The organism is Streptomyces violaceus, assembly GCF_036014075.1.
Classification (GTDB): domain Bacteria; phylum Actinomycetota; class Actinomycetes; order Streptomycetales; family Streptomycetaceae; genus Streptomyces; species Streptomyces violaceus.
In genome coordinates, this window is record NZ_CP107911.1 from 7,562,501 (window position 1) to 7,618,302 (window position 55,802).

The 55,802-nt window shown below is 69.4% G+C and carries 53 protein-coding genes, 2 rRNA genes and 1 riboswitch (2 of these 56 running past the window's edge); of the genes, 38 read left to right on the forward strand and 17 right to left on the reverse strand.

Translation table 11 applies throughout. From position 1 onward, the window contains the following. The 12 genes from OG542_RS34070 to OG542_RS34125 all read left to right on the forward strand — a co-directional run. A 23S ribosomal RNA gene (locus tag OG542_RS34070) occupies nucleotides 1–2,840 on the forward strand; it begins 282 nt to the left of the window's first position. A gap of 91 nt (nucleotides 2,841–2,931) precedes the next feature. Continuing rightward, nucleotides 2,932–3,048: ribosomal RNA gene (gene rrf / locus OG542_RS34075) — 5S ribosomal RNA — on the forward strand. Nucleotides 3,049–3,157: 109 nt separating this feature from the next. After that, nucleotides 3,158–3,766 carry a CDP-alcohol phosphatidyltransferase family protein gene (locus OG542_RS34080; protein ID WP_311130245.1) on the forward strand — a complete coding sequence of 203 codons (609 nt, stop codon included), beginning with the start codon at nucleotides 3,158–3,160 and terminating at the stop codon, nucleotides 3,764–3,766. Between the two features lie 115 nt (nucleotides 3,767–3,881). Beyond that, nucleotides 3,882–6,377: a mannose-1-phosphate guanyltransferase gene (locus tag OG542_RS34085; protein ID WP_328415863.1), complete on the forward strand. Its 2,496-nt coding sequence runs from the start codon at nucleotides 3,882–3,884 to the stop codon at nucleotides 6,375–6,377. Between the two features lie 98 nt (nucleotides 6,378–6,475). Further along, nucleotides 6,476–7,387, forward strand: coding sequence for a DUF881 domain-containing protein (locus tag OG542_RS34090; RefSeq protein WP_328415865.1), 912 nt, complete (start codon nucleotides 6,476–6,478; stop codon nucleotides 7,385–7,387). Continuing rightward, on the forward strand, nucleotides 7,384–7,716 hold the full coding sequence (locus tag OG542_RS34095; protein WP_019708255.1) for a small basic family protein: 333 nt from the start codon (nucleotides 7,384–7,386) through the stop codon (nucleotides 7,714–7,716). Before OG542_RS34090 ends, OG542_RS34095 begins: the two co-directional genes overlap by 4 nt. A 5-nt stretch (nucleotides 7,717–7,721) precedes the next feature. Next, nucleotides 7,722–8,660, forward strand: a complete 939-nt coding sequence (locus OG542_RS34100) for a DUF881 domain-containing protein (RefSeq protein ID WP_193482055.1) — start codon at nucleotides 7,722–7,724, stop codon at nucleotides 8,658–8,660. A 61-nt stretch (nucleotides 8,661–8,721) separates the two neighbouring features. Further along, nucleotides 8,722–9,669 (forward strand): FHA domain-containing protein, encoded by a 948-nt coding sequence (locus OG542_RS34105; RefSeq protein ID WP_328415869.1) that lies wholly within the window; start codon nucleotides 8,722–8,724, stop codon nucleotides 9,667–9,669. A gap of 53 nt (nucleotides 9,670–9,722) precedes the next feature. After that, nucleotides 9,723–10,463, forward strand: a complete 741-nt coding sequence (gene ftsR, locus OG542_RS34110) for a transcriptional regulator FtsR (RefSeq protein WP_311130243.1) — start codon at nucleotides 9,723–9,725, stop codon at nucleotides 10,461–10,463. Between the two features lie 85 nt (nucleotides 10,464–10,548). Then, nucleotides 10,549–11,022, forward strand: a complete 474-nt coding sequence (locus OG542_RS34115; protein WP_003988851.1) for a bifunctional nuclease family protein — start codon at nucleotides 10,549–10,551, stop codon at nucleotides 11,020–11,022. A 314-nt stretch (nucleotides 11,023–11,336) separates the two neighbouring features. Next, a complete protein-coding gene (locus OG542_RS34120; protein ID WP_193482058.1) occupies nucleotides 11,337–12,020 on the forward strand; it encodes a MerR family transcriptional regulator in 684 nt (227 codons plus the stop codon). 134 nt (nucleotides 12,021–12,154) lie between these two features. Beyond that, nucleotides 12,155–13,558 carry a DNA polymerase IV gene (locus tag OG542_RS34125; protein WP_328415873.1) on the forward strand — a complete coding sequence of 468 codons (1,404 nt, stop codon included), beginning with the start codon at nucleotides 12,155–12,157 and terminating at the stop codon, nucleotides 13,556–13,558. A gap of 15 nt (nucleotides 13,559–13,573) precedes the next feature. On the opposite strand, the gene OG542_RS34130 is transcribed toward OG542_RS34125, so the two are convergent. Beyond that, complete coding sequence (locus OG542_RS34130; protein WP_261683902.1) at nucleotides 13,574–13,948, reverse strand: PRC-barrel domain-containing protein; 375 nt, start codon at nucleotides 13,946–13,948, stop codon at nucleotides 13,574–13,576. A gap of 113 nt (nucleotides 13,949–14,061) precedes the next feature. Continuing rightward, nucleotides 14,062–14,157, forward strand: a riboswitch (glycine riboswitch). A 178-nt stretch (nucleotides 14,158–14,335) separates the two neighbouring features. On the opposite strand from OG542_RS34130, the gene gcvP reads away from it, so the two are divergent. Further along, nucleotides 14,336–17,221, forward strand: coding sequence for an aminomethyl-transferring glycine dehydrogenase (gene gcvP, locus OG542_RS34135; protein ID WP_328415876.1), 2,886 nt, complete (start codon nucleotides 14,336–14,338; stop codon nucleotides 17,219–17,221). An 83-nt stretch (nucleotides 17,222–17,304) separates the two neighbouring features. On the opposite strand, the gene OG542_RS34140 is transcribed toward gcvP, so the two are convergent. The 5 genes from OG542_RS34140 to OG542_RS34160 form a co-directional block, all read right to left on the reverse strand. Further along, nucleotides 17,305–17,724 (reverse strand): TOBE domain-containing protein, encoded by a 420-nt coding sequence (locus OG542_RS34140; RefSeq protein WP_328415878.1) that lies wholly within the window; start codon nucleotides 17,722–17,724, stop codon nucleotides 17,305–17,307. Between the two features lie 27 nt (nucleotides 17,725–17,751). Beyond that, nucleotides 17,752–18,837: an ABC transporter ATP-binding protein gene (locus OG542_RS34145; RefSeq protein WP_328415880.1), complete on the reverse strand. Its 1,086-nt coding sequence runs from the start codon at nucleotides 18,835–18,837 to the stop codon at nucleotides 17,752–17,754. A 19-nt stretch (nucleotides 18,838–18,856) separates the two neighbouring features. Then, a complete protein-coding gene (gene modB / locus OG542_RS34150; RefSeq protein WP_328415882.1) occupies nucleotides 18,857–19,693 on the reverse strand; it encodes a molybdate ABC transporter permease subunit in 837 nt (278 codons plus the stop codon). After that, a complete protein-coding gene (modA, locus tag OG542_RS34155) occupies nucleotides 19,690–20,505 on the reverse strand; it encodes a molybdate ABC transporter substrate-binding protein (protein WP_328415884.1) in 816 nt (271 codons plus the stop codon). Before modA ends, modB begins: the two co-directional genes overlap by 4 nt. Before the next feature lie 159 nt (nucleotides 20,506–20,664). Next, a complete protein-coding gene (locus tag OG542_RS34160) occupies nucleotides 20,665–21,060 on the reverse strand; it encodes a TOBE domain-containing protein (protein ID WP_142165137.1) in 396 nt (131 codons plus the stop codon). A gap of 128 nt (nucleotides 21,061–21,188) precedes the next feature. On the opposite strand from OG542_RS34160, the gene OG542_RS34165 reads away from it, so the two are divergent. After that, entirely contained in the window at nucleotides 21,189–21,794 is a 606-nt protein-coding gene (locus OG542_RS34165; protein WP_328415890.1) for a DUF1707 SHOCT-like domain-containing protein, read from the forward strand. Nucleotides 21,795–21,800: 6 nt separating this feature from the next. Here the strand turns inward: OG542_RS34165 and OG542_RS34170 are convergent, their stop codons facing one another. After that, the gene (locus OG542_RS34170) at nucleotides 21,801–23,780 is read right to left on the reverse strand and encodes an APC family permease (protein WP_328415892.1); all 1,980 of its coding nucleotides are present in this window, start codon (nucleotides 23,778–23,780) and stop codon (nucleotides 21,801–21,803) included. A gap of 443 nt (nucleotides 23,781–24,223) precedes the next feature. Between OG542_RS34170 and OG542_RS34175 the strand changes: the two genes are divergently transcribed. From OG542_RS34175 to OG542_RS34190, 4 genes are all read left to right on the forward strand, one after another. Next, nucleotides 24,224–25,516, forward strand: coding sequence for an extracellular solute-binding protein (locus OG542_RS34175; RefSeq protein WP_328418218.1), 1,293 nt, complete (start codon nucleotides 24,224–24,226; stop codon nucleotides 25,514–25,516). Between the two features lie 6 nt (nucleotides 25,517–25,522). Continuing rightward, nucleotides 25,523–26,521 carry a carbohydrate ABC transporter permease gene (locus OG542_RS34180; protein ID WP_184599476.1) on the forward strand — a complete coding sequence of 333 codons (999 nt, stop codon included), beginning with the start codon at nucleotides 25,523–25,525 and terminating at the stop codon, nucleotides 26,519–26,521. 71 nt (nucleotides 26,522–26,592) lie between these two features. Beyond that, on the forward strand, nucleotides 26,593–27,357 hold the full coding sequence (locus OG542_RS34185; protein WP_229872965.1) for a carbohydrate ABC transporter permease: 765 nt from the start codon (nucleotides 26,593–26,595) through the stop codon (nucleotides 27,355–27,357). A gap of 69 nt (nucleotides 27,358–27,426) precedes the next feature. Beyond that, nucleotides 27,427–28,491 carry an endo-1,4-beta-xylanase gene (locus tag OG542_RS34190; RefSeq protein WP_311130233.1) on the forward strand — a complete coding sequence of 355 codons (1,065 nt, stop codon included), beginning with the start codon at nucleotides 27,427–27,429 and terminating at the stop codon, nucleotides 28,489–28,491. Between the two features lie 228 nt (nucleotides 28,492–28,719). On the opposite strand, the gene OG542_RS34195 is transcribed toward OG542_RS34190, so the two are convergent. From OG542_RS34195 to OG542_RS34205, 3 genes are all read right to left on the reverse strand, one after another. After that, the gene (locus OG542_RS34195; RefSeq protein WP_328415894.1) at nucleotides 28,720–29,751 is read right to left on the reverse strand and encodes a LacI family DNA-binding transcriptional regulator; all 1,032 of its coding nucleotides are present in this window, start codon (nucleotides 29,749–29,751) and stop codon (nucleotides 28,720–28,722) included. Between the two features lie 209 nt (nucleotides 29,752–29,960). Beyond that, nucleotides 29,961–30,167 (reverse strand): DUF5999 family protein, encoded by a 207-nt coding sequence (locus tag OG542_RS34200; RefSeq protein WP_193482070.1) that lies wholly within the window; start codon nucleotides 30,165–30,167, stop codon nucleotides 29,961–29,963. Between the two features lie 386 nt (nucleotides 30,168–30,553). Then, nucleotides 30,554–31,138 (reverse strand): hypothetical protein, encoded by a 585-nt coding sequence (locus OG542_RS34205; RefSeq protein ID WP_311130231.1) that lies wholly within the window; start codon nucleotides 31,136–31,138, stop codon nucleotides 30,554–30,556. Nucleotides 31,139–31,699: 561 nt separating this feature from the next. On the opposite strand from OG542_RS34205, the gene OG542_RS34210 reads away from it, so the two are divergent. Then, nucleotides 31,700–33,217: a glutamate-cysteine ligase family protein gene (locus OG542_RS34210; protein ID WP_328415897.1), complete on the forward strand. Its 1,518-nt coding sequence runs from the start codon at nucleotides 31,700–31,702 to the stop codon at nucleotides 33,215–33,217. 82 nt (nucleotides 33,218–33,299) lie between these two features. After that, nucleotides 33,300–34,103 carry a CPBP family intramembrane glutamic endopeptidase gene (locus OG542_RS34215; protein ID WP_311130533.1) on the forward strand — a complete coding sequence of 268 codons (804 nt, stop codon included), beginning with the start codon at nucleotides 33,300–33,302 and terminating at the stop codon, nucleotides 34,101–34,103. Nucleotides 34,104–34,165: 62 nt separating this feature from the next. On the opposite strand, the gene OG542_RS34220 is transcribed toward OG542_RS34215, so the two are convergent. Further along, nucleotides 34,166–34,984 carry a PhzF family phenazine biosynthesis protein gene (locus OG542_RS34220; protein WP_328415899.1) on the reverse strand — a complete coding sequence of 273 codons (819 nt, stop codon included), beginning with the start codon at nucleotides 34,982–34,984 and terminating at the stop codon, nucleotides 34,166–34,168. A 160-nt stretch (nucleotides 34,985–35,144) separates the two neighbouring features. On the opposite strand from OG542_RS34220, the gene OG542_RS34225 reads away from it, so the two are divergent. The 3 genes from OG542_RS34225 to OG542_RS34235 all read left to right on the forward strand — a co-directional run bounded on the left by OG542_RS34225 (nucleotide 35,145) and on the right by OG542_RS34235 (nucleotide 37,554). Beyond that, nucleotides 35,145–35,813, forward strand: a complete 669-nt coding sequence (locus OG542_RS34225) for a HEAT repeat domain-containing protein (protein WP_328415901.1) — start codon at nucleotides 35,145–35,147, stop codon at nucleotides 35,811–35,813. Nucleotides 35,814–35,819: 6 nt separating this feature from the next. Then, nucleotides 35,820–36,824, forward strand: coding sequence for a HEAT repeat domain-containing protein (locus tag OG542_RS34230; protein WP_328415903.1), 1,005 nt, complete (start codon nucleotides 35,820–35,822; stop codon nucleotides 36,822–36,824). A gap of 94 nt (nucleotides 36,825–36,918) precedes the next feature. Next, nucleotides 36,919–37,554, forward strand: a complete 636-nt coding sequence (locus OG542_RS34235) for a PadR family transcriptional regulator (RefSeq protein ID WP_193482077.1) — start codon at nucleotides 36,919–36,921, stop codon at nucleotides 37,552–37,554. Between the two features lie 67 nt (nucleotides 37,555–37,621). On the opposite strand, the gene OG542_RS34240 is transcribed toward OG542_RS34235, so the two are convergent. Then, the gene (locus OG542_RS34240) at nucleotides 37,622–38,050 is read right to left on the reverse strand and encodes a type II toxin-antitoxin system Rv0910 family toxin (RefSeq protein ID WP_328415905.1); all 429 of its coding nucleotides are present in this window, start codon (nucleotides 38,048–38,050) and stop codon (nucleotides 37,622–37,624) included. A 217-nt stretch (nucleotides 38,051–38,267) separates the two neighbouring features. Here OG542_RS34240 and OG542_RS34245 point away from each other — a divergent pair, with 217 nt between their 5' ends. The 3 genes from OG542_RS34245 to OG542_RS34255 all read left to right on the forward strand — a co-directional run bounded on the left by OG542_RS34245 (nucleotide 38,268) and on the right by OG542_RS34255 (nucleotide 41,076). Then, nucleotides 38,268–38,825 (forward strand): Clp protease N-terminal domain-containing protein, encoded by a 558-nt coding sequence (locus OG542_RS34245; protein ID WP_328415907.1) that lies wholly within the window; start codon nucleotides 38,268–38,270, stop codon nucleotides 38,823–38,825. A gap of 134 nt (nucleotides 38,826–38,959) precedes the next feature. Then, nucleotides 38,960–39,916, forward strand: a complete 957-nt coding sequence (locus OG542_RS34250; RefSeq protein ID WP_408057879.1) for an EamA family transporter — start codon at nucleotides 38,960–38,962, stop codon at nucleotides 39,914–39,916. 218 nt (nucleotides 39,917–40,134) lie between these two features. Next, nucleotides 40,135–41,076 carry a DMT family transporter gene (locus tag OG542_RS34255; RefSeq protein WP_328415911.1) on the forward strand — a complete coding sequence of 314 codons (942 nt, stop codon included), beginning with the start codon at nucleotides 40,135–40,137 and terminating at the stop codon, nucleotides 41,074–41,076. A gap of 75 nt (nucleotides 41,077–41,151) precedes the next feature. On the opposite strand, the gene OG542_RS34260 is transcribed toward OG542_RS34255, so the two are convergent. Continuing rightward, nucleotides 41,152–41,838, reverse strand: coding sequence for a pyridoxamine 5'-phosphate oxidase family protein (locus OG542_RS34260; RefSeq protein ID WP_328415913.1), 687 nt, complete (start codon nucleotides 41,836–41,838; stop codon nucleotides 41,152–41,154). A 36-nt stretch (nucleotides 41,839–41,874) separates the two neighbouring features. Between OG542_RS34260 and OG542_RS34265 the strand changes: the two genes are divergently transcribed. After that, nucleotides 41,875–43,242 (forward strand): aminotransferase class I/II-fold pyridoxal phosphate-dependent enzyme, encoded by a 1,368-nt coding sequence (locus OG542_RS34265; protein ID WP_328415915.1) that lies wholly within the window; start codon nucleotides 41,875–41,877, stop codon nucleotides 43,240–43,242. Here OG542_RS34265 and OG542_RS34270 read toward each other — a convergent pair. Further along, nucleotides 43,233–44,192: a DMT family transporter gene (locus OG542_RS34270; protein WP_328415917.1), complete on the reverse strand. Its 960-nt coding sequence runs from the start codon at nucleotides 44,190–44,192 to the stop codon at nucleotides 43,233–43,235. The two genes, OG542_RS34265 and OG542_RS34270, sit on opposite strands and share 10 nt — an antisense overlap. Nucleotides 44,193–44,267: 75 nt before the next feature. Here OG542_RS34270 and OG542_RS34275 point away from each other — a divergent pair, with 75 nt between their 5' ends. Then, nucleotides 44,268–45,170 (forward strand): LysR family transcriptional regulator, encoded by a 903-nt coding sequence (locus OG542_RS34275; protein ID WP_328415919.1) that lies wholly within the window; start codon nucleotides 44,268–44,270, stop codon nucleotides 45,168–45,170. 207 nt (nucleotides 45,171–45,377) lie between these two features. On the opposite strand, the gene OG542_RS34280 is transcribed toward OG542_RS34275, so the two are convergent. Beyond that, nucleotides 45,378–45,848, reverse strand: a complete 471-nt coding sequence (locus OG542_RS34280) for a pyridoxamine 5'-phosphate oxidase family protein (RefSeq protein ID WP_311130218.1) — start codon at nucleotides 45,846–45,848, stop codon at nucleotides 45,378–45,380. A gap of 137 nt (nucleotides 45,849–45,985) precedes the next feature. On the opposite strand from OG542_RS34280, the gene OG542_RS34285 reads away from it, so the two are divergent. Next, on the forward strand, nucleotides 45,986–46,636 hold the full coding sequence (locus OG542_RS34285) for a cysteine hydrolase family protein (RefSeq protein WP_328415921.1): 651 nt from the start codon (nucleotides 45,986–45,988) through the stop codon (nucleotides 46,634–46,636). Here the strand turns inward: OG542_RS34285 and OG542_RS34290 are convergent. Further along, nucleotides 46,623–47,090, reverse strand: a complete 468-nt coding sequence (locus OG542_RS34290) for a Rieske (2Fe-2S) protein (protein WP_328415923.1) — start codon at nucleotides 47,088–47,090, stop codon at nucleotides 46,623–46,625. The genes OG542_RS34285 and OG542_RS34290 overlap by 14 nt on opposite strands. Nucleotides 47,091–47,928: 838 nt before the next feature. Between OG542_RS34290 and OG542_RS34295 the strand changes: the two genes are divergently transcribed. From OG542_RS34295 to OG542_RS34315, 5 genes are all read left to right on the forward strand, one after another. Beyond that, complete coding sequence (locus OG542_RS34295; RefSeq protein WP_193482089.1) at nucleotides 47,929–48,351, forward strand: hypothetical protein; 423 nt, start codon at nucleotides 47,929–47,931, stop codon at nucleotides 48,349–48,351. 17 nt (nucleotides 48,352–48,368) lie between these two features. Beyond that, a complete protein-coding gene (locus OG542_RS34300) occupies nucleotides 48,369–49,343 on the forward strand; it encodes a hypothetical protein (RefSeq protein WP_328415924.1) in 975 nt (324 codons plus the stop codon). Between the two features lie 48 nt (nucleotides 49,344–49,391). Then, nucleotides 49,392–49,895, forward strand: coding sequence for a hypothetical protein (locus tag OG542_RS34305; protein WP_193482091.1), 504 nt, complete (start codon nucleotides 49,392–49,394; stop codon nucleotides 49,893–49,895). Nucleotides 49,896–50,038: 143 nt separating this feature from the next. Then, nucleotides 50,039–50,794, forward strand: coding sequence for a HipA family kinase (locus tag OG542_RS34310; protein WP_328418222.1), 756 nt, complete (start codon nucleotides 50,039–50,041; stop codon nucleotides 50,792–50,794). Further along, complete coding sequence (locus OG542_RS34315; RefSeq protein ID WP_328415926.1) at nucleotides 50,791–51,204, forward strand: DUF3037 domain-containing protein; 414 nt, start codon at nucleotides 50,791–50,793, stop codon at nucleotides 51,202–51,204. Before OG542_RS34310 ends, OG542_RS34315 begins: the two co-directional genes overlap by 4 nt. A gap of 23 nt (nucleotides 51,205–51,227) precedes the next feature. Here OG542_RS34315 and OG542_RS34320 read toward each other — a convergent pair whose 3' ends face one another. Then, nucleotides 51,228–51,650, reverse strand: a complete 423-nt coding sequence (locus tag OG542_RS34320; RefSeq protein WP_311130211.1) for an excalibur calcium-binding protein — start codon at nucleotides 51,648–51,650, stop codon at nucleotides 51,228–51,230. Nucleotides 51,651–51,879: 229 nt separating this feature from the next. Between OG542_RS34320 and fabG the strand changes: the two genes are divergently transcribed. The 4 genes from fabG to OG542_RS34340 form a co-directional block, all read left to right on the forward strand. Further along, nucleotides 51,880–52,641, forward strand: coding sequence for a 3-oxoacyl-ACP reductase FabG (gene fabG, locus OG542_RS34325; RefSeq protein WP_328415929.1), 762 nt, complete (start codon nucleotides 51,880–51,882; stop codon nucleotides 52,639–52,641). Between the two features lie 12 nt (nucleotides 52,642–52,653). Next, a complete protein-coding gene (locus OG542_RS34330; RefSeq protein ID WP_311130210.1) occupies nucleotides 52,654–53,412 on the forward strand; it encodes an SDR family oxidoreductase in 759 nt (252 codons plus the stop codon). Between the two features lie 189 nt (nucleotides 53,413–53,601). Beyond that, nucleotides 53,602–55,188: an ABC transporter substrate-binding protein gene (locus OG542_RS34335; RefSeq protein ID WP_328415931.1), complete on the forward strand. Its 1,587-nt coding sequence runs from the start codon at nucleotides 53,602–53,604 to the stop codon at nucleotides 55,186–55,188. A gap of 93 nt (nucleotides 55,189–55,281) precedes the next feature. Beyond that, nucleotides 55,282–55,802: the 5' portion of a uracil-DNA glycosylase gene (locus tag OG542_RS34340; protein ID WP_193482097.1), read on the forward strand. Its footprint extends 163 nt past the window's final position; 521 of the gene's 684 nt are visible here — the first part of the coding sequence; its start codon is at nucleotides 55,282–55,284; the stop codon falls past the right edge of the window.

The following is a 55,802-nucleotide window of genomic DNA, read 5'->3' on the forward strand; positions in this document are numbered from 1 at the left end:
CGTGTGAGACCCGGCAGGGGTTGCGTATACGGGGTTGTGGGATCTCTCTTTTACGGTCTGCCGGCCGTGAGACGAGTCAGAAACCGTTGATGTAGGCGAAGGACATGCGAAAGGTCCGGCGTAGAGGGTAAGACCCCCGTAGTCGAAACATCAGCGGCTCGTTTGAGAGACACCCAAGTAGCACGGGGCCCGAGAAATCCCGTGTGAATCTGGCGGGACCACCCGCTAAGCCTAAATATTCCCTGGTGACCGATAGCGGATAGTACCGTGAGGGAATGGTGAAAAGTACCGCGGGAGCGGAGTGAAATAGTACCTGAAACCGTGTGCCTACAAGCCGTGGGAGCGTCGCGCATTGAGTTTACTCAATGCGTCGTGACTGCGTGCCTTTTGAAGAATGAGCCTGCGAGTTTGCGGTGTGTTGCGAGGTTAACCCGAGTGGGGAAGCCGTAGCGAAAGCGAGTCCGAATAGGGCGATGGAGTAGCACGCTCAAGACCCGAAGCGGAGTGATCTAGCCATGGGCAGGTTGAAGCGGAGGTAAGACTTCGTGGAGGACCGAACCCACCAGGGTTGAAAACCTGGGGGATGACCTGTGGTTAGGGGTGAAAGGCCAATCAAACTCCGTGATAGCTGGTTCTCCCCGAAATGCATTTAGGTGCAGCGTCGTGTGTTTCTTGCCGGAGGTAGAGCACTGGATAGGCGATGGGCCCTACCGGGTTACTGACCTTAGCCAAACTCCGAATGCCGGTAAGTGAGAGCGCGGCAGTGAGACTGTGGGGGATAAGCTCCATGGTCGAGAGGGAAACAGCCCAGAGCATCGACTAAGGCCCCTAAGCGTACGCTAAGTGGGAAAGGATGTGGAGTCGCAGAGACAACCAGGAGGTTGGCTTAGAAGCAGCCACCCTTGAAAGAGTGCGTAATAGCTCACTGGTCTAGTGATTCCGCGCCGACAATGTAGCGGGGCTCAAGCGTACCGCCGAAGTCGTGTCATTGCAGCATAAGGGCCAACGCCTGCTGTGATGGGTAGGGGAGCGTCGTGTGCCGGGTGAAGCAGCCGCGGAAGCGAGTTGTGGACGGTTCACGAGTGAGAATGCAGGCATGAGTAGCGATACAAACGTGAGAAACGTTTGCGCCGATTGACTAAGGGTTCCTGGGTCAAGCTGATCTGCCCAGGGTAAGTCGGGACCTAAGGCGAGGCCGACAGGCGTAGTCGATGGATAACCGGTTGATATTCCGGTACCCGCTGTGAAGCGTCAAACATCGAGCATCGTGATGCTAAGGCCGTGAAGCCGTTCCGGACCCTTCGGGGAAAGGAAAGTGGTGGAGCCGCCGAACCAAGCGGTTAGTAGGTGAGTGATGGGGTGACGCAGGAAGGTAGTCCAGCCCGGGCGGTGGTTGTCCCGGGGTAAGGGTGTAGCCCGTCATCTAGGTAAATCCGGGTGACATGAGGGTGAGACCTGATGCCGAGCCGATTGTGGTGAAGTGGATGATCCTATGCTGTCGAGAAAAGCCTCTAGCGAGTTTCATGGCGGCCCGTACCCTAAACCGACTCAGGTGGTCAGGTAGAGAATACCGAGGCGTTCGGGTGAACTATGGTTAAGGAACTCGGCAAAATGCCCCCGTAACTTCGGGAGAAGGGGGGCCACACCTGGTGAGAACACTTGCTGTTCGAGCTGGGGGTGGCCGCAGAGACCAGCGAGAAGCGACTGTTTACTAAAAACACAGGTCCGTGCGAAGCCGTAAGGCGATGTATACGGACTGACGCCTGCCCGGTGCTGGAACGTTAAGGGGACCGGTTAGTCACTCTTCGGGGTGGCGAAGCTGAGAACTTAAGCGCCAGTAAACGGCGGTGGTAACTATAACCATCCTAAGGTAGCGAAATTCCTTGTCGGGTAAGTTCCGACCTGCACGAATGGCGTAACGACTTCTCGACTGTCTCAACCATAGGCCCGGTGAAATTGCACTACGAGTAAAGATGCTCGTTTCGCGCAGCAGGACGGAAAGACCCCGGGACCTTTACTACAGTTTGATATTGGTGTTCGGTTCGGCTTGTGTAGGATAGCTGGGAGACTTTGAAACTCGCACGCCAGTGTGGGTGGAGTCGTCGTTGAAATACCAGTCTGGTCGTGCTGGATGTCTAACCTGGGTCCGTGATCCGGATCAGGGACAGTGTCTGATGGGTAGTTTAACTGGGGCGGTTGCCTCCTAAAGAGTAACGGAGGCGCCCAAAGGTTCCCTCAGCCTGGTTGGCAATCAGGTGTTGAGTGTAAGTGCACAAGGGAGCTTGACTGTGAGACCGACGGGTCGAGCAGGGACGAAAGTCGGGACTAGTGATCCGGCGGTGGCTTGTGGAAGCGCCGTCGCTCAACGGATAAAAGGTACCCCGGGGATAACAGGCTGATCTTCCCCAAGAGTCCATATCGACGGGATGGTTTGGCACCTCGATGTCGGCTCGTCGCATCCTGGGGCTGGAGTCGGTCCCAAGGGTTGGGCTGTTCGCCCATTAAAGCGGTACGCGAGCTGGGTTTAGAACGTCGTGAGACAGTTCGGTCCCTATCCGCTGTGCGCGTAGGAATATTGAGAAGGGCTGTCCCTAGTACGAGAGGACCGGGACGGACGAACCTCTGGTGTGCCAGTTGTTCTGCCAAGGGCATGGCTGGTTGGCTACGTTCGGGAGGGATAACCGCTGAAAGCATCTAAGCGGGAAGCCTGCTTCGAGATGAGTATTCCCACCTCCTTGAGAGGGTAAGGCTCCCAGTAGACGACTGGGTTGATAGGCCGGATATGGAAGCACGGTAACGTGTGGAGTTGACCGGTACTAATAGGCCGAGGGCTTGTCCTCAGTTGCTCGCGTCCACTGTGTTGGTTCTGAAACCACGAACAGCCCCATGCCAGGTCACGGTATGGTGCGGCAGTTTACAGTTTCATAGTGTTTCGGTGGTTATAGCGTTAGGGAAACGCCCGGTTACATTCCGAACCCGGAAGCTAAGCCTTACAGCGCCGATGGTACTGCAGGGGGGACCCTGTGGGAGAGTAGGACGCCGCCGAACTCCTTTTAGAGCTCTGGCTCTTGGGCACACAGCCCGAGAGCCAGAGCTTTTTTGCGTTGAGGTAAGGTCAGTGAGCATCGTTGGCACGTTTCCCACAGGAGGCCCCCGGGTGGAGGTTCAGGAGACTCGCGTCCAGACGGACCGTGTGCTCACCATCCCGAACATCCTGAGCATGGCTCGGCTCGTCGGCGTGCCCCTCTTCCTGTGGCTGATTCTCAGGCCTGAGTTCGGTGGGCCCGAGAGTGACGGCTGGGCCCTTCTGGTACTGGCCCTGAGCGGCGTCAGTGACTACCTGGACGGCAAGCTCGCGCGGCGCTGGAACCAGATCAGCAGCCTCGGCCGGCTTCTCGACCCCGCGGCCGACCGGCTCTACATTCTCTCGACTTTGGTCGGTCTCACCTGGCGTGAGATTCTGCCTCTTTGGTTGACCGCTGCACTTCTGGCGCGAGAGCTGGTTCTGCTGGTGATGGTGGGGATCCTCCGCCGTCACGGCTATCCGCCGCCCCAGGTGAACTTCCTGGGCAAGGCCGCCACCTTCAACCTGATGTATGCCTTCCCGCTGCTCCTGCTCAGTGACGGAACTGGTTGGATCTCGTCACTGGCTGCTATTTTCGGATGGGCGTTCGCCGGATGGGGTACAACGCTGTACTGGTGGGCAGGAGTCCTCTACGTGGTACAAGTCCGCCGCCTGGTCCGTGCGGACGCCATGGCCGATTGAACTTGCGGATTGCTCCCACCGTGGCTGTCCGATGGCCCGTGGTCGCAAAGTGGGGGACAATCCTCGCGGGGGAAGTCGGCTAGACCGTCGTCTCTTAGAGGAGGACGCTTCCGACATGAAGGCCGTCGTGATGGCCGGAGGCGAAGGCACGCGTCTTCGCCCCATGACCTCAAGCATGCCCAAGCCGCTCCTGCCCGTGGCCAACCGCCCGATCATGGAGCACGTTCTGCGGCTGCTCAAAAGGCATGGGCTCAACGAAACAGTCGTAACGGTCCAGTTCCTGGCCTCGCTCGTCAAGAACTACTTCGGTGACGGCGAAGAGCTCGGCATGGAACTCACCTATGCCAATGAGGAGAAGCCACTCGGTACCGCCGGAAGCGTCAAGAACGCCGAAGAGGCATTGAAGGACGATGCCTTCCTCGTCATCTCCGGCGACGCTCTGACGGATTTCGACCTCACCGAGCTGATCAATTTTCACAAGGAAAAGGGCGCGCTGGTCACGGTTTGCCTGACGCGTGTTCCCAATCCGCTGGAATTCGGCATCACCATTGTCGACGAGGAAGGCAAGGTGGAGCGCTTCCTCGAGAAGCCCACCTGGGGCCAGGTCTTCTCCGACACGGTGAACACCGGTATCTACGTGATGGAGCCCGAGGTCTTCGACTATGTCGAGCCCGATGTGCCCGTCGACTGGTCCGGCGATGTCTTCCCGCAGTTGATGAAGGAAGGCAAGCCCGTCTACGGCTACATTGCCGAGGGGTACTGGGAGGACGTCGGCACGCACGAGAGCTATGTGAAGGCGCAGGCCGACGTCCTGGAGGGCAAGGTCGACGTCGACATCGACGGGTTCGAGATCTCCGCAGGCGTCTGGGTCGCCGAGGGCGCGGAGGTGCATCCCGATGCCGTGCTTCGCGGCCCCCTTTACATCGGGGACTACGCCAAGGTCGAGGCCGGCGCCGAACTCCGTGAGCACTCCGTCGTGGGCTCCAACGTGGTTGTCAAGAGCGGCGCTTTTCTGCACAAGTCCGTCGTTCACGACAACGTCTACGTGGGGCCGCACAGCAATCTGCGCGGGTGCGTCGTAGGGAAGAACACCGACATCATGCGCGCGGCGCGGATCGAGGACGGGGCGGTCATCGGTGATGAGTGCCTGATCGGTGAAGAATCGATCGTCCAGGGCAATGTGCGGGTCTATCCGTTCAAGACCATCGAAGCCGGTGCTTTCGTCAACACCTCGGTCATCTGGGAGTCCAGGGGACAGGCACACCTCTTCGGAGCCCGCGGTGTGTCCGGAATCCTGAACGTCGAGATCACGCCGGAGCTGGCCGTGCGACTCGCCGGTGCGTATGCGACCACCCTGAAGAAGGGCTCGACCGTCACTACGGCCCGGGACCATTCGCGTGGCGCCCGTGCGCTGAAGCGGGCGGTGATCTCCGCGTTGCAGGCCAGCGCCATCGACGTACGGGATCTGGAGAATGTTCCGCTGCCCGTGGCCCGGCAGCAGACCGCGCGGGGCAGTGCGGGCGGGATCATGATCCGGACCACCCCCGGGGTGCCGGACTCCGTGGACATCATGTTCTTCGACGGGAACGGTGCCGACCTGTCGCAGGGCAGCCAGCGGAAGCTGGACCGGGTGTTCGCGCGGCAGGAGTACCGCCGGGCGTTCCCCGGTGAGATCGGGGATCTGCACTTCCCGGCCAGCGTCTTCGACTCGTACACCGGGTCATTGCTGCGGAACGTCGACACGACGGGTATCTCCGAGTCCGGGCTGAAGGTCGTCGTGGACGCGTCCAACGGCAGCGCGGGACTCGTGCTGCCGAGTCTGCTCGGGAAGCTCGGTGTCGACTCGTTGACGATCAACCCCGGTCTGGACGAGTCCAGGCCGACGGAGACGGCCGACATGCGGCGGTCGGGGATGGTGCGGCTGGGGGAGATCGTGGCGTCCTCCGGTGCCGCGTTCGGCGTGCGGTTCGACCCCGTCGGTGAGCGGCTGTCCCTCGTCGACGAGAAGGGGCGCATCATCGAGGACGACCGGGCGCTGCTCGTGATGCTGGACCTCGTGGCCGCCGAGCGGCGTAGCGGCAGGGTCGCGCTACCGGTGACCACTACCCGGATCGCCGAGCAGGTGGCGGCGTACCACGGGACCCAGGTCGAGTGGACGACGACCTCTCCCGACGACCTCACGCGCGTCGGTGGTGAGGAAGGGACGATCTTCGGCGGTGACGGCAAGGGCGGATTCATCGTCCCCGAGTTCAGCAGCGTGTACGACGCCACCGCGGCCTTCGTGCGGCTCATCGGGCTCGTGGCGCGGACGCAGCTCACGCTCAGCCAGATCGATGCCCGGATCCCGCGGGCGCACGTCCTGAAGCGGGACCTGGCGACTCCGTGGGCTGTCAAGGGTCTCGTGATGCGGCGGGTCGTCGAGGAGGCCGGAGATCGCTTCGTGGACACCACGGACGGTGTGCGTGTGGTGGAGACCGACGGGCGCTGGGTGATGGTGCTGCCCGACCCGGCGGAGGCTGTCACCCACCTGTGGGCCGAGGGGCCGGACGACGCCTCCGCGCAGGCCCTGCTGGACGAGTGGTCGGCGGTCGTGGACAGCGCCGGCCGGTAGAACGGGCTGCACGCGTGCGTGCCGGACAAGTGTCCTCAACGGGGCCTGTCCGGCACGCCGGTGGGGCCGTTCGGAGGTAGTGGCCGCGACGTGCGACGATGTGCGGCATGCCGCAGCAACCCCCCATTCGGAGCACACCGACGCGGCCCCGGCGCCCGGATGCGTCCATGTCTTTGCTCACCAACGTCATGGACCACAGCCTCGACGACGGATATGCCGAGGCCGCTGAGCGGAAGAAGGCCGCGGGCGACGACGGCCTGCCGAAGACCCTCAGGGCGAAGCTGGGGCTCGCGGCGGGCCTGGTGCTCGCGGCCCTGGTCGTGACCGTAGGAGCGGCACAGGCGCGGGTCGCCGCACCGGTCGTCGCCAAGGAGCGGGAAGAGCTGGTCGACCGCATCGACCGGGAGAGCGAAGCGGCGGACAAGCTGGAGGAATCCGTCGACGAGCTGCGCGCGGACGTGAGCGCCCGGCAGCGCGAGGCGCTGAAGCACAGTGGCAGCGCCGGGTCCGACCTGGTGGGCATCCTGTCCGGCGCCGCCGCGGTGCACGGTCCCGGCGTGAAGCTCGTGGTGAACGACGCCAAGGACACCGGTGCGGGCGGTGACGGCGACCCGCGCGAGAACCCCGGGTTCTCCGACACCGGCCGGGTGCGTGACCGGGACATGCAGCGTGTGGTCAACGGGCTGTGGGAGTCGGGCGCCGAGGCCGTCTCCATCAACGGGCAGCGGCTGACGGCGCTGTCCGCGATCAGGGCCGCGGGGGACGCGATACTGGTCGACAACAAACCGCTGGTGCCGCCGTACACGGTGCTTGCGGTGGGGGACGGGCAGCGGCTGAGCACGCGGTTCCAGAACAGTGCGGACGGCTTGTATCTGAACGCGCTCCAGGAGAGCTACGGCGTCAGGACAGCCATCTCCGCGGAGGACGACCTCCGGCTGCCTGCCGCACCGAGTGTGATCGTACGTACAGCACAGCCGAGCACTGAGAAGAGCGAGAAGGGCACATCGTGATCGCCGTACTGGGCCTCGTCGTGGGAGTCGTGGTCGGCCTGTTGGTCCGGCCTGAGGTTCCGGCGGTGGTCGAGCCTTATCTGCCGATCGCTGTCGTGGCGGCGCTCGACGCCGTCTTCGGCGGTCTGCGCGCCATGCTCGACGGCATCTTCGACGACAAGGTCTTCGTGGTGTCGTTCCTGTCGAACGTGGTCGTGGCCGCGTTGATCGTGTTCCTGGGTGACAAGTTGGGCGTGGGTGCCCAGCTGTCCACCGGTGTGGTGGTCGTCCTCGGTATCCGGATCTTCTCCAACGCCGCGGCGATCCGCCGGCACGTGTTCCGGGCGTGAGGCGGATGAGCGAGCACGACGACAAGCGCGCCGAGGAGAACGGCGACACACGCGCGGAGCAGCGCGACGGGAGTGGCGAGTCCGGGAACCGGCTCCGCAAGGAGCTGCCCCAGGAGGTGGCCGCGGCGGAGTCTGCCGACCAGGACACCCCGGAGCCTGAGTCGGCACCCGAGCCCGCGCCCGATCTCGAGCCGGAGCCGGAGGTGGCGCCCGAGCCGCGGCTGACCGGTCGGCAACGACTGGTGCAGGGGTTGTGGCCGCCTCGGGTCAGCCGGGCCCAACTCATCGTCGCGCTGCTGCTGTTCGGCCTCGGCTTCGGACTGGCCGTGCAGGTGGCGTCGAACAGCGACAGTGACAGCGCCCTGCGCGGTGCGCGCCAGGAAGATCTTGTCCGCATCCTCGATGAACTGGATGACCGTACCCAGCGTCTTGAGGACGAGAAGCAGGGTCTCGAGAAGCAGCGCGACGAGCTGGAGAACAGCTCGGACCAGGCCGAGGAGGCCCGGAGGCAGACGATCGAGAAGGAGCGGCAACTCGGCATCCTGGCGGGCACGGTGGCCGCGCAGGGGCCCGGCATCACCATGACCATCGAGGACACGAAGGGGACGGTCGAGTCGGACATGCTGCTCGACGCGGTCCAGGAACTGCGTGCGGCGGGTGCCGAGGCGATCCAGGTGAACGGCGTACGGGTCGTGGCCGGCACGTATCTCACCGACTCCGGCAAGGGTGTGAGCGTCGACGGGAACAAGATCAACGCGCCCTATCGTTTCAAGGTCATCGGCAAGTCGCAGGACCTCGAGCCGGCGCTCAACATCCCCGGAGGAGTGGTGCAGACTCTCGAGAAGGAACAGGCCATCGTCACCGTGGAGCGGTCCACCAAGATCGTCGTGGACGCCTTGCGAGCAGCGAAGCGGCCTGACTACGCTCGGTCGTCCTCCCAGTGAACCGGCGGTGCATGGGCGGCGTCCGGCGAGGGCATGAGGTTGCGGGGGGTCGGCGCACCGAATGGGTGGTGCGTGGTGGAAACTGTCTGGTGCAGACGGACGTTGTCAGGATGTCCGGGTCGGCCAGAGTGTTCAGTCAGGGTTCGTCCTGCCCCACGGGCGGGTCTGTTTCGGTCAAGGGGAATCGCCCGTGAAGTTGTTTGCGAAGTTGTTCGGCAAGAGCCCGCGAGAGGGCAGCGACAATGCGACCGCCCGTCATCGCGCACAGCCTGACGCGGAGGGCCAGCGGCCGCTGTTCCGGGACCAGGTCGGCGGTCCGGGCGGCGACGTTTCCGGAGGTCAGGGCGCGCCGTCGGTTGACCCTGCGCAGCCTGGCGGCATAGGTTTCGGGCAACCCTCAAGTGCGGGTGGAGGGTTTTCCGACCCGTATGCGTCCAATGCTCCCGGTGGGCAGCCGCGGCAGGAGGATCCGATGTCGGCCCTGGTGTGTACGAGGTGCGGCAACCGCAACGCGGAGAACAGCCGCTTCTGCTCCAACTGCGGCGCGCCGCTGCGGCCGGGCGCGACGCCGGAGCGTCCGTCCGAGACGACCTCCACGATCTCCATCTCCGGTCTAGAGGCCTACGACGCCGAGGCCACCGGCCAGACGCCTACGCCGACGCTGTCTCCCGAGGCGCAGGCGGCCGTGGACGCGCTGCCGCTGGGTTCCGCGCTCCTGGTCGTGCGCCGGGGGCCGAACTCCGGCAGCCGCTTCCTGCTGGACGGTGATCTGACCACGGCCGGCCGTCATCCGCAGAGCGACATCTTCCTGGACGACGTGACGGTCTCCCGGCGGCACGTGGAGTTCCGTCGCGGTCAGGACGGCTCGTTCACGGTGGCCGACGTGGGCAGCCTGAACGGCACGTACGTGAACCGCGAGCGGATCGACCAGGTCGCTGTGAGCAACGGTGACGAGGTGCAGATCGGCAAGTACCGGCTGGTCTTCTACGCCAGCCAGCGGGGTTACTGACCCGGACCGCCTCCGGGGCACCCCAGCGAAGGTCCGTCCGTCAGGGAAGGTCCATGCTTCATACACCGAGCGGCGGTGCCGGGCACGGCGCCGCCGCCACGGACAGTGGGCTGATGAGTATCGGCACGGTGCTGAACGTGCTGCGCGACGAGTTTCCCGAAGTCACCATCTCCAAGATCCGCTTCCTGGAGTCGGAGGGGCTCATCGAGCCACAGCGGACCCCCTCGGGGTATCGCAAGTTCAGCCCCCGCGACGTCGAGCGCCTCGGTCACGTCCTGCGGATGCAGCGGGACCACTACCTGCCCCTGAAGGTGATTCGCGAGCACCTGGAGGCCATGGAGCGCGGTGATGCCGTCCCGCTGCCGACCGTGGGCCGTCAGCGTGACGGCGATTGCGCGCCCGAGCCCTTCGAGGGGCCGCCCTCGGCTGCCAGGGTCGGGCGCCAGGAGCTGCTCGCCGCCGCCGGGGTGGACGAGGAGGTGCTCAGGGAGTGGGAGTCGTACGGGCTGGTCACTCCACTGGAGGACGGGGCGTACGAGGCGGAGGCGGTCACGGTGGCGGCGCTCGTCGCCGAGCTGGGGCGCTTCGGGATCGAGCCGCGGCACCTGCGGGTGATGAAGGCCGCCGCCGACCGCGAGGCCGGGCTCGTGGACCAGGTGGTGGCCCCGCTGAAGCGGCACCGGAACCCGCAGACCAGGGCTCTTGCGGAGGCCCGCACCAAGGAGCTGGCGGGGCTCACGGTGAAGCTGCACGCCGCGCTGGTGCAGACGGCGCTCGGGGTGCGGCTGCCATGAGGCGGCCGGACACGTGGGGGCCGGATCAGGCGCTCGATCCCTGCCCGACTACCCAAACGTCCCGAGCACGGCCTAGGGTTGCTGTGTGAACGAGCTCGATGTCGTAGGTGTCCGGGTCGAAATGCCCTCCAACCAACCGATCGTGCTGCTGCGTGAAGTGGGAGGCGACCGTTACCTCCCCATCTGGATCGGGCCGGGGGAGGCGACGGCGATCGCCTTCGCCCAGCAGGGCATGGCTCCCGCGCGGCCGCTGACCCACGACCTGTTCAAGGACGTGCTGGAAGCCGTCGGTCAGGAGCTCACGGAAGTGCGCATCACGGACCTGCGTGAGGGTGTCTTCTACGCGGAGCTGGTCTTCGCCAGTGGCGTCGAGGTGAGCGCCCGCCCGTCCGACGCCATAGCGCTGGCCCTGCGCACCGGGACACCGATCTACGGGAGTGACACGGTCCTCGATGACGCCGGCATCGCGATTCCGGACGAGCAGGAGGACGAGGTGGAGAAGTTCCGCGAGTTCCTCGACCAGATCTCCCCGGAGGACTTCGGCAGCAGCAGCCAGTGAGTTCCGGAAGCCGGTGAGCGCCGGCCGGGCGGGGAGCGGCAGCGGTCGTGAGACGAGTGGGCGGCCCGGCGGACGATGAGTCCGCGGCAGGGCCGCCGCCGTATGTGTGAGGGGTGAATTGCCCGCATGTGCCGGTGGCGAGTGAGAGCGTCACACGGTCCGTGCCGAAGGCATTCGGCTAGCCTTTCCCCGCGGTGGGGCACGGGAAACCACTCTTAGGGTGATTATCACTCGGCGTGGCGAGTGTGGCGATCGTTGACGCACCCCGGGTGACTGCCTACCGTCGAGAAGGCAGGTCAAGGACGGAGGTCGGCGTGAGAAGCAGCGGCGACGGTACGGCTGGGGGCGGCCCCGAGCGCAGTCTCAGGGCGAGTGGTCCGTACGCTCCCCCCGGCTCTCGGCTCCTTTCGGGCGGGGGGTACCCCCAGCCCGACGGTGCGGCCGATCATGCTCCGCAGCGACCGTCGGCGGTGCCGAGCAGCGGAGGGACGACGTCCATGGCGTCCGAGCAGATCGGCTATCGAGGCCCCACGGCCTGCGCGGCCGCCGGTATCACCTACCGGCAGCTGGACTACTGGGCCCGCACCGGTCTCGTCGAGCCGAGTGTGCGCCCCGCCCATGGGTCCGGGACGCAGCGGTTGTACAGCTTCCGGGACGTCGTCGTCCTGAAGATCGTCAAGCGGTTCCTCGACACCGGGGTGTCGCTGCAGAACATCCGCACGGCGGTCCAGCACCTCAGGGAACGCGGTTTCCGCGACCTGGAGCGGATGACGCTGATGAGTGACGGTGCGACGGTCTACGAGTGCACTTCGCCGGACGAGGTCCACGCCCTGCTCCAAGGGGGGCAGGGCGTCTTCGGGATCGCCGTGGGTGTGGTGTGGCGGGACGTCGAGAGCGCGCTGTCCCAGCTGCACGGGGAGCGTATCGACACCGGCGAGACCCTGGTAGGGCCCAACCCGGCGGACGAGCTGGCGCGGCGGCGGAACCGGGCTGTCTGACCCGTTGGACGGTGCGGTGTGCATGCGGCCGCAGCAGGCGGGATGTTTCCGCGCCGGGCTGTAAGCGGTTTCTCCCGGACCGGTCGGGAAGGTTCGGCACGGCGTTGTCAGTGGCGTAGGGCAGCATCGGAGTTGTGAGAACCGCGCCTACGATTCTGCATCTCGACATGGATGCCTTCTTCGCCTCGGTGGAGCAGGCGTCCAAGCCGAGTCTGCGCGGGAAGGCCGTGGTCGTGGGCGGGCTCGGGCCGCGGGGTGTGGTCGCGACCGCGTCGTACGAGGCCCGGGTCTTCGGGGTGCACTCGGCGTTGCCCATGGCGCAGGCCCGGCGGCTCGCGCCCAACGCCGCGTATCTCGTGCCGCGCTTCCAGTTCTACCGGGCGATCAGCGAGCGGGTGATGGAGCTGCTGCGTGCGTTGTCGCCACTGGTGGAGCCGCTGAGCCTGGACGAGGCGTTCGTTGACCTGGAGGCCGGAGGGGCGGCCTGGGACGAGCGGTCCGCGCGGCTGGCCGGGGTGAAGCTGCGTGCGGACATCCGGGCCGTCACGGGGCTCACGGGGTCGGTGGGGCTGGCCGCCTCTAAGATGCTCGCGAAGATTGCCTCGGAGCAGGCCAAGCCCGACGGGCTGGTGGTGATCGAGCCGGGGACGGAGCGGGCGATGCTGGGGCCGATGTCGGTGCGGACCCTGCCGGGAGTAGGGCCGGCGACGGGCGACCATCTGCGGCGGGCCGGGATCACCATCGTCGAGGAGATCGCCGAGGCGGGTGAGGACGAGCTGGTCCGGCTGCTGGGGAAGGCGCACGGACACGGGCTCTACGCCATGGCTCTGGCGCGGGACGACCGGCCCGTCGTGGCGGAGCGGGAGGCGAAGTCGGTGTCGGTCGAGGACACCTACGACGTGGACATCCACGACCGGCTGCGGGTCGGGCTGGAGGTGCAGCGGCTCGCCGACCGCTGCGTACAGCGGCTGCGCGGGGCCGGGCTGTCCGGGCGGACCATCGTGCTGAAGGTGCGGCGGTACGACTTCTCGACGCTCACCCGGTCCGAGACGCTGCGTGGGCCGACGGACGATCCCGGGGTGATACGTGAGGCCGCGGCCAGGCTGCTGGACTCGGTCGACACGACGGGCGGCGTGCGGCTGCTCGGGGTGGGCGTCAGTGGGCTCGCCGACTACACGCAGGAGGACCTGTTCGCGCAGGCGGCCGGGGAGCGGGCGGTCGCGGAGGGCCCGGTCGAGGAGCCTGCCGCGGCGCCGGTCGAGGAGTGGCCGGCGCCGGCCGAGCGGCGGTGGCCCGCCGGGCACGATGTGCGGCACGCCGGGTTCGGGCACGGATGGGTGCAGGGCAGCGGCCTGGGGCGGGTGACCGTACGGTTCGAGACACCCGACTCGGAGCCCGGGCGGGTGCGGACCTTCCGGGTCGACGATCCGGAGTTGGAGCCGGCGGACCCGTTGCCTTTGGTGTTACGAGAGCCTGAAGGGGGTCATGGGCCGGATGGTGACTCGGGGGATGCGGGGCTGCGGTCGGCCGCCCTTTAGGCGGTTACCGGGGCTTCAGGCCGTCTCGTCCGTGCCTGCCAGTTTGCCGAACTCGTGGTCCTGGAGCGGGGGAGGAGCGGCGACGTCGAGACCGTAGTGGTGGTAGAGCTGGAGTTCCTGCTCCGGGGAGAGGTGGCGGCCCACGCCGAAGTCGGGGGCGTCCTTGATCAGGGCGCGGTCGAAGGGCACGTGGAGGGCGCCGTCGATCAGTTCGCTGGGCTCGAGTGGGACGAAAGCGTCCCTGCTGAACAGGCCGGTCCGTATGGCGGCCCACTCCGGGGCGCCGGTGGCGTCGTCGAGGTAGACCTCGTCGATCGTGCCGATCCTGGTTCCGTTGCGGTCGAAAGCCTTGCGGCCGATCAGGTTGCGCGGATCGATATCGGTTCGCACGGGCCCTCCACATGGTCGCAACTCATCCGTAAACACTACAAAACGGCACAATCGGGGACGCGGCCACTCGAAGGTTCGTGCGTTGCCCTCGCTGGTAGGCTGACAGCGGCTGCTGACCCCGTGCGGGAGAGTCCTCCAGACATCATCGGAGGCGCCGAAGGAGCAAATCCTCCCCGGAATCTCTCAGGCTCACGTACCGCACGGACGAGGTCACTCTGGAAAGCAGGGCGGATGTCGACGGACTTCCGCTCTCACCGACGGTGAAAGCCGGAGGCCTTCGGGCGATCCGGTGAAGCTCTCAGGTTGACATGACAGAGGGGGAGGCCGTCCGGGTACCCGTGCCGTGGTGCCCCTCGAAGGTCGTGTCAGACCAGGAGGCCTCCGCATATGACCGCCCATCGCATTCCGCTCTCCGAGCTCGAAGAGGCAGTTCCCTTCGAGCAGCGCCACATCGGCCCCGACCATGAGGCGTGCGCCAAGATGCTCGCGCACGTCGGCTACGGCTCCCTGGACGAGCTGACGGCCGCCGCGGTCCCGGCCGTGATCAAGAGCGCCGAGGCACTGGACCTGCCGGGCGCCCGCGGCGAGGCCGAGGTGATCGCCGAGCTGCGCTCCCTCGCCGACCGCAACCAGGTCCTCGGCTCCATGATCGGGCTCGGGTACTACGGCACGTTCACGCCGCCGGTCATCATGCGCAACGTCATGGAGAACCCGTCCTGGTACACGGCCTACACGCCGTACCAGCCGGAGATCTCGCAGGGCCGGCTCGAGGCGCTGCTGAACTTCCAGACCATGGTCGCCGACCTCACCGGTCTGCCGACCTCCGGCGCCTCCCTGCTCGACGAGGGCACCGCGGCCGCCGAGGCCATGGCGCTGTCGCGGCGTCTGGGCAAGAACAAGAAGGGCCTGTTCCTCGTCGACGCGGACGCGCTGCCGCAGACCATCGCCGTGATCCGGACCAGGGCCGAGCCGACCGGCGTCGAGGTCGTCGTCGCCGATCTCAGTGCGGGCATCCCCGCCGACGTCGCCGGGCGCGAGATCAACGGCGTGCTGATCCAGTACCCGGGCGCCTCCGGAGCCGTACGGGACATCAAGCCGGTCATCGACCAGGCGCACGGGCTCGGGGCGCTCGTCACCGTCGCCGCCGACCTGCTCGCGCTGACGCTGCTGAAGTCGCCCGGTGCGCTCGGCGCGGACATCGCGGTCGGGACGACGCAGCGGTTCGGTGTGCCCATGGGCTTCGGCGGACCGCACGCCGGTTACATGGCCGTGGGGGACAAGATGGCGCGCAGCCTGCCCGGGCGGCTCGTCGGCGTGTCCGTGGACGCCGACGGGAACAAGGCCTACCGGCTGGCGCTGCAGACGCGTGAGCAGCACATCCGTCGTGAGAAGGCCACCAGCAACATCTGCACCGCGCAGGTGCTGCTCGCCGTCATGGCCGGCATGTACGCCGTCTACCACGGGCCACAGGGCCTGAAGAGCATCGCGCGGCGCACCCACCGGTACGCCACGGTCCTGGCCGCCGGGCTCGCGAACGGCGGTGTCGAGGTCGTGCACGGGGCTTACTTCGACACCGTGACGGTGCGCGTGGAGGGCCGGGCCGCCGAGGTCGTGGCCGCCGCGGAGCGGAACGGGGTCAACCTGCGGCTCGTCGACGCCGACCACGTCTCGATCTCCTGCGACGAGACCACGACGCGGGCCCAGCTGCGTGCCGTATGGGCCGCGTTCGGGGTCGAGGGTGTCGTCGAGGCGCTGGACGCCGCCACCGAGGACGGGCTTCCGGACGCTCTGCTGCGGTCCGACGAGTACATGACGCACCCGGTCTTCCACCAGTACCGCTCCGAGACCGCCATGCTGCGCTACCTGCGTCGGCTGGCCGACCGCGACTACGCGCTCGACCGCGGCATGATCCCGCTGGGCTCCTGCACCATGAAGCTCAACGCGACCACGGAGATGGAGCCGGTCACCTGGCCCGAGTTCGGGCAGCTGCACCCCTTCGCCCCCGCCGGGCAGGCCGAGGGCTACCTCACGCTCATCCACGAGCTGGAGGAACGTCTCGCCGAGGTCACCGGCTACGACAAGGTGTCCCTCCAGCCGAATGCGGGGTCGCAGGGCGAGCTGGCGGGTCTGCTCGCCGTACGCGGGTACCACCGGGCCAACGGGGACGAGCAGCGGACCGTGTGCCTTATCCCCTCCTCCGCGCACGGGACCAACGCCGCGAGCGCGGTGATGGCGGGCATGAAGGTCGTCGTCGTGAAGACCGCCGACGACGGCGAGATCGACGTCGAGGACCTGCGGGCGAAGATCGAGCAGCACCGTGACGAGCTGGCGGTGCTGATGATCACGTACCCGTCCACCCACGGTGTGTTCGAGGAGCACGTCTCCGAGATCTGCGCCCAGGTGCACGAGGCGGGCGGGCAGGTCTACGTCGACGGGGCCAACCTCAACGCGCTCGTGGGGCTCGCCAAGCCGGGGCACTTCGGCGGGGACGTCTCGCACCTGAACCTGCACAAGACCTTCTGCATCCCGCACGGCGGCGGCGGGCCCGGCGTCGGCCCGGTTGCGGTGCGTGAGCACCTCGCGCCGTATCTGCCGAACCATCCGCTGCAGCCCGAGGCGGGCCCGGAGACCGGGGTCGGCCCCATCTCCGCGGCGCCGTGGGGCTCGGCCGGCATCCTGCCGATCTCGTGGGCGTACGTCCGGCTCATGGGCGGCGAGGGGCTGAAGCGGGCCACGCAGGTGGCGGTGCTCAGCGCCAACTACATCGCCAAGCGGCTGGAGCCGCACTACCCGGTGCTCTACACCGGCCCCGGCGGGCTCGTCGCGCACGAGTGCATCATCGACCTGCGGCCGCTGACCAAGGCGACCGGTGTGAGCGTCGACGACGTCGCCAAGCGGCTGATCGACTACGGCTTCCACGCGCCGACGATGTCGTTCCCGGTGGCCGGGACGCTGATGATCGAGCCGACCGAGTCGGAGGACCTGGCCGAGCTGGACCGGTTCTGCGAGGCGATGATCGCCATCCGCGCGGAGATCGAGAAGGTCGGCTCCGGCGAATGGCCCGCGGACGACAACCCGCTGCGGGGCGCCCCGCACACCGCCGGCGCGCTCGCCGGGGAGTGGGAGCACGCCTACAGCCGTGAGGAGGCCGTCTTCCCGGCCGGAGTCACGGCCTCCGACAAGTACTGGCCGCCGGTGCGCCGCATCGACCAGGCCTTCGGCGACCGGAATCTGGTGTGCTCCTGCCCGCCGCTGGACGCGTACGAGGACTGACCGACCGACCGGTCAGAGGAGGGGCTCCGTCGTGCGGGGCCCCTCCGTCCTGCGGGGACTCTCCGTCATGCAAGGGCTCCCCGTCATCCGACGGCGAGTGACACCTCGGTCGACTTGATCAGGGCGACGACGGGGGTTCCGGCCGACAGACGGAGATCGTCCGCGGCGTCCTTGGTGATCGCCGCCGTCAGTTCGCCGCCTTCGACGGTGATCCGGACGGAGGCCATCGCGTCGCCGGCCGCGACGGCCGTGACCGTACCGGGGAGCCGGTTGCGGATGGACAGGCCCCCGACGGGGGTGGTGGCCAGCGCGACCTCCGTCGACTTCACCAGGGCGCGCACGGCGGTGCCCGGCGTGAGACCGAGGTCGTCGGCGGCCTCGCGGGTGATCGCGGCGGTGAGGTCCTGGCCGCCGGCGAGGCGAACCCTGACCGTCGCCATGGCCTCGCCCGGCGTGACGGCGGTGACGGTTCCGGGGAACTGGTTGCGGATGCTCAGGCTCATGGGGTGCACGGTAGCCCGGTAAGTGCCTTATGCCGGGTATGCGTGCGTCTGCGTCGCCTTGACCGTCGCCCAGACCGATGCGCCGGGATGCAGATCGAGTTCGGCCGCGGCGACCGTGGTGAGGTCGGCCGTCAGCGGGAGTTCGCCGGTGAGGTCCGCACGGATCTGGTCGCCGTGCGTCTCCAGGCCGGCGACCTCGCAGCGCCACAGGTTGCGGGCGCTGGAGCCGCTGGGGCGTTCCCGGTACAGCGTCACCGCGCCGGGCGGGAACGCCACGAAGGCCGGGCCGGAGAGTTCCTCCGTGGTCGTGATGGCCGGACCCGTGTCGAGCCGGACCGTGTGGCCGTCGGCCTGCCCCCGGTACAGGTTGAGGCCGACGAGCCGGGCGATGTAGTCCGTGCGGGGGTGGCGGGCGATGTCGGAGGGCGTGCCCTCTTGGACGACGAGGCCGTGCTCGACGACGACCAGGCGGTCGGCCAGCACCATGGCGTCCAGCGGGTCGTGTGTGACGAGGACTGCCACGGCTTCGAACTCGGCGAGGTGGCGCCGGAGTTGAGCGCGTACCTCCAGGCGGGTGCGGGCGTCGAGGGCGGCCAGGGGTTCGTCCAGGAGCAGCAACCGGGGCCGGGTGGCCAGGGCGCGGGCCACGGCCACGCGCTGGGCCTGGCCGCCGGAGAGGCGGCGGGGCTTGGCGCCGGCGTGGTCGGCCAGACCCATACGGTCCAGCCAGTCGGCGGCCTGGGCCCGGGCCTCGGCCTTGCCGGCGCCCCGGCAGCGCGGTCCGAAGGCGACGTTGTCCAGGGCGGTCAGATGCGGGAAGAGCAGATAGTCCTGGAAGACGACGCCGACCGGGCGGGACTCGGGCGGCGTACGGTCCAGCAGCGCACCGTCCAGTGCCAGATGGCCCGACGTGAGCGGAGCGAGACCCGCGAGGGCGCGCAGGGCGGTGGTCTTGCCGGCGCCGTTGGGGCCGAGCAGCGCGACGACGTCGCCGGGGGCGGCGGTGAGCGTGACATCGAGGCGGAAGGCGCCGCGGTCGACGACGAGGTGGGCGTCGAGGCCTTCTGCCAGGAGTCCGGGTGCCGTGTCGTCGCGGTCGGTCGTCTGGGTCATGAGGTGTACGTCCAGGGTGTCAGGAGGCCGTCATCCACCGGTCGCGCAGGGCCGCGAGTACCGCGATGGACACGGCCAGCAGCACCAGGCTGAGGGCGATCGCGGCGGCCGGGTCGTTCTGGAGGGCGAGGTAGACCGCGAGCGGCATGGTCTGGGTGCGGCCCGGGAAGTTGCCCGCGAAGGTGATCGTCGCGCCGAACTCGCCGAGCGCCCGGGCCCAGGCCAGCACGGCACCGGCCGCGACGCCCGGCGCGATCAGCGGCAGGGTGACCCGGCGGAACGCGGTGAAGCGGGAGGCGCCCAGGGTGGTGGCAGCCTCCTCGTAGCGCGGGTCGGCGGCCCGCAGGGTGCCCTCCACGCTGATCACGAGGAAGGGCATCGCCACGAACGTCTCGGCGAGGACCACACCCGTCGTGGTGAAGGGCAGGGTGATCCCGAACCAGGAGTCGAGCCACTGCCCGACCACACCGTTGCGCCCGAACGCGAGCAGCAGGGCCACACCGCCCACGACCGGCGGCAGCACCAGCGGCAGCGTCACCAGGGCCCGCACGAAACCGCGTCCGGGAAAGTGCGTGCGGGCCAGCAGCCAGGCCAGGGGCACGCCGACGACCAGGCTCAGACCCGTCGCCGCCGTGGCGCAGACGAGGGAGAGCCGGAGCGCCTCCCACACCTCGGCGCTGGTCAGCTGCTCGGGAAGGCTGCGCCAGGGCGCCCGGACGAGCAGGGCGATCAAGGGCAGGAGCAGGAAGGCCAGGCCGGCCAGGGCGGGAACGAGCAGGGGCACCGGCACCGTGCGGCCGCGCCGGACGACGCGGTCGCGACGGGGCCGGCTCTCCACGGTGTCGGTGCTCGTCATGGCTTGAGGAACCCGGTCCCGGACAGCACCTTCTGGCCCTCGGCGGACCTCACCAGTGCGATGAAGGCCTTCGCAGTGTCGGGGTTGGGGGCGTTCTTGAGCAAGGAGATCGGATAGTCGTTGACGGCCTTGGCCGACTCGGGGAAGTCCACGCCCTCCACCTTGTCACCGGCCGCGCGCACGTCGGTCTTGTAGACGACGGCGGCGTCGGCCTCCTTCAGCTCGACCTTGGTCAGGGCGCTCTTGACATCCTGTTCGTACGAGACGGGGGTGAGCTTCAGGCCGCCGGCGTCCAGCGCCTTCTGGGCGGCGGCACCGCACGGGACCGTCTTGTCGCACAGAACGACCTTCAGGCCGGACTTGGCGAGGTCCTTCAGGGAGGAGATCCGTTCGGGGTTGCCCGGCAGGGTGGCGATCTCCAGCTGGTTGCGGACGAAGGTGGCCGGCGGGCTCGCCGTGTCCTTCCTGTCCGTCACGACCGCCATGGTCTTGGTGCTGGCGGCGGCGAAGACATCGGCCGGGGCGCCGCTGGTGATGCTCGCGGCGAGGGTGTCGCTGCCGCCGAAGCTGAAGGTGACCTTGGTGCCCGGGTGGTCCTTCTCGAACTCCTTGCCCAGCGTCGTGAAGCTCTCCTCGAGGGAGGCGGCGGCGAAGACGGTGACCTCGCCGGAGAGCTTCGGCGACGAGGACCCCGAGGAGCCCTTGTCCGAACCGGTGTCGGAGGAGGAGCAGGCGCTCAGGGTCAGCAGCGCGGCGGTGGACACACCGGCGACCTGGAGCATCCGGCGGGTCCGGTGCGCGGAACGGGTCATCTCGGGCCACTCCCTCTGTGCTCTGGAGGAAGAGCCCGCCGGGCCCTTCCGATACGTCGATCATACTGACGCATCTGCGAGGTAGAAGTCCCCTGTCACTTCGCATGAGCGAGGGGGAGTGGCCCTACGGGTGCGTATGTGCGTTCGTACGTACAGGGCTCAGACGCGGTCGATGTGGACGTTCGTCGACTTCACGCGGGCCGTGGCCTCCATGCCCACCTCCAGCCCCAGCTCCTCGACGGCCTCGCGGGTGAGCAGGGAGACGAGCCGGTGGGGGCCGGCCTGGATCTCCACCTGGGCGGCGACGTCGCCGAGTTTGATCGCGGTGACGATACCGGGGAAGGCGTTGCGGGCCGAGGTGTAGGGGGCGTCCTCCTCGGCGGTGCCGGACCTGGCGAGTTCGACCGAGAAGGCGGCCAGGTCCCGTCCGTCGACGAGCCGTCGCCCGGCCTCGTCGCGGTGGGTGGTGATGCGGCCCGCGTCCGCCCAGCGCCGGGCGGTGTCCGGGCTCACGCCGAGCAGTCGCGCTGCCTGGCCGATCGTGTAGGACTGCATGCCGGTCACGATAGGGGCGGGGGAGGGGAACGGCGGATGCGGGGTTGGCCGTCGGGTGTGACGCGATATAGCGTTAGTCGGCGAACGGGTGGGTCGGGTGCCGTGCCCGAGGGAGATCGGGGGCTGTGATGGCGGGAGAGTTCTCGCGTACCGGGGGATCGCCCGAGGTGCGGGCCTCGTATGCGGACCGCGACCGGATCGTGGACGTGCTGCGCGTCGCCGCCGGCGACGGCCGGCTGACCATGGAGGAGCTCGACGAGCGGCTGGAGGCCGCGCTCTCCGCCCGTACGGTCGGCGAGCTGGCCGTACTCACGACGGATCTGCCCGAGGTGGTGGGGGAGACCCCCGTCGGGGTCGAGGACGTCGTCCGGATCGAGCAGCAGGGGGCCTCGACCCGGCGCGGCGACGCCTGGGTGGTGCCGCGGCGCTTGGAGATCCGTTCGTCGTTCGGCGAGGTGACGCTCGACTTCACCGATGCGGTGATCACCCAGGACACCCTGCACATCGACCTGGAGATGGGCGGAGGTGCCCTGAAGCTGGTGACCCGGCCGGGTGTCGTGGTGGACACCGGATCGCTGGTGCTGAACTACTCCAAGATCAAGGCGCGCCGGGCGGGAGCGGCAGCCGAGGCGCCTGTCGTGCTGCGTGTGCGGATCACCGGCGAGATCAGCTTCGGACAGGTCGTGGTGCGCCGGCCTCGGAGAGGATTCGGCAGGAGGAAAGCCGCCGGCTGAGGCCGGTCAGCCGACGTGCACCCTCGGCCGCCGCTTCCGGTCGCGTTCCGCCTCGCGCAGGACCTCGCGGGTCACCGGGGCGACCTCGCCCTGGCCGAACAGGAAGAAGCGCAGGAGGTTGGTGAAGGGTCCGCCTTCGGTCCACTCGAAATAGATGTGCGGGGTGCAGCCGGTCAGGTCGCGGGTGTGCAGGAGCAGGGCGGCCAGCGCGTTGGGGACGGAGGAGGACTCCAGGGTCAGAACGCGGTAGCGGCCGTGGAGCACCTCGCCGCGTACGCTCAGGCTCGCCTCGAACTCCGACGGGTCGGTGACCGTCACCTCGACGAAGACGAAGTCCTCCTGCCCGGGCACGTCGTTGTCCTGCCGGATCTGCTCGATCTTGTCCCGGTACTCCGCGATGTCGCGCCGGTCGGGCTCGTTGGCGATGAACCGCATCCTGCGGCTGGCCATGTCCCGGACGAAGCGCTCCGCCATGTCGTCCAGCGACACGCTGGTCACGCGCAGCTCGAACGCCCGGGCCAGCCGCGACAGCAGGGAGACCAGGATGATCCCGGCGATGAAACAGGCGCCGATCTTCACGCCGTCCGGGCGCTCGATGACGTTGAGCACGGTCGTGTAGAGGAACACCGCGGAGATGACCGCGAAGCCGATGGTCCAGTTCCGCTGCCGGGCCTTGCGTGCGGCGATGGTCACCGCGATCGCGGCAGAGCTGATGAGGACCAGCACACCGGTGGCGTAGGCGCCGCCCTGCGCGTTGACGTCGGCGTCGAAGATCCAGGTGACCAGGAACGCGATCAGGGTGAAGACGATGACCATGGGGCGTACGGCGCGGGCCCAGTGCGGGGCCATGCCGTAGCGGGGGAGGTAGCGCGGCATCAGATTGAGCAGGCCGGCCATCGCGGAGGCGCCGGCGAACCACAGGATGGCGATCGTGGAGACGTCGTAGACGGTGCCGAAGGCGTTGCCCAGGTAGTCGTGTGCCAGATAGGCCAGTGCGCGTCCGTTGGCCTGGCCGCCCGCCTCGAACTCCTTCTCGGGGATGAGGAGGGTGGTGATGAAGCTGGTGGTGATCAGGAAGACACTCATGATGAGAGCGGCCGTGGTGAGCAGCTTCTTCGTGTCCCGGATGCGGCCCTTCGGGTTCTCCTCCGTGTCGCCGTCGTCGCCCTTGACATGCGGCATCACGGCGACGCCGGTCTCGAATCCGGACAGGCCGAGGGCCAGTTTCGGGAAGACGAGCAGGGCGACGCCGATCATGACGAATATGTTGCTGTGCTGGGTGGTGAGGGCGCTGGACCAGTCGGCGACCACGTGCCCGGCGGTGACCACGTGATAGAGGCCGACGGCCACCACGACCGCGTTCAGCGCGAGGTAGGCGCCCACCAGGGCGACCGCTACGCCGATGGCCTCCAGGAAGCCCTTGAGGAACACCGCGCCGAGCAGCGCGACCAGGATCAGGGTGATGAGCAGCTGCTTGTCGTGCAGGGCGCTGTGCAGGTGCGGGTTCTCCACCAGGTGGGTGGAGGCGTCGGCGGCCGACAGGGTGATGGTGATCAGGAAGTCGGTGGCGGCGAAGCCCAGCAGGGTCAGCACGAACAGCTTGCCCTGCCAGAAGGAGAGCAGCCGCTCCAGCATCGCGATCGAGCCCTCGCCGTGGGGGCTCTCCTCGGCCACCCGGCGGTAGACCGGCAAGGCGCCCGCCAGTGTGACGATCACCAGGACGATCGTCGCGACCGGGGAGAGCAGTCCGGCGGCGAGGGCCGCGATCCCCGGCTGGTAGCCGAGCGTGGAGAAGTAGTCGACGCCGGTCAGGCACATCACCCGCCACCAGGGCCGGCCCTGGTGCGGGGGCCCCGGTTCGGCGTGGGGCCCGGCGTGGCCGCCGCCCTTGCCCATGTCGGACAGGCCCTCCAGCATCCAGGCACGCAGGCGGCTGGGTGGGGCGGGCTCCGTACGGCTCGGTGACGGGTGCTCAGTGGTGGCCATCGAAGGTGCTCCCGAGAGGCGGCGCAGGGTAGTTCCGGCCATCACTGGACGGCCCGATCAGCGTAAGCGGAGCGTGATGGCATGGCCCGAGGATGAGAGGGCTGAGCGCGTCAAGCTTCCGTTAAAACTCGGCGTAGGGCGGCTCCGGTCGGGTGCCGGGGGTGTGAAACGCGAGCTGAGGGCGGGTGGGGTGGCTGCCGGGCGGCCTGTCCGTGCGTCAGCGCCGTGTCCGCGGTCGGCCCGTATCTGAACACCCTGCGTGATCGCAGATCGGTTGACTCCGTAAGGTTCGTTCAGCACTTCGAATGTTTCGCCCCAACTGCCACTCTTGCATCGAGGTCAGATTCACCGTGCGCGAGGGGTTGTCACCCTTTGGCCGCTGTCTCTAGGGTGCGGCAACGACGCAGCTTTCTGAAGTTCACCCGAAACTTTCGAGGAGCATGATGGGCGACCCGGCACTGTCCCGCCGCGGCTTTCTGGCGGCTTCCGCCGCGGCCGGTCTGGGGACGACGGCACTGACCGCATGCGGTGGGGACTCGGACGGAGGGTCGTCGGGGACGACCACGATCGAGTGGTGGAACATCTCCACCACCGAGCCGGCGAAGAGTGTGTGGGCTGCTCTCGCCCGCAAGTTCGAGGCGCAGAACCCCAAGGTCAAGATAAAGATCGTCCAGCAGGAGAACGACGCCTACAAGTCGAAGATGACGGCCCTGACCTCCTCCGGGAAGCTGCCCGACATCTTCCACACCTGGGGCGGCGGAGTGCTGAAGCAGCAGGTCGACGCCGGACTCGTCGAGGACCTCACGGACAGCACCAAGCCGTGGGGCGACGCCCTCCTCCCGGCCGCCAGAGAGCCGTACCTGTTCGACGAGAAGGTCTACGGCATCCCGTTCGACATCGGCATGATCGGCTTCTGGTACAACAAGGCGCTCTTCGCGAAGGCCGGTATCAGCGCGCCCCCGACCACGTGGACCGGCTTCCTCGACGCCGTGCGGAAGCTGAAGTCCGCCGACGTCACGCCCCTGGCCCTGGCCGGCAAGGAGAAGTGGCCCGGCATGTACTACTGGGCCTACCTCGCGATGCGCACCGCAGGCGCCGACGCGTTGCAGAAGGCCTACGACGACAAGGACTTCACCGGCGCCCCCTTCGTCGAGGCGGGAGAGCACCTCGACGAACTCGTCGGCCTCCAGCCGTTCCAGAAGGGCTTCCTCGGCGCCGCCTACTCCACACCCACCGGTCAGGCCGCCGCCGTCGGCAACGGCAAGGCCGCCATGGAGCTCATGGGCCAGTGGGCCCCCGTGGTGCAGGCCGACGCGGGCAAGGGCCTCGGCAAGGACCTCGGCTTCTTCCCGTTCCCCGCGGTCGAGGGCGGCAAGGGCGCCATCACCGAGGTGTTCGGCGGAGGCGGCGGACACGCCCTGCGCCGGGGCGCCCCGCAGGCGGCCGTCGACTTCCTCAAGTTCTTCGCGTCCGAGGCCACCGACCTGGAACTGGTCAAGAAGACCGGAGTCCTCCCCGTGGTCCCGGCGGCCGAGAGCGCCATCGCCGACCCCAACATCAAGGCCGTACAGGAGCAGTTGAAGAAAACCACCGGCTTCCAGCTCTACCTCGACCAGGCCTACGCGCCCGCCGTCGGCCAAGAGGTCAACGACAGCGTCGCCGCGCTCATCGCCGGTTCCAAGTCCCCCGGGCAGGTCGCCCAGTCGATCACCAGGACCGCGAAGGAAGAGCAGTAGCCGGCGATGACCTCTACGTTCCTGCCGGACAAACGGACCGGCCCCGATGCCGGCCTCCCGCCCCCGGCCGCGGACCGGGCCCGGAGCCGGGCCCGGCGACGCGCACTGAACTGGCTGACCGCGACAGGCTTCCAGCTGCCCGCCCTGGTGCTGTTCATGGGGCTCGTGCTGCTGCCGATGCTCTTCGCCCTGTACGCCGCGTTCTTCCGCTGGGGCGGCTTCGGCATGCCCTCCGACTACATCGGCGGCGAGAACTTCACCCGGCTCTTCCAGGACGAGGTCTTCCTGGGCGACCTGTGGCGCTGTCTGGTCCTCGTGGTGCTGTCGCTCGTCCTTCAGCTGCCGTTCGCGCTCGCCATGGCCGTCCTGCTCAACCAGCGCATGCGCGGCCGGGCGGTGTACCGGATGCTGTTCTTCGCCCCGTACGTCCTGTCCGAGGCGATCACCGGTGTCCTGTTCGGCATGATCTTCGCCCCGGACGACGGCTTCGCCGACCAACTTCTCGGCAGGATCGGGCTGGAGGGGCTCGGCGGGGAGTGGTTCGCCGACCCGTCCACGGTCATGGCGACCCTGTTCCTGGTCATGACCTGGAAGTACTTCGGCTTCCACATGATGCTGTACCTGGCCGGGCTCCAGGCCGTCCCCAAAGAGCTGACCGAGGCGGCGCTCATCGACGGGGCAGGTCCCTGGCAGCGCTTCCGCAGCGTGACGCTGCCGCTGCTCGCGCCCACGCTGCGCATCAGCGTCTTCCTGTCGGTCATCGGGGCCATCCAGCTCTTCGACCTGGTGTGGGTGACCACCGCGGGCGGCCCGGACCACCACTCCGAGACCATGGCCGTGACCATGTTCCAGTACGGCTTCAAGCGCTACCAGGTCGGCTACGCCAGCGCGATCAGCGTGGTCATGTTCGGCATCAGCCTCGTCTTCGCCCTCGTTTATCAGCGCTTCGTGCTCCGGCGCGATCTGGAAGGGGCCACCACGACCATGCGGGGTGACGGAAAGTGACGGTCAGTCGGAAGTCCCGCAGGGGCGGGAGTGCGCCTCTGCACCTCGTCCTGGTCGTCGTCGGCGCGGTCATGGCCGTCCCCCTGCTCTACGCCGCGCTCTCCGGCTTCAAGTCCACCGACGAGCTGTCCCGCAACCCGGTCGGTCTGCCCGAGTCGTGGGTGACCTCCAACTACACCCAGATCCTCGGCTCGGGGGACTTCTGGCGGCTGATCGGCAACAGCACGCTGATCGCGGTGGGCACGACCGTCCTGGTCGTCGCGGTCTCGGCCCTGTCGGCCTTCTCCTTCGCGCGGTTCGCCTTCCGTGGCCGGGAAGTGCTGTTCACGCTGTTCACGATGGGGCTGATGTTCCCCTTCGCGGTGGCGGCCCTGCCGTTGTTCCTGCTGCTGCGCTCCCTGGGCCTGCTGGACAACCCCCTCGGAGTGATCCTCCCGCAGGCGGCCTTCGGACTGCCGATGACCATCATCATCCTGCGGGGCTTCTTCCGGCAGATCCCCGGTGAGCTGGAGGAAGCGGCCACGCTCGACGGCTGCAGTTCGTTCGGCTTCTTCTGGCGGGTGCTGCTGCCCATGGCGCGGCCCGCGCTCGGCACGGTCTCGGTGCTGGCCGTCGTCACCAGCTGGAACAACTTCTTCCTGCCGCTGCTGGTGTTCACCGACGCGCAGTGGTGGACGCTGCCGATCGGCGTACAGCAGTTCCAGGGGCAGTACTCCGCGGAGTACGCCAAGGTCTTCGCCTATCTGGTGCTGGCCATGGTTCCCGCACTCGCCTTCTACTCGGTCGCCGAGCGCCAGCTCGTCGGCGGCCTCACCGCGGGCGCCACGAAGGGCTGACACGCCCCGCGGACGTACGGCTCACCCACCCACCTGATCTGATCCGATCTGATCGTGAGGAGTCGCACCATGCGCAGGACCGCCATACGGCTCAGACTCGCCGGGACGCTGGCCGCCGTGCTGGTGGCCGGAGGCATCGCCACCGGCCCGGCGGCACAGGCCGGCGAGGAGTACGGCAAGGAACCCACCCTCGCGGACCTCGCCCAGCGGCACGGCCGCTACTTCGGCAGCGCGACCGACAACCCCGAACTCGTCGACGCGCCGTACAAGGCCCTGCTCGGCAGCGAGTTCGACCAGATCACGCCCGGCAACGGCATGAAGTGGTACGCGACCGAGCCGCAGCAGGGTGTGTTCGACTTCTCCCAGGGCGACGAGATCGTGAACCTCGCCCGTGCCAACCGGCAGAAGGTGCGCGGCCACACCCTGGTCTGGCACAGCCAGTTGCCCGAGTGGCTCACAGGGCGGGAGTGGACCGCGCCGGAGCTGAGGGCCGTGCTGAAGAAGCACGTCCAGGCGGAGGTACGGCACTACCGGGGCAAGGTGTTCGCCTGGGACGTCGTCAACGAGGCGTTCAACGAGGACGGTACGTACCGGGAGTCGGTCTTCTACAAGACGCTCGGGCCCGGGTACATCGCCGACGCGCTGCGCTGGGCGCATCAGGCCGATCCACGTGTGAAGCTGTACCTCAACGACTACAACATCGAGGGGATCGGCCCGAAGAGCGACGCTTACTACAAGCTGGCCAAGGAGCTGAAGGCCAAGGGCGTCCCGCTGCACGGCATCGGCCTCCAAGCCCACCTCGCCCTCCAGTACGGCTATCCCACCACGCTGGAGGACAACCTCCGCCGCTTCTCCCGGCTCGGCCTCGACACCGCGCTCACCGAGGTCGACGTACGGATGCAACTGCCCGCTACCGAGGAGAAGCTGGCACAGCAGGCGGAGTGGTACCGGGACCTGACCGAGGCGTGCCTGGCGGTACGCCGGTGCGTCGGAGTCACCCTCTGGGACTACACCGACAAGTACTCCTGGATCCCGCCGTTCTTCCCGGGCGAGGGCGCGGCCCTGCCGTGGGACGAACAGCTCAGGCCGAAGCCGGCGTACTTCGCGCTGCGTGAGGCGCTCGGGGGGAGGTAGCGGGGGCGGGGGGCGCCCTGCTGCAGGGGGTTCGGCGGGGCGCCATTCGGGCAAGCCCGGGCGGCGGGCGACATCAGCGGTCGGGTACAGGGACTCGCGGTCGGGGGGTGTGCTCCCCCGGGTGGCAGGGCCGGATCCCGGTCCGTCGGGTCCGGCCCGCCGCAGGGACGGCGGCGCCACGGGCGGGGTCGGCGGTGCCGGACGGTCGGTGCCGCGCCCGGCTCCAGGTCAGACCTGCCCCGGGGGCATCGTGCTGGCGCGTATCACCAGGTCCGTTCCCAGTTCCACCCGTGGGGAGTCCGGTTGTTCGTCGCGCCTCAGACCGAGGACCGTGCGGACGGCCAGTTTGCCCATGTCGGCGAGGGGCTGGCGGATCGTGGTCAGTGGGGGAGCCGACCAGCGGACTTCCGGAAGGTCGTCGAAACCGACGACGCTCATGTCCTGCGGCACCCGCAGCCCGCGCCGCCGCAGTGCCTCGATCGCGCCGAGTGCCATCTGGTCGCTGGCGGCGAACACGGCGGTCGGCGGCTCGGGCAGCTCGAGCAGAGTGTTGCAGGCGGTGAAGCCGGACTCGGGGCGGAAGTCGCCGGGGACGACGAGGGACGTGTCCATCGCGACACCCGCGCCTTCGAGGGCCGCTCGATAGCCGTCCAGCCGGGCCCGGGAGCACAGCAGGCGCGGCGGGCCGGCGATCAGGCCGATCCGGCGGTGGCCGAGGGACAGCAGATGTTCGGTGGCGGCCATGCCGCCCGACCAGTTCGCGGCGCCGATCGTGGGCGCGTCCAGGGCGGGGGAGCCCGCCGGGTCGACGACGACCAGCGGGACGCCGAGGATCCGCAGCTCCTCGTGGAGCATCGGTTCCAGCGCGGACGTGACGAGGATGACGCCGTCGGAGGCACGGGCCCGGAGGTTGCGCATCCACTCGCGGGCGTCGCCCGAACGCCCGTGGATGGCCGACACCACCGTGCCGACCCCGGCCGCGTGCGCGACCTCCTCGACCCCGCGGATGATCTCCACGGCCCAGGGGCTGTCGAGGTTGTTGAATACCAGGTCGAGCAGGGCCGCACGGGTGCCCGGGGCCGCGGGGCGCTTGCGGTAGCCGTGCCGGCGCAGCAGGTCCTCGACCCGCGCCCGGGTCTGTGGCGACACGTCGGACCGGCCGTTGACGACCCGGGACACGGTCGGCACGGACACGCCGGCCTGCCGGGCGATCTCCGTGATCGTGACCTTGCCCTCGGCGTCGGCCTCACGTGCTGCCACTTGCCCCACCTCCGTCGACGGGTGACCGCGAAACTTCCAGGAGTCTTCCGGAAAACGGTCATCCGTGGGAAGGCGTACGAGCCAGGAACGGGAAGTCGCAGCAGGTGACGGGGAGTGACAACCCCCGGACATGCGTCGGGGCCGGTTCGCAGGGTGTCCCGCGGCCGGCCCCTCATATCTGCGGCGGGCGTCACCCCGCCCGGCGGCCCTCAGGCAGCCGTCATCACCTGGCTGCCGGCCAGCGGACGGTGCGGGGCGATGACCCGGCCGTCCGGCAGAAGCTCACCGGTGTCCTCGAAGAGCACCACGCCGTTGCACAGCAGGCTCCACCCCTGCTCCGGGTGGTGCGCCACGAGACGGGCGGACTCCCGGTCGGCGGATTCGGCTGACGAGCATGGTGTCTGGTGCTGGCACATGGGTGGGATCTTTCGCTCTGTCGTGATGGATGAGGTGACCGAGTTGTCTGAGCCGGTCGCCGTGTCTGTTCCGCGGCTAGAAGTGTCGTTCATGGCCGCCCCCCGTGATAAGTCGTCGGAACCCAGTGTTGCCCCACGGGCGTCATTCCGCAGGGATTTAGCGGCACCGCTTCTCACAGATTCAGGACGCATCACCCGCGCGGACGGTTCATCCCAACTGGGCTGTCACTTCGGGTGGTTCACAGTGGCCGGATAGGGCTAGTCAGATCGGGTCGGGGGCTTTCCGGCTCGTACGAGCTATTAGGTGCTCGTACGAGCGATAAAAAGCCCGCACCCCGTCGCCGGGAATTCGGCGACGGGGTGCGGAAAGCTTCACGCGTGGCGTTTCATGCGGGTGAGCCGAGCAGTCGCGTGGGAGTCGCCCGGTGGGTCAGCACCGGGAGGAGCTCGGCGACGCGGTGCGGGCGATGTGCCGCGATGCCGGGAGGCGCGGGCGCCAGCGGGACGAGCAGGTCGGTGGCGGCGGGGTGGCCGGCGGCACCGTCCGCGGTGCAGTCCTCGTGCAGCCAGAGCGTCAGCATGTACAGGCTGGGCACCGACAGCAGGCGGGGCTGGTACGGCTGCGGCATCGTCTCGGCCTGGCGCAGGGCGTGCTCGGTCGAGGTGATGTACGGGCCTTCGAAGAAGTGGGAGAAGGCCCAGCCGTCGGGGGTCAGCATGGTCTCCGCCGCGGCCACGGCACGCTCGCCGCAGTGGATCAGGAAGCGCCACCCGGCCAGCCGGGTGGCCGATACCCCCTCGGCCGTGACCCGGTCGAGAACGTGGACGGGCAGCGGGAGCTCGGCTGCGACGGGTCCCTGGGCGCGGAGCAGGGAGGGAGTCCGGGCCTCCCGGACCGCGGTCGGCGAGGAGAGCGCGGTCAGGACGGAACGGAGTGCGGGCGCGGGAGCCGGGGGGACATGCAGCGGCATGGTGGGTCGCCTCTCATTCAAAGGCACGGTGGCACGAGGGCGGGGGCGGACGGCGCTGTCTGCTCACGAGGGTCGACAGAGGCAGGGCCGGGTCTCATGAGCGAGAGGGGGTGGGGTCCGCCGATCACCGCTTCGACGGCAGGACCCATCGACCGTGGGCGCCAAGCTTCTGCCTTGTTCGCGGAGTTTATACGACACGGGATCAGACTGGGTTTCGCCTAGCCGTTTCCGGTGAGTAGAACAAGGGTACATTCGGTCGGCGATACGCGAGAATTATCCCGATTCCAGGCGGGGGTGTGAGGTGATGACCTCGGCGAATGTCCGCGAACCGGTCGGCCCATTCTCGTCGGCGTTTTTCACGAGTTCGCGGACACCGAGCGGACACCGAAACCTGTCCTGTGCGACATGCCGAGTGAATGTGCCACTGGTCACACGCGACCAGCGTAGCGGTCGGCGGGCCCGTCCGGGACGTTATCGATCGCTTTCGCTGGGCATCCTCCACCTGACCGTGACCCCGGCGGCCGGATCTCAGGCTCGCATCATCCGAGGAGGGACGCTTCGATGGGGGAGAAGGTCGTGGCAGGGCGGTTCGACCTGTCCGATCGCCAGCGCTACCGCGACAAGCTCCGTCGGTGTCTGACGGGCTTGGAGCGGCTCCTGGCGGAGAAGCGGTTCGATCGCCCGAAGAACCTCATGGGGCTGGAGATCGAATTGAATCTCGCGGGCACCGACGGCATGCCGAAAATGTTGAATGCGCAAGTCCTGGAACGTATCGCGAGTCGGGACTTCCAAACAGAACTCGCCATGTTCAACCTGGAAGTGAACATTCCTCCACATCGCCTGGGGGGGCGGGTATTCGACCGGCTCGGGGAGGAACTCCGTACGTCACTGGCATATGCCGACCGAAAAGCAGGGGAAGTCGACGCGGGAATCGTGATGATCGGCATTCTGCCGACCCTCGACCGGGACGACCTGGTGTCGTCGAACCTCTCCGACGTCGACCGCTACACCCTCCTCAACGACCAGATCGTGGCCGCCCGGGGCGAGGAGTTCACCCTCGACATCGCGGGCGTGGAGCACCTCACGTGCACCTCGAAGTCCATCGCGCCGGAAGCCGCCTGCACCTCCGTGCAACTGCACCTCCAGGTCACCCCGGGCCGGTTCGCCGATGTGTGGAACGCGGCCCAGGCGGTCGCCGCCGCCCAGATCGCGGTCGGCGCCAACTCGCCCTTCCTGTTCGGCCGCGAGCTGTGGCGCGAGTCGCGGCCCCCACTGTTCCAGCAGTCCACCGACACCCGCCCGCCCGAACTCCAGGCCCAGGGCGTCCGGCCGCGCACCTGGTTCGGCGAGCGCTGGGTCACCTCGGCGTACGACCTCTTCGAGGAGAACCTCCGCTACTACCCGGCCCTGCTGCCGATCTGCGACGACGAGGACCCGCTCGAGGTGCTCGACCGGGGAGGCACCCCGACGCTCGCCGAGCTCGTCCTGCACAACGGCACGATCTACCGCTGGAACCGCCCGGTCTACGGCATCGCCGACGGCGTCCCCCACCTGCGCGTGGAGAACCGCGTCCTGCCCGCCGGGCCCACCGTCACCGACGTCGTCGCCAACGCGGCGTTCTTCTACGGCGTCGTCCGCGCCCTCGCCGAGGAGCCCCGGCCGGTGTGGACCCGGCTGCCGTTCGAGGCGGCCGCCGCCAACTTCGACGCCGCCTGCAAGGACGGCATCGACGCCCGCTTCACCTGGCCCCGGCGCGGCCGGTACGGCGGCACCACGCAGGTCGACGCGGTGAGCCTCGTACGGGACGAACTGCTCCCGCTCGCCGAGGCCGGGCTGGACGCGTGGGGTGTCGAGCCGGCCGACCGCGACCTGTACCTGGGCGTGATCGAGGAACGGTGCCGGCGCCGGGTGAACGGGGCGAGCTGGCAGGCCGCGACCTTCCACAAGGCGCTGGACGCGGGCCACACGCGGGAGGCCGCGCTGGCCGCCACCACCCGGCGCTACCGGGAGCTGATGCACAAGGGGGATCCGGTACACACCTGGCCGGTGGGCCTGCCGGAGCCGGTGCCGCTGGGCTGACGCGCCGCCGGGGGTGACATTCTGCTGCCTTCATACTGATCCGACAGATCGTTTCCGACAGGTCGGTGAAGTGGAGGCAGGTGTGCAGGCGGAGGCGAGCCCGGTGGCCGACGATTCCATTCCCCAGCAGCGGCTCTCGCGGCGGATGCTGCGCAACGAGACCCTGCTCGTGCTGGCGCTCTCGCTGGGGGCGAGCGGAGTCTCCGCCCTGATCAGCTTCATCGGCTCGGTCACCAAGCCCGGCGGGCTCAAGGACCAGGCGGCCACGATGAACGCCTCGGCCGCGCCCGGCCGTCCCTGGCTCGACCTCGCCTGGCAGCTCTTCGGGATCACCACGGCGCTCGTGCCCGTCGCGCTCGTCGCGCACTTCCTGCTGCGCGAGGGCGCGAGTCTGCGCACCATCGGCTTCGACCGCACCCGCCCCTGGCCCGACCTCGGCCGCGGCGCGGCGATCGCGGCGGTCATCGGCAGCACCGGCATCGCCTTCTACCTCGCGGCCCGCGGCCTCGGCTTCAACCTCACCGTGGTGCCGGAGGCGCTGCCCGGCGTGTGGTGGAAGTACCCCGTGCTGATCCTCTCCGCGATCCAGAACGCGGTGCTGGAGGAAGTGATCGTCGTCGGCTATCTGCTGCGCCGCCTCGGACAACTGGGCTGGACTCCGATGGCCGCGCTGGCCGGCAGTTCGGTGCTGCGCGGCTCGTACCACCTCTACCAGGGCATCGGCGGATTCATCGGGAACCTGGCCATGGGCGTCGTCTTCGTCTATCTGTACCGCCGCTGGGGACGCGTCGGCCCCCTCGTGGTGGCGCACTCGCTGCTCGACATCGGGGCGTTCGTCGGGTACGCGCTGCTCGCCGGCAAGGTCGGGTGGCTCCCGACGGCGTGAAGGAACGGGGGAGGGGCGCACGACGGTGTCGTACGCCCCTCGTTTCACACGGCCCCGTCGTCTCAGGCCAGGAGCTCGCCCTCGATGACGGTGACCGCCCTGCCCGTCAGCAGGGTGCGCTCGCCGCGCAGTTCCGTGCGGACGAGGCCGGAGCGGCGTGAGGCCTGGAGGCCCGTGAGCCCGGGGCGGCCCAGGCGCTCGGACCAGAACGGGGCGAGCGCTGTGTGGGCGCTGCCGGTCACCGGGTCCTCGTCGATGCCGACGTTCGGGAAGAAGCAGCGCGAGACGAAGTCGTAGCCCCGGGCCGGGTCTTCCGCGCGGGCCGTGGCGATGACGCCGCGCGCGGAGTGGGCGGCGAGGGCCTTGAGATCGGGGCCGAGGCCGTGCACGGTCTTCTCGTCGGCGAGCTCGACGAGCAGATCGCCGACGTTCGGGCCGGTGTCGAGGACCGTCAGCGGCTCGGCTCCCAGAGCCTCGGCGAGGCCGCGGGGCGGGTCGACCCGGGTGAGCGGTGCCGTCGGGAAGTCCATGGTGACGGAGCCGTCGCCGGCGGGCGTGGCGATGAGGACGCCACTGCGGGTGGCGAACCGCACCGGCCCCTCGTGGGCGCCGCTGGTGTACAGGACATGGGCGGTGGCGAGGGTCGCGTGGCCGCACATCGCGACCTCGGCGGCCGGCGTGAACCAGCGCAGCGCCCAGTCGGCCTCGCCGCCCTCGGGGAGGGGATGGGCGAAGGCCGTCTCGGCGTGGTTGACCTCCAGGGCGATGTTCTGCAGCCGGCTGTCGTCCGGGAAGGCGTCCGCGTCGTTCAGGAGCATGACCCCGGCCGGGTTGCCGGTGAAGGGACGGTCGGTGAAGGCATCGACGATTCGTATCCGCATGCCCCGACGCTAGAGGCCCGTCGAGGCCGTGGACCAAGGCCAATTCACGAGTCCTGGCCCGATTCACGGCCCGGTCGGCCCGCACCGGCTCTCTCGGCGTCGCTCCGCTTGACCTTGACACAGTGACAAGGTCTTCACTGTGGCCGAGGAGGTGGTTCCGATGACCATGCGGCAAGAGGACACGAACCCGACGCGAGCTCTCCAGGGGCTGGAGAACCGCGGCTCTTCGGTCCGGCTGCAGGCAGCGCTGGCGGCCGGCACGACCCCGGATCCCCGGTTCGTCGACAAGCTCATCGAACGATGCGCGATCGAGCCCGAGTTCTACGTGCGCGACATGCTCACGTGGGCGCTCACCCGCCACTCATCGTCCATGACGGTCCCCAGACTCATCGATGAACTGCGCGCGGAGCGTACACAGGCACGAAGCCAGGCGTTGCACACGCTGTCCAAGATCGGGGACCGGCGAGCGTGGCCTGCGATCACACGGGCGCTGCTGACCGACCCCGACGACGAGGTGGCGCGGAGCGCCTGGCGAGCAGCGGTCGCCCTCGTGCCCGAAGGCGAAGAACCCGTGCTGGCCGGAGTGCTGGCGGCACAGCTCGGACGGGGCGGGCGTGAGACGCGGTCGAGCCTCAGCCGGGCGTTGATCGCGCTCGGAGAGCCGAGCACGCCGGCCCTGCGCGCAGCGATGACGGACCCCGACCCCCGTGTGCGTCAGCACGCGTTCGCCACGGAACGGCTGTGGCGCGACCCGGATGCCGGATTCGAGTCCGCGATCGAGGAGGCGAAGCGCGTCGTCGCCCTCGGCGCGGCAAGCCAGGAGGGATGACAGGCAGTGTTGATCGGTGAGGTGGCACGACGGTCCGGGGTCAGCGCCCGCATGCTCAGGCACTACGAGTCGCTCGGCCTGGTGAGGCCGACGGGCCGTACCGACGCCGGCTATCGCGCGTACTCCGGCGAGGACATCCGGCGGATCTTCCATATCGAGAGCCTGCGGTCACTGGGGCTGTCGCTGCGTGAGGCCGGGCGCGCGCTGGACGATCCCGGCTTCCGGCCCTCGGAGCTCGTCGACGACCTCGTCCACCGGACGCGAGAGCGCATCGCGAGTGAGACGGAGCTGCTCACGCGACTCCGTCGGATCGGTGCCGCGGAACCCGCCGGCTGGGAGGACGTCCTCCAGATCGTCGGGCTCCTCCACGCGTTGGGATCGAAGAGCGCCGGGACGCGCCAACGCGCGGCCCTCTCCTCGGTCGAAGAGGTTGCGCGGCCGGTGGAAGCCCTGGTCGAGGCAGCGTTGAGCGAGACGGACCCGAACGTCGCCGGAGCCCTTCGATGGGCTTTGGCGCAATCGGGCGAGGGCGGATCGGCCCTGCTCGCCGAGGGCCTCGCCTCACCCGTGGCCGAGATCCGGAAACGTGCCGTCCAGTCCCTCGCCGAGATGCCGGACGGTGAGGCGACCGCACTGCTGCGGGACGCTCTCGCGCATCCCGACATCGTGGTCCGCAGGTACGCGGCGCTGGCGCTCGGGGCACGTGGAGTGGACGAAGCCGTCCCGACGCTCATCGACATGGTCGTCGAGGAGGCGAACGACGTCGACGCGGCCGATGCGCTGGGCGCGCTGGCGAGTGATCCCGAGTCGGCGGACCGGATCGCCGCCGGGCTCGTCGACCGCCTCGCCCACGGCACCGCCGAACCGTCCGCGCGTCGGCGGCTGACCCAGGCGCTCGCGGACATCCCGGGGCCCACGGCGTCCCGTGCCCTCGCCGATCTGGCACAGGACGAAGACCGCCTCGTCGTACTGACTGCCACGTACATTCTCGGGATTCGCGACGCCCGCTGAAGCCGCTCGTCCGGCATGGCCTTGCCTTGCGAACACTACCGATATATCGTTGAGGTATCGCGACAGATCAACGATGGAATGGAGAGTGGTTGCGATGCGTACCCACGGTTACGAGCACGGACATGGCCACGGCGGACGCGGTCACGGCCGGGGCGGCTTCGAAGGGCTGCGTGCGGCCTTCGGTCCCTTCGGGCCCGGCGGTCCTGGTGGTCCCGGCTGGGGAGGGCCCGGTGGTCCGGGCTTCGGTCCCGGCCCCTGGGGCGGTCGAGGGCGCGGCGGGCCGAGGGGAAGGGCGCGGCGCGGTGACGTGCGGGCCTCGATACTCGCCCTGCTGAAGGACCGGCCCATGCACGGCTACGAGATGATCCAGGAGATCGCCGAGCGCAGCGGCGGGGCGTGGAAGCCCAGCCCGGGCTCGGTGTATCCCACCCTCCAGTTGCTGGAGGACGAGGGCCTCATCATCAGCGAGTCCGAGGGCGGCAAGAAGCTGTTCTCGCTCACCGAGGCGGGCCGCACGGCGGCGGAGGAGGGACCCGAGGCGCCCTGGGAGGAGGCCTCCCGCGGGGTCGACTGGGAGGCCCTCGGCGAGATCCGCCAGGCCGGCTTCGGGCTGATGGAGGCCTTCGGCCAGGTCTGGAAGACCGGCAGCAAGGAGCAGCGGGAGAAGGCGCTCGGCGTCATCAACGAAGCCCGCAAGAAGCTCTACCTGATCCTCGCCGACGAGGACTGAGGGCCGGCCCCTCGTGGCGCAGGCGCCCCCTGGAGTGATCCGGGGGGCGCTTCCTCGTGCCGGGGTGTCAGGTCACCAGCCCGTCCAGCTTGCGCAGTGACTCGTTCAGTGCCGCCGTGGCCGAGTCCCTGAGCTTGCCCGCCATCAACGACACGGCCGCACCCGTGAACTCGCCGTCGATGCGGACCGTCGTCGCGTCGCCGTCGGGAGTGAGGGTGTATCGCGTCCCTACGGTCACGGCCATCGGGCCCTGGCCGCGGATGGCGAGCACCCGGGCCGGTTCGAGTTCCTCGACGGTCCACTCCACCTCGGCCGGGAAGTTCATCAGCCGCATGTTCTCCCGGAAGGTCGCGCCCACTTCCAGGCTCTCGGGGCCGCCCGCCGGGAAGCTGGTGTGGGTCGCGTTCCACTCGCCGTACGCGGACCAGTCCGTGAGCCTGGCCCACACCTTCTCGGCCGGCGCCCCGATGCGTGCCTCCGCGCTGACTTCGGCCATGCGACCACCTCTTCGTCTCGGGTGTCGCGGAACGTAGCCTTGGCGGCCGCAATGTTCAATACTGACGAACAGTCAGACATGGTGGGCCGGCGGGGAGAACAGCCTGATGTCCTCCGTAAGGAGGAGATTCCGGCCGGCGAAGTCCACTTCCTGTGGGACGCGAAAATGCTCCCCGCCGAGGATGACCCGGGCTCGCGGGACTGATGGGGTAGGGGATGTGCAACCCCGTATCCCCCGGCAGTCGGCCCCTGAGCACGGCATCCACCGCGCAGAGAACGATGCCAGGCTCAGTGACGAGCTGGCGTCGGTGATCGGCGGTGCCCGTCGCCGGGCGGTCAGGGACGGGGACCGGCAGATCGACACCGCCCATCTGCTCCACTCGCTGCTGGATTCCGACCCCGAGGCGCGTGCCGTCTTCGGTGACGGACCGCGGATCGCGCGACTGCTGGGCTATCTCGTCCAGCGCAGCATCGGCTACGGCCTGCGCTGGCAGAGCGGTGTCGAGGACTCCGGCGCCGTCCCCGTGGTGACGGAGAGCGCGGGGTTCTCGCCGCTGGCCGCGGCATCGATGGAGTACGCCTGCGAACGCGCCGCACACCGCGGCGGACCGGCCCGCGGCATCGACCTGCTCGCGGCGATCGTCGTCGACTCGCAGGCGCGCGCGGTCGAGGTGCTCGAACGCGCCGGGATCGACCCGCACGAGGTGCTCGCCCGGCTCGACGGCTGGTCCGGCCGGCCCGGGGAGCGGGCCGGAGGCGGCGAAGCCACGCACTGACCGGTCCCTGCCCGGAGCGTTCGTCCCGTCCAGGCAGTGAGACAGGTGCCTTAGGGCGTGACGCTCCTGTCGGGGCCTGCCATCATGTGCCGGTGCGTACCACTGAGAGCAGTCCGAGCAGGCACGGCAGGGGCATGGGGCTCGGCCTCGCGCTGCTGTCCGCGGTCGCCTTCGGCGGATCCGGAGTCGCGGCCAAGCCGCTGATCGAGGCGGGCCTGGACCCGCTGCACGTGGTGTGGCTGCGCGTGACCGGGGCCGCCCTGGTGATGCTGCCGCTCGCCATACGCCACCGCGCGCTGCTGCGCCGCCGCCCCGGACTCCTCGCCGGGTTCGGGCTGCTGGCCGTCGCCGGTGTCCAGGCCTTTTACTTCGCCGCGCTCTCCCGTATCCCCGTCGGGGTGGCGCTGCTCATCGAGTACCTGGCGCCCGCGCTCGTGCTCGGCTGGGTGCGGTTCGTGCAGCGGCGGCCCGTGACACGTGCGGCCGCGGTCGGTGTCGTCCTCGCGGTCGGAGGACTCGCGTGCGTCGTCGAGGTGTGGTCGGGCCTCGGCTTCGACGCCCTGGGGCTGCTGCTCGCGCTGGGCGCGGCCTGTTGCCAGGTCGGCTACTTCGTCCTCTCCGACCAGGGCAGCGACGCCGGGGCCGAAGCACCCGACCCGCTCGGCGTCATCGCCTACGGCCTGCTCGTCGGCGCGGCCGTGCTGACCGCCGTCGCCCGGCCCTGGACCATGGACTGGTCCGTGCTCACGGGCACCGCCCGCATGGACGGCACGCCCGTCGCCGCCGTGGTCCTGCTGGCCTGGATCGTCCTGGTCGCCACGGTCGTCGCGTACGTCACCGGCGTGGTCTCCGTGCGCCGGCTCTCCCCGCAGGTCGCCGGTGTCGTGGCCTGTCTCGAAGCGGTCATCGCGACCGTCCTGGCCTGGGTCCTGCTCGGCGAGCACCTGTCGGCGCCGCAGATCGCCGGTGGCGTCATCGTGCTGGTGGGCGCGTTCATCGCGCAGTCCTCGACGCCCGCGAAGGGTTCCGAACGGCCGGTGGCCAGTGGCGGCCCGGAAAGGGAGTTGTCCACCCCCGGAACGGCCGCATAGGGTGTCGATCATGCCGTCCCACGCACTCGTTCTTCCGCCTCCGGCCGCCTGAGGCGGGCCCTCCGGAAACCGCGTCCGGCGTGTCGCCGCCGGGCCGAACGGTGCTGCCCGCAGACGAAGTCCGCGGACCCCGCTGATCCGGGGTCCTTCCCGAACTTCCGCGCACCCGCCGCCGCTCGTTCCGCGCGGCGCGTCGTGCGCGTCTGCGGAGAGAACACGTGTCGAACACTTCCTCCGGCCTGCCCGTCGGGCGAGGCCTCCTCTATCTGATCGTCGCCGGTGTCGCCTGGGGCACCGCGGGCGCCGCCGCCTCCCTGGTCTACCGGGCCAGTGACATGGGGCCCGTCGCCCTCTCCTTCTGGCGCTGCGCGGCCGGCCTCGTCCTGCTGCTCGCCGTCCGCCTCGTGCGGCCGCGCGCCGGGACGGCCGTACGCGAGCCGCTCGGCCGCCGGGCGCTGCGGGCCGGGGTCACCGGGCTCGGGCTCGCGGTCTTCCAGACCGCCTACTTCGCGGCCGTCTCCGCCACCGGCCTCGCCGTCGCCACCGTCGTCACCCTGGGCGCCGGGCCCGTGCTCATCGCGCTCGGCGCCCGGCTGACCCTGGCCGAACGCCTGGGCCGGGGCGGATCCGTCGCCGTCGCGGGTGCCCTCGCGGGGCTCGCGGTCCTCGTCCTCGGCGGCGGGGACACTGCCGTACGCCCGTGGGGTGTGCTGCTCGCGCTGCTGTCCGCGGGCGGGTACAGCGCGATGACGGTGCTCACCCGCCGGTGGGGACGTGACGGCGGCGCCGACGCGTCCCGGACGACCGTCGGGGCCTTCGCCGTCACGAGCCTGTGTCTGCTGCCGTTCGCCTGGGCGGAAGGGCTGCTGCCGCACACCGAGGAGCCCGGGCGGCTCCTGGTGCTGCTGGCGTACGTCGCCGCCGTGCCGACGGCCCTCGCCTACGGCCTCTACTTCGCGGGGGCGGCCGTTGTGCGGTCGGCCACCGTCTCGGTGATCATGTTGCTCGAGCCGGTGAGTGCGGCGGTGCTCGCCGTTGTGCTGCTCGGGGAGCGCCTCACGGTGGCGACGGTGGCTGGGACCCTGCTGATGCTCGGGTCGGTCGCGGGGCTTGCGGTGGGGGAGGCGCGGACGCCCAAGGAGCGGGCAGTGCTGGTGTGACGGCGGCTGCGGGCTGTGGCTGGTCGCCCCCACGCGGCGGAGCCGCACATCAGCACAGCCCGGCGCCCCTGCGGGTCAGTTGCCCTTCAGATAGTCAGGCAGCTCTGTGCCCGGAGCCAGGCCCGGGTCGGGAATCGGTGTGCCGTAGGTCTTCCCGACCGGGACCACACCGGCCCAGTGCGGGAGGCCGAGATCCTCCGGTCCGTCGTTCACTCCGCCCGTGCGGAGCTTGGCGGAGACCTCGTCCAGGTCCAGGCGGAGCACGGCGGTGGCGGCCAGTTCCTTCTTGTCGGCCGGGCGGGAGTCGGCGGCGCGGCCCGGCACGACTTGGTCGACCAGCGCGTCCAGGGCCAGCCGCTTCTCCTCGGGGTCCGTCACGTCGCGGGCTACGCCGTGCACCATCACGGAGCGGTAGTTGATCGAGTGGTGGAAGGCCGAGCGGGCCAGGACCAGGCCGTCGACGTGCGTGACGGTCAGGCAGACCGGCAGGCCCGGGTCGGCCTGGCCGGCCGCCCGCAGCGGGCGCGAGCCCGTCGAGCCGTGCACGTAGAGCCGCTCGCCGACCCGGGCGAACAGCGTGGGCAGCACGACCGGCGCGCCGTCGCGGACGAACCCGAGGTGGCAGACGTAGGCCTCGTCGAGTATCGCGTGCACCAGTTCCCTGTCGTACGAGGCCCGGTTGGGGGAGCGGGTGGGGACGGTGCGGTCGGTCGGGGCGTAGGCGGTGGCGGGCTGCGACGGCGTCTGTGCGGTCCCCTGCATTGGCGCGCTCCATTGCACTAGTGCATAATCAGCTTTGTGCTAGGAGACTATCGGATCAGCGGGCGCCGTGCGGCGGACATTTCCGCGAGCGTCGAGCGGGCGGTGGGGGCCGGTGAGCTGCTGCCGAATCAACTGCTGCCGCCCATGCGGGTGTTGGCGGAGCAGTTGGGGGTGAATCCCAACACGGTCGCGGCCGCGTACCGGACCCTGCGTGAGCGTGGGGTCATCGAGACCGCCGGCCGGCGCGGCAGTCGGGTGCGGTCGGCGCCGGCCACGACCGGGCGGGACCAGATCCGGGTGGACGTCCCCGAGGGTGTGCGTGATGTGGCTGCGGGCAATCCGGACCCGGCGTTGCTCCCGCCGCTCGCGGCCGCGTTCGCGGCGGCGGCCGCCGAGGCCGACCGTGCGCCCGTGCTCTACGGAGAGGACCCCGTGGAGCCGGAGCTGGCCCGGATCGCGCGGGCCGGCCTCGACGCCGACGGGGTGCCGGACGGGCCGCTCGCGGTGGTCTCCGGGGCACTCGACGGCGTCGAACGCGTGCTGGCGGCCCATCTCAAGCCCGGCGACACCGTCGCCGTCGAGGACCCCGGCTGGGGCCGCACCCTCGACCTCGTGCCGGCGCTCGGGCTCAGGACCGTTCCCGTCGGCGTCGACGACGACGGGCCGTACGCGCAGGACGTGCGCCGGGCGTTGGAGGCCGGGGCCCGGGCCCTGATCGTCACGGACCGGGCGCAGAACCCGACCGGTGCCGCGGTGAGCGCCACGCGCGCGCGTGCCCTGCGGTCTGTGCTCCGGGAACACCCGGAGACCCTGCTGATCGAGGACGACCACGGCCACGGCATCGTCGACATCCCCCTCCACCCCCTCGCCGGCGTCACCCGGCACTGGGCCTTCGTGCGCTCGGCCGCCAAGGCCTACGGCCCCGATCTGCGCCTCGCCCTGCTCACCGGCGACGCCGTCACCGTCGACCGGGTCCGTGGCCGGCAGCGCCTCGGGCCGGGGTGGGTGAGTCGGCTGACGCAGCGGGCCCTGGTGCGGCTGTGGGCCGACGGGGCGGTGGACACGCGCGAGGTGGCGGCGGCGTACGGGCGGCGCCGGGACGCGCTGATCGAAGCGCTCGGCCGCCGGGGTGTCGCGGCACACGGGCGCAGCGGAATGAATGTGTGGGTGCCCGTGCCGGACGAGACCGGAGCTGTCGCCCGGCTGCAGCACGCCGGATGGGCGGTCGCTCCGGGGGCCCGCTTCCGGATGAGCGCACCGCCCGGCATCCGGGTCACCGTCTCGACGCTGGCCGAGAACGGGAGCGGGGACGGGGGCGAGAAGGGGAACGGGGGTGAGATCGAGGTGCTGGCCGACGCGATCGCCTCGGCGCTCGGCCCGGCCCCGGCGTGGAGCTACGTCTGAGGCCCCGGCTGTGTCCTGGGCTTCGGCCGGACCTGCGTGAGGGCCGCACCCGTCAGTACGATCACCGCGCCGACCGGTGTCGACCAGGCGAGCGACTCGCCGAGGAGTGCGACGCCCGCGGCCGTGGCGATGACCGGGATGAAGTAGGTGACCATCTGGGCGGTCGTCGGGCCGACCTCGGCGACCAGGCCGTACTGGAGGAGCAGGGCGAGGCCCGTGCCCAGGGCGCCCAGGGCGGCGATCGCCAGCAGCGGCACGACGGGCACACCGCTGGGCAGGGTGGTGAATAGCGGGGTGACGACGGTCAGCTGGACCGTCGCGAGCAGCAACTGCGCGCCGGTCATGGACAGGTGCGAGTGGCTCGTGCCGGCGAGGGTGCGGCGGACGTAGATCCAGCCGATCGGGTAGCTGAGGGAGGCCAGCAGGGCCAGTGCCGTGCCGGTGGCGTCCAGGCCGTGGAAGCCCTGCCAGGCGCCCAGCACCGTGAGTACCCCGAGGAAGCCCAGGCCGAGCCCCGCGACCCGCACCCGGGTCGGGCGGTCCTCCGACAGGGCGACCAGGGACAGCGCCATGCCCCACAGCGGCGAGGTCGCGTTGCAGATGCCCGCCAGGGTGGACGGGATGGTCAGTTCGGCGTACGCGAACAGCGAGAACGGCAGGGCGTTGAGCAGGAACGCGGCGACCGCCAGATGCCCCCAGGTGCGCGCCCCGCGCGGCAGCCGCTCGCGGCGCACCGCCATCGCGACGGCCAGCACCGCCGTGCCGAACACCAGTCGGCCGAGTGTGACCTGGAACGGCGCGTACCCCTGGGTGCCCACCTTGATGAGCAGGAAGCTGAAGCCCCAGATCAGGGACAGCGCGGCGAAGCGGAGACGCCAGCCGAGGCGGTGCCGGGGCCGTTCGGGCGAGGCCGTGGTGAGCCGGCCGGGCGTGGCGGTGACGGTGGTCATGGAAGCCACGATGCTGGAACGGAACCGCGTAGCACAATCGAGATTTCGCACCCGATAATGCGTAGCATTGCTTATATGTTGAACCTGGAGCGCCTGCGCACCCTCGACGCCCTCGCGCGGCACGGCTCGGTCAGCGGCGCGGCCGAGGGCCTGCACATCACGACCTCCGCCGTCTCCCAGCAGATGTCCAAGCTGGAACGGGAGGTCGGCCAGCAACTCCTCGCCAAGAACGGCCGGGGCGTGCGGCTCACCGACGCGGGCCGACTGCTCGCCGAGCATGCCGCGCGCATCCTGTCCCAGGTCGAACTCGCCCGGTCCGACCTGGAGGCGCAGCGCGGGCAGGTCGTAGGCGAGCTCAGAGTGTCGGCGTTCCCGACGGCCGCCCGCGGCCTGGTCCCGCACGCGCTGTCCGCGTTGCGCGAGCGGCATCCCGCGCTCCGGCTGCGCTCCTGCGAGCTGGAACCGGAGCGCGGCATCGCCGGCGTCGTGCGCGGCGACCTCGACCTCGCCGTGGTGCTCGACTGGTACAACAAGCCGATGGCGCTGCCCGACGGCCTGGTCAAGGCGCCCATCCTGGACGACCCCGCCGACGTGGCCATGCCGGTGGACCACCGGCTCGCGGGGCGGGACGAGGTGGACCTCGCCGAGTTCGCCGACGACGAGTGGATCACCTGGGGCGAGGGCGAGTTCTGCCATGAGTGGCTGATGTTCACGCTCCGCTCGAAGGGCATCGAGCCGATGGTCGGCCATCGCGCCGCCGAGACCCATACACAGCTCGGGCTGGTCGCAGCGGGCCTCGGGGTGTGCATCGCCCCGTTGCTCGGCCGCCACCCGGTGCCCGACGGCGTCGTGACCGTCCCGGTCAGGCAGCGGGTCCGGCGGCATGTGTACGTCGTCTGGCGTGCGGACGCCGACCGCCGCCCGTCGATCCGGGCCGCGGTCAAGGCCCTGCGGGCGGCAGGGAAGAGCGTCGCCTGAGCGCTCCGAGCGCGGGCTACCGCACTCCTCGTGCGCCTGCGAATCCCCGCTTGCGAATCCCCACCTGCTCCGCGGCGTCGGGCACGCACGCTGGGACGCCGACAGCCGACAGCCGACCGCCGCCCGTCGATCCGGGCCGCGGTCAAGGCCCTGCGGGCGGCGACCAGACGCCGCGGAGCCCGCCCCGCGGGCGGACGACGGGTTGTGTCAGACAGGCCCGAGCTTGCGGAAGTCCCAGGAGACGATCTTCTGCGGCGTCAGACGCACCCAGGCGTGCCGGCCGTCGTGCGGCATCTCCTCCAGGCCGAAGTTCTTCCGGGCGAACAGCGTTTCCGGGACGTCGAGTTCGGCGCGCAGCTCTCCGGTGCGCGGTATCTCGCCCACGAACTCGACGGCGCCCGACAGCTCGGCGCCGCGCAGCTCGTCGTACTCCTCGCCGGTGTCGACCACGATCGCCACCCGAGGGTCGCGCCTGAGGTCGGTCCACCGCTTGCTGCGTACGACCGAGTACAGCCACATCGAGGCGCCGTCCCAGGCGAACCACAGCGTGCTCACGTGCGGAGCGCCGCCGGCCGAGACCGTGGCGACCCGACAGGTGCGCTGCGTGGTGAGGAAATCGTCCAGCTCGCCCGGCGTCATCATGATCTTCCGACCCCTGCGCTGCTGCGTGACGGTCATGCTCCCCCTCTTTCTTCTTCTCACGTCGTGTCAGAGGAGATCCTCTGACATCACGTCAGAAAAGAATGAGTGCTCTTCCGTCCGTTAGCAACGGTGGCTACGCTCGCCCGACCCGCCGCCGGCGCCCAGGGGGAACCGTGCCCTCGTACGAAGAGCTCAGCGAACTCCTCGATCCGCGGACCACCGTGCTGCTCACCGTCGAGTGCCAGGAGGGCGTCGTCGGAGCGGACAGCGCACTGCCCGAACTCGCCGCCGAGGCCCGCTCCGGCGGCGTGCTCGCCCGTATCGCCCGCCTGGTGGCCGCCGCCCACGAAGGCGGCGTCCAGGTCGTCCACGCCGTCGCCGAGCGCCGCCCCGACGGCCGCGGCGCCAACCGCAACGCCCGCCTCTTCCGGGCCGCCGCCCGCCTGCCCGTCCAGCAGCTGTCAGGCACGCCGGCGGTGCGGGTCGCGGCCCCGATCGAGGTCGCCGAGGAGGACCTCGTCGTACGACGCCTGCACGGGCTGTCGCCCCTCCAGGGCACCGATGTCGATCCGCTGCTGCGCAACCTCGGCTGCCGCACCCTGATCGTCACCGGCGTATCGGCCAACGTGGCCGTTCCCAACGCCGTGTTCGACGCCGTGAACCGCGGCTACACCGTCGTCGTCCCGGCGGACGCCATCGCGGGGGTGCCGTCCGACTACACCCCCGCGATGATCCGCCACACCCTCGCGTTGGTCGCCACGGTCGCGACCACGGACGAGGTGCTGGCGTGTCTGAAGCGTGCGCGTGAGGTCAGGCGAGCGTGATGGAGTCGCCGTTCACGGTGATCTGCTTCGCCTCCAGGGGCTCGACCGCGGGCTTCTTCTTCACGCTGCCGTCGAGGATGGAGAACTGGCTGCCGTGGCAGGTGCAGGAGATGATGTCGTCCTTGAGGTCCACCATCGGACAGTCCCGGTGGGTACAGACCGTCGAGAACGCCTTGTACTCGCCCGCGGTCGGTTGTGAGACCACGACCTTCTCGTCCTTGAAGATCTTGCCGCTGCCCACGGGGATGTCGGCGGTCTTCGCGAGCGCCGCACCCCCGGCCCCCGCCTCGGGCGATGAACCGCTGCCGTCGGCGCCCTGTTCGGTGGACGAGCCGGACGCCTTGTCGTCCGAGCCGCACGCCGTCAGTGCGACGGCGAGCCCCGCCGCGCCGGCCGCCGTCACGACGGCGCGGCGGCTCGGCCCGGACATCGGCTGAACTGATTCGCTGGTCATGCTGACGTTCCTTCCGATGGTTCGTGATCTGCCGGAAGGTACGGCCCTTGGGAACCGGCTGTTCAGACAATGCCGAAACCCGTCGCAGGCGAGACGCCTGGTGGAATCGGCCAAACCTCCTCTTGCGCGTTCTGCGCCTCACCGTTCCGCTTCACAGAAACTCCACAGGTCGAGCGGGCCGTCTGAGGAGGTGCTGTTGCTCCGCATCCATGGGCGAGAACGGCTGATTGTTGCCATGCTCAGATCAGGCTCTTGTTACTGGTGGTTCCTCTGTGACTACAGTGATCAAGCGCTCGGGGGAGGCGTTCGCGTGCAGCACTACGTGTTGCCGTGTCCCCCGACTTGGAAAAGGGGGATTCCGTGACGAAGCCGATGGCGCCTGCGCCGAGAGTGATCGCCGAGATCAAGACCATCTTGGCCGGACACCGCTGATGAGCGGCATGTCGCCCTCGGACGGCAGCCGATAGGGGACCCCGGTACCGACTCGCGCCGGCCTCGCCTCCTTGACCACAGGCCGTACACCGGTCGGCCGGCTTCGCATCTCTGGGTCGCCGGGCCCCGGTTCGCTCGAACGGCACCGCCTCCGCACCCCTAGTGCTGCTGCCGTACACACGGTCTCCCGACGACGCGAGCCGTGCGGTGGATCACCCGGCGGGTCGGCCCGTCGCGCCGTAGGGGAGCGGTGCCCGCATCGGCGCGCGCCGATCAGCTCGGCCAGCGCTGCCTTTCGCCCGGACGCGCCGGGCCCAGCCGACTCGGTCACCAGCCCCCGCCTGCCCCACGCACCGAGGCCTTCTCCTGCATGAGTTCCAGCAATCGACAGTCCGAGAGGAATGAAGTGATACGACGTCGGCTATCCGCTGTTCTTCTGGCCGCCGCAACCGGCACCACGCTCCTGGCCGCTGTCCCGACAGCGTCCGCCGCCCCCACGAAGCGCTGCTACGACCGGATGGCGTGCTTCTACTACAACTCCAATCAGCAGGGCGCCATCGCCACGATCTTCAACGGCGGCGCAAACCTCGACCACCAGATCTTCTCCCCGAACAGCGGCCCGGGCTCACGCCAGAAGGTGGAGGACAACACCGCCTCCTGGGACTCCCGTACCCGCAACACCGCGTTCTGCGTCCACCGCGACCGCTGGTGGAAGGGCCCTTACAACTCCCTCAAGCCGCAGGCCCGCAAGAACCTCACGTCGTCGCTGAAGAACAAGAACTCCTCGACGAACTGGTACCCCCGCCACGAGGGCGGCGGCGGCCACTGACCCGGGAAGGATCCCCCATGCGTCTCCTCAGGATTGCTCCGATCGCCGCCACCCTCACCGTGGGAGCGCTCGCACTGTCCGCTTGCACAAGCCAGGACACCGGCCCTTCCGCGGATCGTGCCGGCGCCGCGAGTGTCTCGTCGAAGCCGTCGGGCAAGGCGGCCGGCGAACGCGTCCAGGGCGCTCCCACCCGCGTCGTAGCGGAAATGAGCCTCCCTTTCGAGGCCTATCAGCTGAGCCCGGAGGACTACGAGAGAAGCCAGCAGGCGCTGTGGAAGCTGACCACCGCGTGCATGCAGGACGTCGGCTTCACTTCCTTCGGCTTCGCACCGTCAGCCGGTGCCTCGGAGCAGATCGAAGCGCACGAGGACCTCCGCTACGGCACGTACAACCAGCAAGAGGCCGAACGCCTCGGCTATCGCCCCGACTTCGGGCAGCATGCCCGGGTGGCCGCCGTCGGTGGTGAAGAGCCGCACTTCACCGCGGAAGAGGAAGCCGCGCTCGACGGCGTCTCGCCCGACGGTGAACCCGCGAAGGCCCGCTCCACCCGCGGCGCGGAGCCCGTCCCGGAGGAGGGCTGCTACGGGCAGGCTCTCGACGAGTTGACCGGAGGGCAGGGCGAGACCTACCTCGACGACTCGACCGTGGAGGAGCTGGGCGGCCAGTCCTACGAGAAGTCCCTGGAGGACCCGAAGGTCGCGGCCGTGTTCGCCCGCTGGTCGGCGTGCATGGCCTCCAAGAGCCTCACCTACAAGTCACCGATCGACGCGAACAACGACCCCTCCTTCACCGGGGACGTCGCCGGCACCAAGGAGAAGCAGGTCGCGACGGCGGACACCCAGTGCAAGAACAGCACCGGCCTGGTGTCCGTCTGGCATGACGCGGAAGCCGCGATACAACGCAGCCTGATCAGCGAGAACGGAACGAAGCTCGCCAAGATCCAGGCCCTCAACGCGGTGATCCGGGCGAAGAGTGCCGCCGTCCTCCGCTGAGCCGTCCGGGCATACGAAGCTCGCCTCTACCAAGGAGAAAGAACACTGATGCGCAAGACCATGACCGCTGTCGGCCTGGTCACGTCCGCCCTCGCGGTGGGCGTGATGCTGGCCGGCCCGGCTGCCGCCGCAACGGGCAAGTCCGAGTTCACCGTCGCCCTCCCGGAGGGGAAGCCGCGCACGACGTTCTGGGTGGAGAACGTCGGGGCATGGACCTCGAACATGACCGGGAAGTCGGTGGTCTACTGGCAGGTCCTGGACGACCACGTGAAGTTCACCAGTTTCAAGATCACGACGCGGATCGAGGAACGCCTCGGGGAGAACACCGAGGACCACGTCGTGACCAGCAAGACGTGCGACCTTACCCAGATGGTCAATGAGCAGGTCAGGTGGCTGCGGGACGATCCGTCGAACACCTGCGTCGCACCGTCCACGACCTATGACGGTGAGCTGCACTGGTCGTCGGACGCCACCGTCGTCTACGACCTCGTGGGCGACAACAAGGGCCCCATCACCCAGGAACTGCAGGGCTCGCCCCTCATCCACGGCTGATGACCTGAGCAGGACCCTCCGCCGCAGCCGTGCCCGCCGTTCACCGGGGAGCACGGCTGCGGCACGGCCTCGTCGGACGGTCTCCCTCCGCGGTCACTCTCGGTTACGATGCTCTCTCCATGCCGGAGCCGGAAGCTGGGAAGATGCTGAAAGAGGTCACCGCGACCCGCTACATCACGCCTCTGCGTGAGGGCGGTTCGCTGCCGGGGCTCGTCGAGGCCGACGACCACGGGATGTACGTCCTGAAGTTCAGGGGCGCGGGACAGGGCCGCAAGACGCTCGTCGCCGAGGTGGTCTGCGGGGAGCTCGCCCGCCGGCTGGGGCTGCGGGTGCCCCGCCTGGTCACGGTCGAGCTCGACCCGGAGCTGGGGCTCGGCGAGCCCGACCAGGAGGTGCAGAACCTGCTCAGGTCCAGCGGCGGCACCAACCTCGGCATGGACTTCCTCTCCGGCGCGCTCGGCTTCGATCCGCTCGCGTTCCCGGTGAGCCCCGAGGAGGCCGGGCGGACCGTCTGGTTCGACGCGCTGGTCAACAACGTCGACCGGTCCTGGCGCAACCCCAACCTGCTTGTGTGGCGGGGCGAGTTGTGGCTCGTCGACCACGGCGCGACCATGATCTGGCACCACAACTGGCCCGGCGCGCAGGCCTCGGCGGCCCGCCCGTACGACGCCTCCGACCACGCCCTCGCGCCCTTCGCGCCCGATGTCGCCTCCGCCGCGGCCGAGTTGGCGCCCCTGGTCACCGAGGATCTGCTCGCCGACGTCACCGGGCGGATCCCGGACGCCTGGCTGGCCGACGAGCCCGGCTTCGACACGCCGGACGATCTGAGGCAGGCCTACGCGCGGCCGTTGCTCGCGCGGGCCGCCGTCATCCACGACCGCGTCCAGGGGACCAAGTGAGCGACCGGCACATCATCAGGGGCGGGACACGGGACCGCCAGATCTACGAGTACGCCGTCCTGCGCGTCGTCCCGCGCGTCGAGCGCGGCGAGTGCATCAACGTCGGCGTCCTCGTCTACTGCCGTGCCGAGTCCTACGTCGGCGCGCGCACCCACCTCGACGAGGCACGGCTGCTGGCACTCGACCCCCGGGCGGACGTGGCCGGCGTCCAGGCCGCGCTGCGCGCCGTGGAGAACATCTGCGCGGGCGGCCCCGCGGCCGGCCAGGCCGCTGGCGACGCCCCCGGCCGCCGCTTCCGCTGGCTCATCGCCCCCCGCTCGACGATCGTCCAGCCCGGGCCCGTACACACCGGGCTGACCACGGATCCGGCGGCGGAGACGGAGCGGCTGCTGGACCTGCTGGTCAGGTAATAGATCACATACCCGGCAGGCCGTCAGCTCCGGCGGCGTTTCACCAGGTAACCGGCCGTGAGCGCGGCGCCGGCCGTAAAGGTCAGACCGATGCCGAGGTCCCAGTCGCTCGGTCCTGTGGCCACCGTGCCCCCCAGTCCGCCTCGCACGCCTTGGGACGGGGCGGTGGTGGGCGTGGTGGTGACGGGAGCGGACGGGCCGGCGGAGGTGGTGGGGGAGATGACACCACGGCGGGGCAAGACCTCACACGCGATGCCGTCGTCCGGGCCCTGGTCCTCGTCGAGTCTGTTGGGATCACTCGGATCCGCGTCGAAGACGGCCTGCGCGTCCTCCTGGAAGGAGAAGTTGCGGCAGTCCAGGTCTTGTCGGGCGTGAGCGGGGTCGGCCAATGGCACGATCGCGGCGATCGCGAACAGCGTGCCTATGACACCGGTGCGACGGCGCATGGAGCGCCTCCCTTCGGCCATGAGTGGCTCGGGCTTCGACGCTAGAGTCCGAGGGGCGCGGCGGCGCGCGGCCGTAGGCCGATCGGGTGTCCGAGGGGCGCCCAGCAGGGCAGGGTGGGCCGGGTGATGGATCACACGCCCCGCCTGGCCGTTGACACCGCGTGCCAGGGCTTCTAGCGTCACACCCACTGAAGGTACTAAGCGGTCGCTCACCTTAGGAGAAGCAGCCATGTCCACCACTGAGCAGCGGGTCGCCGTAGTCACCGGTGCCGCGCGCGGTATCGGTGCCGCCACCGCCGTACGACTGGCCGCCGAGGGCCGTGCCCTCGCCGTGATCGACCTCGACGAGGCCGCCTGCAAGGACACCGTCGAGAAGATCACCGCAGCCGGCGGCAAGGCCATCGCGGTCGGCGCAGACGTCTCCGACGAGGCCCAGGTCGAGGCAGCGATCGCCCGCGTCGCCGAGGAGCTCGGAGCGCCGACGATCCTGGTCAACAACGCGGGCGTGCTGCGCGACAACCTGCTGTTCAAGATGAGCGTCTCCGACTGGGACACCGTCATGAACGTGCACCTGCGCGGCGCCTTCCTGATGTCCAAGGCCTGTCAGAAGCACATGGTGGACGCGGGGTTCGGGCGGATCGTCAACCTCTCGTCGTCCTCGGCGCTGGGCAACCGCGGCCAGGTGAACTACTCCGCGGCCAAGGCGGGCCTGCAGGGTTTCACCAAGACCCTCGCCAAGGAGCTCGGCAAGTTCGGCGTGACCGCCAACGCCGTGGCCCCCGGCTTCATCGCCACCGAGATGACCAAGGCCACCGCCGACCGCGTCGGCATGGGCTTCGAGGACTTCAAGGCCGCCGCCGCCACCCAGATCCCGGTGGCACGCGTCGGTGAGCCCGAGGACATCGCCAACGCCATCGCCTTCTTCACGGGCGAGGCGGCCGGGTTCGTCTCCGGCCAGGTGCTGTACGTGGCCGGCGGACCGCTCGACTAGAGGACGACAGACATGACTTCCGTGGAACTCTCCGGCAAGGTCGCCCTCGTCACGGGCGGCAGCCGTGGCATCGGCTACGGCGTGGCCGAGGCTCTCGTCGCGCGCGGCGACCGTGTGTGCCTCACCGGCCGCAACGAGGACTCCCTCAAGGAGGCCGTCGAGCAGCTCGGCACCGACCGCGCGATCTACGTCGCGGGCAAGGCGCACGACGAGGCCCACCAGGCCGTCGCCGTCGAGCGCACGATGGAGGCCTTCGGCCGCGTCGACTTCCTGGTCAACAACGCCGGTACGAACCCGGTGTTCGGGCCGATCGCCGACCTCGACCTGGACGTCGCGCGCAAGGTCTTCGAGACCAACGTGGTCTCCGCGCTCGGCTTCGCCCAGAAGACCTGGCACGCCTGGCAGAAGGACAACGGCGGCGCCATCGTCAACATCGCCTCGGTCGCCGGCCTCTCGCCCTCGCCGTTCATCGGCGCGTACGGCATCAGCAAGGCGGCGATGATCAACCTGACGGTGCAGCTCGCGCACGAGTACGCGCCCAAGGTGCGGGTCAACGCGATCGCCCCGGCCGTCGTGAAGACCAAGTTCGCGAAGGCCCTGTACGAGGGCCGGGAGGAGGAGGCCGCGGCTGCCTACCCGCTCGGCCGGCTCGGCGTGCCCTCCGACATCGGCGGCGCGGCCGCGTTCCTCACCTCCGGGCAGTCCGACTGGGTCACCGGCCAGACGCTCGTCGTGGACGGCGGCATCTTCCTCAACGCCGGCACGGGCTGACGTACGCGGCTCGGCACGGGCGCCCCTGGGCACCATTGGCGCCCGTGCCGACGTAAAGCCCTCGCAAAGGGCGATGACAACGTCGTCAAAGGTTTGTCGATCAAGGAGTCATGCACCGCAGTGCCCGGTCGGCCGGGCACTGCGGTATGGTCTGCCGACCCTTGGTATGGCAGATCGAGGAGCGTGCGCGTGTTCAACCGGAACCGATGCCTGCGGCAGGTGGCGGCCATCGCGTCCATATCGTCCCTTCTCGCCGGGTGTGGCGTGTTGTCGTCCGACACCCCGGAGGACGAAGGGCCGATCGTCGTGGGCACCACCAGTGCGCCCAGCACGCTCGATCCCGCAGCGTCGTGGGACAGCTCCTGGGAGCTGTTCCGCAACGTCTACCAGACGCTGCTGAGCTATCCGACGGGCGCGAGCGATCCCCAGCCGGACGCCGCGGAGCAGTGCGGCTTCAGCGACTCCTCGAACCAGGTGTACCGCTGCGAGCTGCGCGAGGGCCTGAAGTTCTCCAACGGCGACACGCTCGACGCCCAGGCGGTCAAGTACTCCTTCGACCGGATCCGCAAGATCAACGTCAACGGCGGCCCCGCCGGTCTGCTGGGCAGCCTCGAGCGGGTCCAGGCGCCGAACGAGCGTGAGGTGATCTTCCACCTCAACAAGCCCGACGCCACCTTCCCGTTCGTGCTCGCCACCCCCGCCATGTCGATCGTCTCCCCGCAGGCCTACCCGGAGGACTCCCTGCGCAAGGACGGCGACGCCGTCGGGTCCGGGCCCTACACGCTCGACTCGTACGAGGACGGCGAGGAGGCCGTCCTCGTCCGCAACGACGGCTACAAGGGCTACGCGGAGCGCCGGAACGACGCGGTGACCATCCGCTACTTCCAGGACTCCGGCGCCATGGTCAAGGCCCTGCGCGACGAGCAGATCGACGTGACCTACCGCGGTCTGGCCGCCGGTGACGTCGTCGACCTCCAGAGCAAGAGCTCCAAGGAGGAGGAGATCCAGCTCGTCGACGGCACGGGCACGGACATCAACTACCTGGTGTTCAACCCGAAGGACTCCTGGGCCAAGCGCAAGCCCGTGCGCCAGGCCATCGCGCAGGTCATCGACCGGGCGGCGATCACCCACAAGGTCTACAAGGACACCGTCGACCCGCTGTACTCCATGGTCCCCAAGGGCCTCACGGGCCACACCACGGGCTTCTTCGACGACTACGGCGACCCCGACGTCGACAAGGCCCGAGCGATCCTCAGCGACGCGGGCATCAACCAGCGGGTCCCGCTCACCTTCTGGTACACGAGCGACCGCTACGGCTCCGAGACCGCCGAGGAGTTCAAGGAGCTGAAGCGCCAGCTCGAGGACTCCGGCCTCTTCACGATCAGCCTGAAGAGCCGCCCCTGGAAGACGTACGTCGAGGGCTACCAGAAGGGCGAGTACCCGGTGTTCGGGCGTGGCTGGTTCCCCGACTTCCCGGACGCCGAGAACTTCATCGCGCCGTTCGTCGGCGAGCAGAACGCCCTCGGTACGCCCTACCCGGCCCCCGAGATCACCGGCGACCTGCTGCCCAGGTCGCGCAGGGAGAGCGACCGCGCGAACGTGGAGAAGGAGTTCGAGGAGGCCCAGCGGATCCTGGTGGACGACGCGCGACTGCTGCCGCTGTGGCAGGGCAGGCAGTACGTGGCCGCCAGCCGGGACGTCTCGGGCGCGGAGCGGGCCCTGGACCCGTCGACGATCATGATGATGTGGGAGCTGCACCGCAAGACCGCCTGGTAGGCGGGTCGGCACCGGGCTTTCCCGGGCACGTTGTCAGTGGTCGCCTGTAGGTTCTGAGGCCTGGAAGTGACCGCACATCGTGAGGACGTTGACGTGACCGACACCGCCATGCTGCCCGAGTCCTGGCGCGGGGTTCTGGGCGACGAACTGCAGCAGCCCTATTTCAAGGAGCTGACGGAGTTCGTCGAGGAGGAGCGGGCGAAGGGTCCCGTCCATCCGCCGCGCGAGGAGGTCTTCGCCGCGCTGGACGCCACGCCGTACGAGAAGGTCAAGGTCCTGATCCTCGGTCAGGACCCGTACCACGGCGAGGGCCAGGGGCACGGGCTGTGCTTCTCGGTCCGGCCCGGTGTGCGGGTCCCGCCGTCCCTGCGGAACATCTACAAGGAGATGCACGAGGAGCTGGGCGCGCCGATCCCGGACAACGGCTATCTGATGCCGTGGGCCGAACAGGGCGTCTTGCTGCTCAACGCGGTGCTCACGGTCCGGGGCGGCGAGGCCAACTCGCACAAGGGCCGGGGCTGGGAGAGGTTCACGGACGCCGTGATCCGCGCGGTGGCCGGGCGGCCCGACCCGGCGGTGTTCGTGCTCTGGGGGAACTACGCGCAGAAGAAGCT

Excerpts from the sequence above, each read along its gene's own strand:
- OG542_RS34330 (WP_311130210.1), top strand. The coding sequence starts at position 52,654 with ATGACTTCCGTGGAACTCTCCGGCAAGGTCGCCCTCGTCACGGGCGGC.
- OG542_RS34160 (WP_142165137.1), bottom strand. The coding sequence starts at position 21,060 with ATGCAGTCCTACACGATCGGCCAGGCAGCGCGACTGCTCGGCGTGAGC.
- OG542_RS34100 (WP_193482055.1), top strand. The coding sequence starts at position 7,722 with ATGAGCGAGCACGACGACAAGCGCGCCGAGGAGAACGGCGACACACGC.
- OG542_RS34185 (WP_229872965.1), top strand. The coding sequence starts at position 26,593 with ATGGCCGTCCCCCTGCTCTACGCCGCGCTCTCCGGCTTCAAGTCCACC.
- OG542_RS34240 (WP_328415905.1), bottom strand. The coding sequence starts at position 38,050 with ATGGCCGAAGTCAGCGCGGAGGCACGCATCGGGGCGCCGGCCGAGAAG.
- OG542_RS34310 (WP_328418222.1), top strand. The coding sequence starts at position 50,039 with ATGCTGAAAGAGGTCACCGCGACCCGCTACATCACGCCTCTGCGTGAG.
- OG542_RS34210 (WP_328415897.1), top strand. The coding sequence starts at position 31,700 with ATGGGGGAGAAGGTCGTGGCAGGGCGGTTCGACCTGTCCGATCGCCAG.
- OG542_RS34175 (WP_328418218.1), top strand. The coding sequence starts at position 24,224 with ATGGGCGACCCGGCACTGTCCCGCCGCGGCTTTCTGGCGGCTTCCGCC.
- ftsR (WP_311130243.1), top strand. The coding sequence starts at position 9,723 with ATGCTTCATACACCGAGCGGCGGTGCCGGGCACGGCGCCGCCGCCACG.
- OG542_RS34260 (WP_328415913.1), bottom strand. The coding sequence starts at position 41,838 with ATGCAGGGGACCGCACAGACGCCGTCGCAGCCCGCCACCGCCTACGCC.
- OG542_RS34220 (WP_328415899.1), bottom strand. The coding sequence starts at position 34,984 with ATGCGGATACGAATCGTCGATGCCTTCACCGACCGTCCCTTCACCGGC.
- OG542_RS34105 (WP_328415869.1), top strand. The coding sequence starts at position 8,722 with ATGGGTGGTGCGTGGTGGAAACTGTCTGGTGCAGACGGACGTTGTCAG.
- OG542_RS34140 (WP_328415878.1), bottom strand. The coding sequence starts at position 17,724 with ATGAGCCTGAGCATCCGCAACCAGTTCCCCGGAACCGTCACCGCCGTC.
- OG542_RS34225 (WP_328415901.1), top strand. The coding sequence starts at position 35,145 with ATGACCATGCGGCAAGAGGACACGAACCCGACGCGAGCTCTCCAGGGG.
- OG542_RS34275 (WP_328415919.1), top strand. The coding sequence starts at position 44,268 with ATGTTGAACCTGGAGCGCCTGCGCACCCTCGACGCCCTCGCGCGGCAC.
- OG542_RS34320 (WP_311130211.1), bottom strand. The coding sequence starts at position 51,650 with ATGCGCCGTCGCACCGGTGTCATAGGCACGCTGTTCGCGATCGCCGCG.
- OG542_RS34085 (WP_328415863.1), top strand. The coding sequence starts at position 3,882 with ATGAAGGCCGTCGTGATGGCCGGAGGCGAAGGCACGCGTCTTCGCCCC.
- OG542_RS34090 (WP_328415865.1), top strand. The coding sequence starts at position 6,476 with ATGTGCGGCATGCCGCAGCAACCCCCCATTCGGAGCACACCGACGCGG.
- OG542_RS34300 (WP_328415924.1), top strand. The coding sequence starts at position 48,369 with ATGCGTCTCCTCAGGATTGCTCCGATCGCCGCCACCCTCACCGTGGGA.
- modA (WP_328415884.1), bottom strand. The coding sequence starts at position 20,505 with ATGACCCGTTCCGCGCACCGGACCCGCCGGATGCTCCAGGTCGCCGGT.
- OG542_RS34280 (WP_311130218.1), bottom strand. The coding sequence starts at position 45,848 with ATGACCGTCACGCAGCAGCGCAGGGGTCGGAAGATCATGATGACGCCG.
- modB (WP_328415882.1), bottom strand. The coding sequence starts at position 19,693 with ATGACGAGCACCGACACCGTGGAGAGCCGGCCCCGTCGCGACCGCGTC.
- OG542_RS34250 (WP_408057879.1), top strand. The coding sequence starts at position 38,960 with ATGGGGCTCGGCCTCGCGCTGCTGTCCGCGGTCGCCTTCGGCGGATCC.
- fabG (WP_328415929.1), top strand. The coding sequence starts at position 51,880 with ATGTCCACCACTGAGCAGCGGGTCGCCGTAGTCACCGGTGCCGCGCGC.
- OG542_RS34205 (WP_311130231.1), bottom strand. The coding sequence starts at position 31,138 with ATGCCGCTGCATGTCCCCCCGGCTCCCGCGCCCGCACTCCGTTCCGTC.
- OG542_RS34170 (WP_328415892.1), bottom strand. The coding sequence starts at position 23,780 with ATGGCCACCACTGAGCACCCGTCACCGAGCCGTACGGAGCCCGCCCCA.
- OG542_RS34200 (WP_193482070.1), bottom strand. The coding sequence starts at position 30,167 with ATGTGCCAGCACCAGACACCATGCTCGTCAGCCGAATCCGCCGACCGG.
- gcvP (WP_328415876.1), top strand. The coding sequence starts at position 14,336 with ATGACCGCCCATCGCATTCCGCTCTCCGAGCTCGAAGAGGCAGTTCCC.
- OG542_RS34290 (WP_328415923.1), bottom strand. The coding sequence starts at position 47,090 with ATGACCAGCGAATCAGTTCAGCCGATGTCCGGGCCGAGCCGCCGCGCC.
- OG542_RS34165 (WP_328415890.1), top strand. The coding sequence starts at position 21,189 with ATGGCGGGAGAGTTCTCGCGTACCGGGGGATCGCCCGAGGTGCGGGCC.
- OG542_RS34190 (WP_311130233.1), top strand. The coding sequence starts at position 27,427 with ATGCGCAGGACCGCCATACGGCTCAGACTCGCCGGGACGCTGGCCGCC.
- OG542_RS34305 (WP_193482091.1), top strand. The coding sequence starts at position 49,392 with ATGCGCAAGACCATGACCGCTGTCGGCCTGGTCACGTCCGCCCTCGCG.
- OG542_RS34235 (WP_193482077.1), top strand. The coding sequence starts at position 36,919 with ATGCGTACCCACGGTTACGAGCACGGACATGGCCACGGCGGACGCGGT.
- OG542_RS34270 (WP_328415917.1), bottom strand. The coding sequence starts at position 44,192 with ATGACCACCGTCACCGCCACGCCCGGCCGGCTCACCACGGCCTCGCCC.
- OG542_RS34180 (WP_184599476.1), top strand. The coding sequence starts at position 25,523 with ATGACCTCTACGTTCCTGCCGGACAAACGGACCGGCCCCGATGCCGGC.
- OG542_RS34145 (WP_328415880.1), bottom strand. The coding sequence starts at position 18,837 with ATGACCCAGACGACCGACCGCGACGACACGGCACCCGGACTCCTGGCA.